Origin of the sequence: Kitasatospora sp. NPDC101447, assembly GCF_044767225.1 — a bacterium.
GTDB lineage: Bacteria > Actinomycetota > Actinomycetes > Streptomycetales > Streptomycetaceae > Kitasatospora.
The window spans coordinates 56266-111950 of sequence record NZ_JBIWNL010000006.1; the positions used below are offsets into that span (position 1 = coordinate 56266).

Here is a 55685-nt window from a genome sequence, read left to right on the forward strand (position 1 = left end):
CGTCTGCTCGGCCGCGGCGATCCGGCGGTTGGCGGCGCACAGGGCCTCCGGGCCCATCCCGAGGCCACGGTCCTCGATCTCCAACGCGTAGCCGGCGCCGACCCGTTCGCCCCGGATGTGCACCCGGGTGTGCGGCGGGGAGAAGCCGGTGGCGTTCTCGACCAGCTCGGCGACCAGGTGGGTGAGGTCCGCGACGGCGTGCCCGGCGACCGCGGCGCGCGGCAGCGGGTGCACCTCGACCCGGGCGTACTCCTCGACCTCCGAGACGGCCGCGCGCACCACGTCCACCAGCGGGACGGGCCTGCGCCAGGCCCGTCCGGGGGCGGCACCGGAGAGGATGATCAGCCCCTCGGCGTGCCGGCGCATGCGGGTGGTGAGGTGGTCCAGCCGGAACAGGTCGGCCAGCTCGGACGGGTCCTCGGTACGGCGCTCCATGGCGTCCAGCAGGGTGAGTTGGCGGTGTACCAGGACCTGGCTGCGGCGCGCGATGTTGACGAACACGCCGGAGACCCCGGACAGCACCTCGTCCCGCTCGACCGCCGCAGTGACGGCCGCCCGCTGGACGGTGCCGAGCGCCCGGTGCACCTGGCCGATCTCGTCGTCCCGGCCCGCCGGCCGCGGCGCCTCGGCCTCGATGTCCACCTCCTCACCTGCCCGCAACTTCCGTATGGTGGACGGGAGTTTGCTTCCTGCCAACTCAAGTGCCGAGTTGCGCAGGTCGTTCAGCTCGGTCACCAGGCCGCGCCCGATCTGCACCGAGATCACCAGCGAGGCGACCACGCCGACCAGGCCGAGCAGCACGGCCGTCCCGGCCGGGGTGAACAGGCCCAGGGCGTACGGGTTCCGGCGCTCGGCGGCGACCCGCCCGGCCTGGTCCTCGACGGCGCGCAGGCCGCTCGCAACGCTCCCGGCGACCATCGCCCACCGGTCCGCCGGCACCGCGGTGACGGCGGACCGGCCGTCGGCGGCGGACCGCACCTCCTCCTCGTAGTCGACCAGCTCGCGGTGGTCCCGGCCGCCGGTGACAGCGAGCAGCGCGGCCCGGTCGGCGGGGCTCAGGTCGGCCGCCGCTTCCGCCTCGAACTCCCGCCGGGCGAACGCCGCGCCGGAGAACTCGCGCAGCCGGTCGTCGTCGAGCGTGCCGGAGAGCTGCGCCGCGCGCAGCAACGCGTCCTCGCGGGCCAGCAGTTCGCGGGAGCGGGCGAGTTCGATCAGCACCCGCGCGTCGGCGTCGGACGGGGGGTCCTGCCGCGGTGCGACGGCCCCGGCCACGGCGAGCGCCCGGTCCACCGCCTCGCCGTACGCGGCGTACGCCTCGGGCCAGCCGACGCTCCGGGCCAGCACGCGGCCGCGCAGCTCGGGCAGGCCGGCGAGGGCGCCGGCGAGATCGTCCAGCCGGGCGGTGGCGTCGGCGCCGAGGCCCTGGGCGTCGGCGCGGTCGTAGCCCCGGTCGGGGTGCCGGGGATCGGGGACCAGCGGGGTGACCGCCCGGTCGGTGGCGGCCGAGGCCTCGCGCAGGGCGCTCTCCCGGGCGGCGGTGGGGACGGTCCCCGGGGCGGCCAGCAGCTGCCCGGCGGCGGTGCGCTCGGCCTGCAGTCCGGCGACCGTGCCGGCGACGGGGGTGAGCACGGTGCGCTGGGCGTCGCGCTGGCGCAGCAGGTCCCGGACTCCCTGGGTGGCGGTGACGGTGGCGAACCCCCACAGGGCGATGATCGAGACGACCGGGACCATCAGAAGGGCGATGATCCGGGCGCGGACCGTCCGGGGGCGCAGCCGGCCCGACCGGGAGCCGAGGCGCGCCGGGCGACCGGCCGGCCCGACGTGGGCACCCCGGCGGACACCGGAGGCGGCGCCGCGGTCTTCGCGCATGTGTGAGGAGCCTTTCGGGCTGTGGCTGTGGCTGTGGCTGCGGCTGTCGCTGAGGCTGCGAGGGTTCAGGGCCAGGGGGCCAGGAGGCCAGGAGGCCAGGGGGCGACGGTGGGGGCGGACCGGTGCGCTCAGCCGGCGCGTTCGTGCCGGTAGCGCAGTTCGGTGCCGTCGACGGTGAACCCGAGCATGGCGACGACGTGCACGGTCCAGATGCCGGAGCCGATCGCGGCGGCCGCCGTGACCGGCCGGTTCCGCCGGGCGGCACCGCTCGCGGCCGGACCGCGCAGCGCGCAGCGCAGCCCGAGGGCGGCGCCGGTGCAGGCCGTCAGGTACGACAGGGCGGGGGTCAGCCAGCCGAGGCTGAGGGGGTTGAGGGTGCCCATGGGACCTCCGGTCGACCGGTCGGGCCCGGGGCGGTACGCGGTGCGCCCGGGCTCCCCGGGCCGGGCGGACTCCATGCGATCGGCGGCGAGGGGGCGTCAGGTCCGCGGGTGTCGTCAGGTCCGCGGGACCGGTCTCGTCATATGCCGGCCGCATGTGCGCTTTCGGCCTGGGGTGCGTGGGACGCTATCGAGGGGTCGGAAACGGCCACCCGAAGATCTGAAAAACAGCCCGCAGGCGACGGGCGGTGTGTTCGAATGTCCCGGTCGTGTGCCCGGGTGGCCCGGACGGCGGGCTGCGCCGGCCCCGGTCAGCCTCCGGCCGTCACCCGGATGCGCATCGGGCCCGCCGCCCGCAGCGTGATCCCCTGGGCGATCGCGACCCGCCGGTCCACCGCCTCCACGTCGAAGTCCCGCAGCAGCACCCCCAGGGTCAGCACCGACTCCAGCATCGAGAAGTGCTGCCCGATGCATGCCCGCGGCCCGCCCCCGAACGGGAACCAGGCGTAGCGGTGCCGGGCCTTCTCCTCCTCCGGCAGGAAGCGGTCCGGGTCGAAGCGCTCCGGGTCCGTCCAGTGCTCGGGGTGCCGGTGGGTGACCAGCGGCGCCACGATGACCTGCGCCCCCGCCGGGATGACGTACCCGTCGATGACGGTCTCCTCGACCGCCCTGCGGCCGACCAGCGCAGCCGCCGGGTAGAGCCGCATCGCCTCCTTCAGCACGCGGGTGATGTACGGCAGCGCCTCCAGGTCCGCCGCCGTCGGCGCCCGCCCGGCCAGGACGGTCCGGGCCTCCTCCCGGGCGAGCTTCCGGTGCTCCGGGTGCTTGGCCAGCAGGTGCAGCGCGAAGGCCAGCGAGGTGGCCGTGGTCTCGTGTCCGGCGAGCAGGAACACCAGTACCTGGTCCCGGAGTTCGGCCGGATCCAGCCGCTCCCCGTCCTCGCCGCGCGCCCGTCCGAGCAGCGTGAGCAGGTCGTCCGCGTCCTCGTCGCCGCCGCCGCGCGCGGCGCGCTCGGCGATGATCCGGTCGCAGACCTCGTACAGCGCCCCCTGGGCCGCCAGCCCGCGCCGGTTCCCCGGCGTCGGCCAGGTGCGCGGGAGGCGGACCGGGGCGAAGCCGCGCTCCTTGACGTACTCGCCGAGCAGGGGGAAGTTGCGGTGGACCACGGCCACCGCCTCCTCCACGTCCGCGCCGAAGAGGATCCGCGCGACCGCCCGCAACGCGAACCGGGACGTCTCCTCCGCCGCGTCCACCACGCCGTCCGGTGCCGCCCGCCAGCGCTCGGTGAGCGACTGCGCCTCCTGCGCGACCGCGCCCGCGTACCCGTCCACCCGACGACGGGTGAACAGCGGCTGGACCAGTCGGCGCTGGCGCTGGTACTCGCCGTCCTGGCTGGTCAGCAGCCCGTTGCCGACGCTGGTCCGCAGCTCGTCGTAGAAGGCGTTCTCCTTGCGGAAGTTGGCCGCCTCGCCGCCCAGCACCTGCTGGACCCCGTCCGGGGAGAACACCGCGTAGAAGTCGGCCCGCAGCCCGGGCGGGCCGACCCGGAGCCGCACCACGTCGCCGTGGTCGCGGCGGGCCGCCAGGTAGGTGCGCAGCGGCCGGCGGGTGAGGTCGAACAGCGATCCGACCAGCGGATTGCCGACCGGTCCGGGTACGGCAGTTCTGGCGGCCATGGACGACTCCTTCTGCACGGGAATGCGCACCTTCGACTCTACTGACGAGTAGTCATTTCCGGAAGGTGCGCGTCCCGTCCCCGCCCACGGGCCTACTCGTACTCGGTGCCGCCCTTGCGCGTCAGGTAGGCGTCGCTGACCACCTTGGCGATCGCCCGGCCGCCGAGCACCGGGCTCCAGCGCTCGGTCACCGGCCGCACCACGACCCCCTCGCGCAGGTGGAGTTCACGCCCGGAGAAGGTCTCCCTGCCCTGGGCGTGGCGCAGCACGGTGTCCGGGTCGAACGGCCCGCGCCACAGCTCGGGCGCCAACGGCAGCTCGCCGTCGAGCAGTTCGGCCGCGGACAGCCAGACCAGCTGCCCGTCCACCACGGCCGACACGTCGAACGCCGCGTACCCGGGCCGGTCGGTGCGGGCGGAGGCGCCGTAGCCGAGGTCCTGCACGCCCTCGCCGAAGACCTCGCCGAAGACGCCGACCCGCTCGGCCCCGAGCCGCTCCGCCAAGCGGGCCGCCACCGCCGGGATGTCGTACGCCCGCACCGCCCGCCAGTACAGGTTGCGCTCGTCCTCGACCAGCGCCAGCCCCTGCGCGCCGATCCCCTTGGAGGACACCTGCACCTCGCCCGTCCCGGCGGTGTACGTGACCAGGCAGCAGCTGCCGTGCAGCTTCTCGGTCAGCACCACCGGCTCGCCGGGCTCGAAGATCCCGGGGTAGCGCTTGAGGTTCTCGATGTCCACCCAGGGCAGCAGGTCCGGGGCGCCGACCACCTCGCCGCTCATCGACGTGGGCACCGGCGGCTGCCACTTGACCACCCCGAGCAGGTCGGCGAAGTCCTCGCCCTGCTCGGCCGCGGCGGCCAGGTCGGTGTCGGCGAGCGCGGCGGGCCGGCAGACGATGCCCTGGGACAGTTCGCCGCGCAGCCGTACCGCCTTCACCCGGTTCGCCCCGGAGCCGGCCAGCTTGCCGGTCAGCCCCAGTTCGGCGATCAACTCTTCGGGGAGGACGGACTGTTCGGGGATGTAGACCGCGTAGTCTCCGGTCCGGTACACGCCCCTGGCGACCACCGCGCGGTAGAGGCCGACCTGTGCGAGCTCCAGGGCATCGGCGTTCGGGTGCTCCAGGATGGTCAGCTTCTCGGCGGTGACGCGCAGCATGGACATGGACGGACTCCTCCCCTTGGCTCGACCGTGGCGGCACACTTCCGCGGCCCGGTCGCAGGTACGAACGTACGGACGGCGACCACTCTGACCGCTCGCACCGCTCCGACGCGACGCATTTTCCGCAGGCCCGGGCACCCGGCTCACACCCGGCGCGGCACCCGGCGCGGCACCCGATGCGGCACCCGATGCGGCACCCGCCCCGCCGTACCCCGGCAGCCCCGATCCCACCCCTGGAGGCACCTCCGGACATACCTGCGCGCACCCCGGGTACACCCGTTTGAGCCATCGCACAGCGGGTCCAAGGCCCGCACCAGCCCCCGCCTGTGCAAACCGACAGAGGATTTATCGCTCGCATTTGCGGCACTATGATCGCCGTAATGGCCGCAGCTGCGGCCAGTCCCTCGCGCCCCGTCCGGCGCGCACCCCGGAGGGGAAGCCCCGATGAGCACCCGTACGACCGGCACCACCCGCAGACTCGCCGTCGCCGCCGCAGCGGCCCTCGTCCTCAGCCTCGGGGTCACCGCCTGCGGCAGCGACGGCGGCAAGTCCACCGGCTCCGCGGCCTCGAACTCCGCTTCCTCGTCCGGCTCCTCGGCCCCCGCGGCCGGTGGCAGCGTGCCGAAGGCGAGCGGCACCGTCACCGTCTTCGCCGCCGCCTCGCTCAAGGAGACCTTCACCGAGCTGGGCAAGAAGTTCGAGGCCGCCAACCCGGGCAGCAAGGTCACCTTCAACTTCGGCGGCAGCTCCAGCCTCGCCACCAGCATCAACTCCGGTGCCCCGGCCGACGTGTTCGCCGCCGCCAGCCCGGCCACCATGAAGACCGTGACCGACGCGGGCGGTGCGAGCGGCCAGCCGGCGGTCTTCGTGAAGAACACGCTCACCATCGCCGTCCCCAAGGGCAACCCCAAGCACGTCGCGGGCCTCAAGGACCTCACCGCCTCCGGCGTGAAGGTCGCGCTCTGCGCGAAGGAGGTGCCCTGCGGCGCCGCCGCGCAGACCGCGCTCAAGGCCGCCGGTGTCGACCTCACCCCGGTCACCCTGGAGCAGGACGTCAAGGGCGCGCTCACCAAGGTCGAACTCGGCGAGGTCGACGCCTCGCTGGTGTACAAGACCGATGTGCAGGCCGACGCTGCCAAGATCGACGGTGTGGACTTCCCCGAGGCCGACAAGGCCGTGAACGACTACCCGATCGCCGCGCTCGCCAAGGCGCCCAACAAGGACGGCGCCGCCGCATTCGTCGCGTACATCCAGTCGCCCGAGGCCAAGCAGGTGCTGACCGCGGCGGGCTTCCAGGCACCGTGAGCGACCGCACCACCGGTTCCGGGGAGCACCCGTCGGGTCAGCCCGGCCACGACCGGACCGCCGACGGCGCGGCAGGCCCCGCGAAGGCCCTGCCGCGCCGCCCCCGGCGCCGGTCGCGGACGCAGCGCGTCCCGGTCACCCTGCTGCTCCCGGCGCTGCTCGGGCTGGCGTTCCTGATCCTCCCGCTGGTCGGCCTGCTCGTCCGGGCGCCGTGGAGCGCCCTGTCCGACGAGCTCACCAGCCCCGCCGTCTGGGACGCGCTGCGCCTGTCGCTGATCAGCGCGACGGCGGCCACCGCCGTGTCGCTGGTCCTCGGCGTGCCGCTGGCCTGGCTGCTCGCCCGCACCGAGCTGCCGGGCCGGCGCGTGATCCGGGCACTGGTGACCCTGCCGCTGGTGCTGCCGCCCGTGGTCGGCGGTGTGGCGCTGCTGCTGGTGCTCGGCCGGCGCGGCATCGTCGGCACCTGGCTTGACTCCGCCTTCGGCCTCACGCTGCCCTTCACCACCACCGGGGTGGTGATCGCCGAGGCCTTCGTGGCGATGCCGTTCCTGGTGATCAGCGTGGAGGGCGCGCTGCGGGCCGCCGACCCCCGCTACGAGGAGGCCGCCGCGACCCTGGGCGCCTCGCGGCTGACCGCGTTCCGGCGGGTCACCCTGCCGATGATCGCACCGGGGATCGCCGCCGGTGCCGTCCTGGCCTGGGCCCGGGCGCTCGGCGAGTTCGGTGCGACGATCACCTTCGCGGGCAACTTCCCGGGCCGCACCCAGACCATGCCGCTGGCCGTCTACCTGGCCATGGAGTCCGACCCGCAGGCCGCGATCGCGCTGTCGCTGGTGCTGCTGGCCGTCTCCGTCGCCGTCCTGGTCGGCCTGCGCGACCGCTGGCTGTCGACCCCGTGACGCCGCCGGCCCCCGCCCGCGTCGCCCCGGGCGCCCACGACTCCTCGGACACCCGCGTCTTCCCGGACGCCCACGACTCCTCGGACGCGCGCGTCTCCCCGGACGCCCGCTCGACTGCCCGCTCGAACGTCTGGACGCCGCCCCGATGAGCACCGAACGCCTCCCGAGCACCGCCCTCGACGCCCGACTGCGGGTCGAACGTGCCGCGTTCACCCTCGACCTCGCCCTCATCGCCGCCCCCGGCGAGGTGATCGCGCTGCTCGGGCCCAACGGCGCCGGCAAGTCCACCGCACTGCGCGCCCTGGCCGGCCTGCTCCCGCTCACCGGCGGCCACCTGCGCCTGGACGGCCGGACCCTGGAGGACCCGGCCGAGCGCGTGCACACCCCGGCCGAGGAACGGCCGGTCGGCGTGGTGTTCCAGGACTACCTGCTCTTCCCGCACCTCAGCGCGCTCGACAACGTCGCCTTCGGGCCGCGCTGCCAGGGCCGCTCCAAGCGGGACGCCCGGGCCGAAGCCGCCGCCTGGCTGGAGCGAATGGGTCTGGCCGACCACGCCTCCGTCCGCCCGGGCAAGCTCTCCGGCGGCCAGGCGCAGCGGGTGGCGCTGGCCCGGGCCCTCGCCGTCCGCCCCCGGCTGCTCCTGCTGGACGAGCCGCTGGCCGCCCTGGACGCCCGCACCCGCCTGGACGTGCGGTCCCGACTGCGGCGGCACCTGGCCGAGTTCGAGGCCGTCGCGGTGCTGGTGACCCACGACCCGCTGGACGCGATGGTGCTGGCCGACCGGCTGGTGGTGATCGAGGACGGGTACGAGGTGCAGTCCGGCAGCCCGGCGGAGGTCGCCCGGCGGCCGCGCACCGACTACATCGCCCGCCTGGTCGGGCTGAACCTGTACCAGGGCCGGTCCGAGGGCACGCACGTCACGCTCCCGGACGGCACCGTGCTGGTCACCACCGAGGAGCTGGACGGCCCGGCGTTCGTCGCGTTCCCGCCGTCCGCGGTGACCCTCCACCGGGAGCGGCCGCAGTCCAGCGCGCGCAACCTGTGGCAGGCCGAGGTCACCGGCCTGGACCTGCACGGCGACCGGGTCCGCGCCGACCTGGCCGGCCGCCTGCCGATGGCCGCCGACCTCACCCCGGCCGCCGTCGCGGAGCTGGAGCTGGCGCCGGGGGTCACGGTCTGGGCCTCGGTCAAGGCCACCCAGACCCACGCCTACCCGGCCTGAACCGGAGCCGGTCGGGAGGCCCGACCGCGGGCCCCGTCGTCCCGCTTCCTGCTTCCTGCTTCCTGCCTCCTGCCGGTCCCGGGGCTACTCCGACGGCTCGACGAACCCCGACTCGTACGCGGCGATCACCGCCTGGGTGCGGTCGCGCGCGCCGAGCTTCGCCAGCACGCTGCTGACGTGCGTCTTCACCGTCTGCACGCCGAGGAACAGCTGCTCCGCGATCTCCCCGTTGCTGAGGCCCCGGGCGACCAGCCGCAGCACCTCCGCCTCGCGCTCGGTCAGCGCCGCCCGCTCCATGGCGGCTCGGGCGGCCGGATTGCCGTGCCCGGCGGCGAGGCGGCGGATCGCAGCCGGGAACAGCAGCGACTCACCGGCCGCGACCAGCCGTACCGCGTGGGCGATCTCGGACGGGCGGGAGCGCTTGAGCAGGAAGCCGTCGGCGCCCGCGCGCAGCGCCTGGTAGACGTAGTCGTCGTTCTCGAAGGTGGTCACGACCAGGATCCGTGGCCGCCGCTCCCCCGGGGCCCCGGGGCGGAGCAGCTCGCGGGTGGCCGCCAGGCCGTCCATGACCGGCATCCGGACGTCCATCAGCACGACGTCCGGGCGCAGCGTCCGGGCCATCGCCACCGCCTCGGCGCCGTCGGCGGCCTCACCGACCACCCGGAGGTCCCCCTGCGCCTCCAGGACGGCCCGCAGCCCGAACCGGACCAGCTCCTCGTCGTCGGCGAGCAGAATGTCCGTCATCACCGCACCACCCTCCCCACGGTCCCCGTGCCGCCTCCCGCCGGACCTGTCTCCGGCAAGATCATCCGTCACGACCCCAAGCGTAGGGGCAGCCGGACGGCCAGCACCCACTCCCCGCTCCCGTCGGCCGCCGCCCCCGCCGTGGCCTCGCCGCCGAGCAGCATGGCGCGCTCGCGGATGCCGCGCAGGCCCTTGCCGCCCTTGCGCCCCGCGCCGGCCTGGCGCGGCACGCCCCCGGCGCCGCCCGCGCCACCGGCCCCGCCCGCACCGCCCGTTCCGCCCGCGCCGTTCGGTGCCCGGTTGGTGCAGCGCAGCTCCAACTGCCCGTCCCGGACGGCGATCCGGACGCTGAGCGGCGCGCCGGGCGCGTACTTGAGCGCGTTGGTGACGCCCTCCTGGACGATCCGGTAGGACTCTCGGGCGAGCACCCCGGGCAGCGTTCCGGCCGGTACGTCGATCCACGCCTCGACCGGACTGCCGGCCGCGCGGGCGGTGTCGAACAGCACCGGCAGCTGCTCGATCCCGGGCTGCTCGGTGGCCGTGCCGTTCGCCCCGGGCGGTGTCTCCCGCAGCAGGACGAGGGTGCGTTCGAGGTCGTCCATGGCCCGGCGCCCGGTCTCCTCGATGACTTCCAGCGCCTTGGCGACGAACGCCGGGTCCCCGACCTCGCGCGCCGCGCCGGCCTGAAGGACCGTCACCGTCAGTGCGTGGCCGATGGAATCGTGCAGCTCGCGGGCCAACCGGTTGCGCTCCAGCAGCCGTTCGGCCCGCAGCTCGGCCTCCGCCAGTCGCTCCGTCGGTGACGGACCCAACAGTCGGACAGCCATGGCGAGTTGGAGGCGTCCGGCGGCCACCACCAGCCAGCCGTAGGCGAACAGCGCCACTGGCAGGAGCGGAAGGTAGCTCGACCCCCGCGGCCCCGCCAGCAGTCCGCCGCCGTCATTGACGCCGAGCACGGTCGCCATCCCGACGGCCGAGCCGAGCGCGACCCGGCCGATCAGCCAGAGGGCGGTGCGCCACCGGTCGGCCCAGCCGCGGGAGGAGTCGGCGGCGATGTCCTGCTCGCGGTTGGGCACCAGCAGCAGCCGGGCCTGGATCCCCTCCGCGCGCCGCGTCGCCGGGATGAGGGCGACCAGCATCAGCAGGACGGAGTCCACGGCGACGCACTCCGCCACGATCCGGGGGAGCGTCAGCCCCACCGTCCCCGGATAGATCAGCAGGACGACGCCCATGAAGATCCATCCGACCAGGAGGTGCAGCAGGCGCGCGTAGGTGGCACCGGCCAGCAGCGGCGCGAGGATCCTGGGCACAGCGATCTTGGTCACCGCGCCATCCTGCCAGTTCAGCGGCGGTTCCCGGCTCCCGCCCCGGGTGTGAACCGGCTCCCTCCCGAGAGGGAGACGGCTCCACTCCGCTGCGGGATCCGCCGCTCCGGCCTGATCCGGTCGAATGTGACCACCGGCCGGAACCACGGACCGGGACCACCGGCCGATACCACCGGCCGCAGCACGCCACCGAACGACCCGAAGGGAGCACGGCCGTGATCGAGATCCAGGGCCTCACCAAGGAGTACGACGGCCGACGTGTCGTCGAGGACCTGTCCTTCGAGGTCCGCCCCGGTGTGGTGACCGGCTTCCTCGGCCCGAACGGCGCCGGCAAGAGCACCACCATGCGCCTGGTCCTCGGCCTGGACCGGCCCACCGCCGGGTACGCCCTGATCGACGGCCGTCCGTACACCGAACTGGCCGACCCGCTGCGGCAGGTCGGCGCCCTGCTGGACGCCCAGGCCCTGCACGGCGGCCGGACGGCGCGCGGTCACCTGCGCTGGCTCGCCGCGAGCAACGGCCTGCCGGAGCGCCGCGTCGGCGAGGTGCTCGCGCAGGTCGGCCTGACGGACGCCGCCGGGCAACGGATCCGACGCTTCTCGCTGGGCATGCGCCAGCGCCTCGGAGTGGCGGCCGCACTGCTCGGCGATCCGGCGGTGCTGCTGCTGGACGAGCCGGTGAACGGCCTCGACCCCGAGGGCATCCGCTGGATCCGCACCACGCTGCGCGAACTCGCCGCCGAGGGCAGGGCGGTGCTGGTCTCCTCCCACCTGATGAGCGAAATGGCCCTCACCGCCGACCACTTGGTCGTGATCGGCCGCGGCCGGCTGCTGGCGGACGCAGCCACCTCCGACTTCATCGACCGGCACGGCCGCACCCGGATCCGGGTCCGCGCCGTGGACCCGACCAAGCTGGTCGCCCTGTTCGCCGACCCCGGCCACGGCCTCGACGCCACCCAAGTCGACGGCGGTGCCTGGGAGGTGACCGGCGCCGAACCCGAGCGGATCGCGGCGCTCGCCGCCGCCCGGGGTGTGGTGCTGTACGAGATCGCGGTCCAACAGGACTCACTGGAGGACGCGTTCATGCGGATGACCGCCGACAGCGTCGAGTACCGCGCGGAGGTGGCGGCATGAGCACCGGCCACCCGGTCCGCCCGACCCTCCCGGTCCTGCGCGCCGAGCGCATCAAGTTCACGACCCTGCCCTCGCTCTGGCTCACCCCGCTGCTCGCCCTGCTGCTCAGCGCCGGAATCACCACGGCCGTGGGCGCCTGGCTCGGCGGCGCGGACCCCAACATCGTCGACGACCCCGGCGTGGGCGTCTTCTACGGGCTCAACTTCGGCCATGTCGCGCTGGCCTGCTTCGGCATCCTGCTGATCGGCCAGGAGTTCAACACCCGCATGATCGACGTCTCGCTCACCGCCGTCCCCCGCCGCGCCCGGCTGTACGGCGCGAAGCTCACGCTCGGCGCGCTGGTCGGCCTCGCCGTCGGCGCGGCCGGCACGGCGGGCGCATTCGCCGGGTACGCGGCGACCGTCCCCGGCGCCTGGCACGGCCCCGCGTTCACCCGGGCCGTCGTCGCCGGGGTGCTGTACCCGCCGCTACTGGTGGTGTTCTGCCTCGGGCTGACCACGTTGTTCGGCAACCTCACCGCCGCCATGGGTCTGGTCACCCCGACCGTCTTCCTGGTTTCGCCGGCCCTCGGCGGCCTGCCCGGCGCCCGGGTACTGGCGCAGTTCCTGCCCGACCGCGCCGGCCAGTACGCCCTGCACTACGTCGACGACCCGCACGTCGTGTACGGGCACTGGACCGGACTGCTGATCATGGCGCTCTGGGCCGCCGCAGCCTCGTACGCCGGACTGCGCGCCCTGCGCCGCACCAAGTGACCACGGACGAAGGGACGATGGGCATGAACCCCGGACCGACCGCCAACGCCCTGCGCGCCGAACGGATCAAGTTCACCACCCTGCCCTCGCAGTGGGCGGCTCCGCTGGTGGCTCTGGTGCTGACCGTCGGCATCACCGCGGCGGTCAACGCCGCCTACGGGGTGAAGGACCACACCCCCGGCGAGGACCCGGCCGGCGGGATCCACTACGGGCTGCTGTTCGGCCACGTCGCCGTGGCCTGCTTCGGAATCCTGCTGATCGGGCAGGAGTTCAACACCCGCATGATCGGCGGCTCGCTCACCGCCGTCCCCCGCCGCGCCCGGCTGTACGGCGCCAAGCTCGCGATCGGCGCGGGGCTCGGCCTGCTGCTCGGGCTGGTCTCGACGGCGGGCTCGTTCCTGGCCGTCGACGCCACCGTCGGCCTGGACCTCTCCACCCCGGGCCTGACCCGCAGCTTCCTGGCCGGTGTGCTCTACCACCCGATGATGGTGCTGATCTGCCTCGGACTGACCACGATGCTGGGCAACCTCAGCGCCGCGCTCGGCCTGTTGACCCCGATGGTCTTCCTCGGCACCACCTGGCTGGCCGCCATTCCGGGCGTCCGCGAGGTCGGCCAGTTCCTGCCCGATCGGGCCGGCCTGTACGCGATGCGCACCCAGCCGGAGCCTGGCGTCCACTACGGGTACTGGACCGGGCTGCTGATCATGGCGCTCTGGACCGCCCTGGCGGTGTACGGAGGCCTGCGGGCACTGCGCCGGTACGAGGCCTCGGGCGGGTAGCCCGCGCGGCAGCCGCCGGCGGACGGATGACAGGTTTCAGGTGACAGGTGGCAGCGAACAGATAACAGCGAACAGATGACAGATTTCGAAATCTGTCATCTGTTCGCTGTTTGCAGGAACGCCGCACTCACCGCAGCGCCGGATGCTCCGCGATCACCGTGCAGCTGCCCGGGGCGATCTCGGTGAAGCCGGCGTCCCGGACCACCGGCAGCCCGCTGTGGACGAGCTCCTCCCACCGCTCCGGCCCGGCCGTGCGCACCGCCAGCGCGAAGCCGGACTCGGCCCACTCCTTGCGCTGCGCCTCGTCCAGCCGCCACCACGCGAGCTGCGCGGCGTGGCCGGTCTGCGCCATCGTCTTGCCCGCGCTCATCTCCAGCTCCGGGTTGAGCCACAGCACCGGCAGTCCCACCTTGGGCACACCGACCTCGGCCGTCTCCTCCAGGTCCGTCCCGGAGACCTGCAGCTTGGCGAGCTCCTTGGGCCAGCCGTCCAGCGGAACCGGCGGGAACACCCGCACCTCCGCCTCCCGCCCCCGCACGGTGACGCCCGGCAGCTCGCCCGCCCGACGCCACTCCCCGCCCCGGGCCCGCCGGACCACCTTGCGGATCCGGGCGTCCTCCCAGGCCGCGACCCGCTCGGCCCACTCGCCGTCCGCCGCGGTCACCCGCGGGTCGGCCAGCAGGGTGAGCACCGCACGGGCCGAGGTCTCCAGCGCGTCCGTCCGCCCCGGCGGCGTGGCCCGCTCCACCCGGACGACCAGCGGCAGCACGTACTGCGGGCGCGCGTCACGCTCCTCCGGGGCCGGGGAGTCGCCCGAGCCCGGGTCGACGGGCGAGGGCGGGGTGGAGGAGGTGGGCGAGGACGCGGCGGCCGGGGCATCGAACGGAGAAGTCACCCGTCCAGCATGCCAGCCCTGCTCGGCCCGGCCCGGCCCACCCCGTCGACTCCGGCCCGGCCGCCCGCTCGGCCTCGCCCGACCCGCACAGCCCTGCCGGACCCCTGGTCAGCGCAGCCGCTGCCGCAGCTCGTCCACGGCGGCCCTGATACCCGCGCTGTAGACGTCCTCGGGCAGCGCGTCCAGGCTGCGCACCGCCCGCTCCAACTGCTCGCGGGCGAGGTCGGGCTCGCCGAGCTTGAGGTGGTCCGAGGCCAGGTTGAGGTGCAGTGAGGGATAGAAGGCGCGGACCTGGAGGGCCGGTTCGTAGGTCTGGGCGCGCTCGGCGGTCAACGAGTCGGCGGCGGCCAGCGCCCGCCGGTCCCACTCCAGCTCGGCCCTCGGATCGTCCTGCAGATCGGCCAGATAGTGCGCCAGCACGCAGCGGTGGAAGACGTCCTGCTCCCCCAGCTCGCCCCAGAGCGCCTCGAAGCCGGCCCGCGCCTCGGCCGTCCGACCGCGCTGCGCCGCCCGCACACCGTCCAGGCCGAGCGCGATCCGGTCCAGCGCCGACTCGTCCCCACCGACCGGAGACTCGTCCGCCCGACCGGAACCCTCCGGGGGCACATCGCGCATACCAGACACATCGGACATGCCCGCAGCCTAGCCGCCCGTCCACCGGCCCGCGCCGCCCGGCCGAGAACCCCGACCGGCAGCCCTCGACCGACGACCCCCGACTGACAGCCTCGGCCTGGCCCCTGCCCCGGCCTCAGCCGGGCCCCGGCCCGGACGCCGGGTCAGCGCCGGTAGCCGCGCTGCGGGTCCCGCTCCTCCGCGTCCTCGTACATCAGGAACCAGCCCTCCGGGTGCGTGGCCGCCAGCAGCACCTCGGTCCGCTGTTCCGCGCCGAGCTCCGGGTCGCCGTCGTCGGGCCCGTAGACGCCGAACAGTTCGTCGTTGCAGCCGTCCCAGTCGTAGTCGTAGAGGTCGGCCGGCAGGTCGCCCATCATGTCGGCCACCGACTCGGGCTGGGCGCCGAGCAGCGCCCTGGCGTCCACCAGCGCCATCCGCAGCGCGATCTCCTCGGCGAGGCAGCGCGGCAGCGGCCACTCGCCGAGCGCGAGGTCGTCGGCCAGGTCGTCGAAGGCCCGGGCCATCGCGCGGCGCCAGCCCCGGTGCATCCGCCAGGTGCGCTGGGGCAGCCGGGCGAAGACCGTCCAGTCGATGTCCTCGCCGTCGGCGACCGCCTCGTCCCCGTGCTCGTCGAGGTCGTCGTAGGCGGCGTCGGCCAGGCCGAGCAGCTGGGCGTGGAGCAGGCAGGCGGTGCGCGGGGTGAGCGTCCAGTCCGCGCCCGCGCCGCCGTCCTCGTCGTCGCCGTCCAGCGGGAACAGCTCGGCGAAGTCCGGCGTGAAGTCCTCGGTCACGCTGATCTCCAGTGTGCCGCCCATCGCCTCGACCCCGGGGATGGCGGCCACCAGCCGGTCCGGGTGCAACAGCGCGCCGAGCGCCGCGTTGGCGTCCTCGGCGACCTCGCGCAGCAGCTCACGGCGCTGGCCCGCCGGGTCGATACCCTCGAAGTCCAGCTCCTCGACGGCCCTGATCGCGGCCGCGCGCAACGCCGGCCAGTCGGTGATCCGCAGGCCCAGCACCACCGTCGCCTCGATCTCCTGCGCGCCGGAATCCTCCGCCGCGCCCGGCCCCTGTGGATGATCGCTTCGCTCGCCCATGGGGCTACGGTACGGCCTTTCGGCCGCCCGATCACCGGTGCGGACCAGCTTCCGGAAGCCTTCTCGGCCACCTACCGGCCCGGCCTCTGTCACCCGGACACCCGACATGGGCAGGATGACTCCCATGGCTGACATCAACGAGTACGGCGGCGGGCAGGGCCCGAACGCCGATGTCCTGGTCGTAACCACCAATGACGTCCCCGGATTCCGCGTCGATCACGTGATCGGCGAGGTCTTCGGACTGACCGTGCGCAGCCGCCACGTCGGCAGCCAGATCGGTGCCGGACTGAAGTCACTGGTCGGCGGGGAGCTGCGCGGTCTGACGAAGACCCTGGTCGAGAGCCGCAACGAGGCGATGCAGCGGCTGGTGGAGCAGACCAGGGCGCGCGGCGGCAATGCCGTCCTGATGATGCGCTTCGACGTGACGGCGGCCGCGGACGTCGGCACCGAGGTCTGCGCCTATGGCACCGCCGCCGTGATCTCCCCGACCAGCTGACGCCCAGGGCTCCGCCCATGGGAACAGCGGGGCCGGCGAAGGCAGCGGGGCCAGCGGAAGCAGCGCGAACCACGGCAACGGCGGGAACAGGCGCCGGGCCCCCGATGTTTCACGGGCGTGACTGTTTACGGTGCAACGATCTCGGGCGCAGCTGCCTCGGCTGCAGAGGCCGATGGCGCTACGACCGCAAGCGCGACGGCCGGCCTCGCTACGGACGGAAGCGCGACGTTCGGAAGCGCGACGGACGGCACGCCGCAGCGCGTGGACGTCCTGGTGGTGGGCGCGGGGCAGGCGGGACTGTCCGCCGCCTACCACCTGCGCCGCCGCGGCTTCGCCCCGTACCGGCCCGGCACCGAGGGCGGTTTCGTCGTGCTCGATGCCAACGCCGAGCCCGGCGGCGCCTGGGCGCACCGCTCGCCGTCCCTGCGGATGGCCACCGTGCACGGCTTCCACGACCTCCCGGACGCAGAACTCCCGCCGGTCGACCCCGAGAGCCCCGCGCGCGCCGTGGTGCCGGGGTACTTCGCGGCGTACGAGGCGCGGCACGCGCTCCCGGTCGTACGCCCGGTCGCGGTGCGCGCCGTACGCGCCGAGTCCGAGCGTCCCGACTCCCGGCTGCGGGTGGAGACCGACCGCGGCACCTGGTCCACCCGCGCGCTGATCAACGCCTCCGGCACCTGGACCCGCCCCTTCCTCCCGCACTACCCGGGCCACTACGCCGGCCCGCAACTCCACTACGCCGACTACCGCGGGCCCGAGGCGTTCGCAGGCAAGCGCGTCCTGGTGGTGGGCGGCGGCGCCTCGGCGATCCAGGTGCTCTCCGAGGTGGCGGCGGTCGGCGAGACGGTCTGGGTCACCCGCTCCGAACCCGTCTACCACGACGGGCCGTTCACTCCCGAGTACGGGCGCGCGGTGGTCGCCATGGTGGAGGAGCGGGTCCGGCAGGGCCTGCCGGTGCGCAGCGTGGTGAGCGTGACCGGGCTCGGCCCGTCCGTCGCCTACCGCCGCGCCGAGGAACTGGGCGCGCTGCACCGGAGGCCGATGTTCGACCGCCTCACCGAGCACGGGGTCGCCTGGGGCGACGAGGAGCTGGCGGTGGACGCGATCGTCTGGGCCACCGGCTTCCGGCCCGAGGTCGGGCACCTCGCCCCGCTCGGACTGCGCTCCCCGGGCGGCGGCATCGCGCTCACCGGCACCCGCGCCACCGCCGATCCACGCGTCCACCTGGTCGGATACGGCCCGTCCGCCAGCACCGTCGGTGCCAACCGGGCCGGGCGCGCGGCCGTCAATGACCTGGTCAAGCTGCTCGGCGACCCGGCCCGGCAGCCCGCCCCGGCGGCAGTCTGACGGCGCCCTGATCGCCCACGGCCGCCTCGACCGCCCCTGGCCGCCCCTGGCCACCCCGACCGCACTCAACCGTTCGCGACCGCACGCGGCCGCGCTCAACCGCAGGCCGCCGCCGGACCACGCACCGGATGGGCGCGGCCCCGGCGGCCCCGGCGGCCCCGGCTCAGCGGTCGTAGTCGACCGTCACCCGGTCGGTGAGCGGGCGGGCCTGGCAGGTGAGGACGTAGCCGGCAGCCAGTTCCTTCTCCTCCAGGGCGAAGTTGCGGCGCATCTCCACCTCGCCCTCGGTCACCAGGGCGCGGCAGGTGCCACAGACCCCGCCCTTGCAGGCGAACGGCAGATCGGGGCGGGAGCGCTGGGCGCCGTCCAGGATCGTGCGGTCGCGCGGGAGGGAGAGGGTGCTGCCGCGGCCGTCGAGGACGACGGTGACCTCGCTGCGCACCCCACCGGGCTCGGCGTCGGACCCGGCGTCCGCCCTGTCCCAGTCCTCGTCGCGCTCCGGAAGCGGCTCGTCCTCCGCATGGAACAGCTCCTGGTGCACCCGCTCGCCCGGGACGTCCAGCTCGGCGAGCAGCTCCTTCGCCCCGGTGACCATGCCGAACGGGCCGCACAGCCACCAGTGCCCGACGCCGTCGACGTCCACCAGCGCCGCCAGCAGCGCCCGCACCCGCTCCGGGTCCAGGCGGCCGCTGAGCAGCTCGGCGTCCCTGGTCTCCCGGGAGAGCACGTGGACCAGCTGGAAGCGGCCGAGGTAGCGGTCCTTCAGGTCGGCCAGCTCGTCCGCGAACATCACGGTGTCGCTGCGCCGGTTGCCGTAGAGCAGGGTGACGGTGGAGCGGCGGTCGGCGGCCAGCACGGAGCCGGCGATCGACAGCATCGGGGTGATGCCGGAGCCCGCAGCGAGCAGCACGTGGTCGGCGGGGACGCCGAGTTCGGGGGTGAAGAGGCCCGACGGCGTCAGCACCTCCACCTCCTCGCCGGGCCGCGCCTCGCGCACCAGCCAGCGCGAGAACAGTCCGCCCGGCACCTCCCGGACGGCGATCCGCAGCGGGCCGCCGACGGGGGCGCAGATCGAGTACGAGCGGCGCTCGTCCGCGCCGTCCACCAGCTTGCGGAGCGTGAGGGTCTGCCCGGGGCGGAAGGCGAACTCCTCCGCCAGCTCGTCCGGCACCTCGAAGGTCACCGCCACGGCGTCCTCGCAGAGCCGCTCCACCCGGTCGATCCGCAGCCGGTGGAAGGTGGGGCGGCGGGCCGGGCGGATGCCGGTCGCCCGGGTGTCGGCGGCGGCGGACGGGACGGCGGCGGGCATTCAGATCTCCTTGACGCGTTCGAAGGGCTCCCGGCAGGCGCGGCAGCGCCAGAGCGCCTTGCAGGCGGTGGAGCCGAAGCGGGACAGCTCCTCCGTCTCCGTTCCGCCGCACTGCGGGCACGGCACGGGGGGCGCGGCGGTGACCGCTCCGGCGCCCGTACGGGTCGGGCCGAGGGCGAGCGCGACCGGTCCGGCCGCGGCGACGGCGGACGTCGGACGCGGCGGGGCGATGCCCGCCTCGGCGAGCTTGCGGCGGCCCTCGGCGGTGATCAGGTCGGTGGACCACGGCGGGTCCAGCCGCAGCCGCACCCGGACGTCCGGGTAGCCGGCCGCGCGCAGCCGACGGTCCACGTCGCCGGCCATCTCGGCGACGGCGGGACAGCCCGAGTAGGTCGGGGTCAGCCAGGCCGTGACCGCACCGGTGGCGTCGTCCACCTCGACGTCGGCGAGGACGCCGAGGTCCGCCAGGGTGAGCATGGGCAGCTCCGGGTCCGGGACGGCCGCGGCGACCGCCCGGGCCAGGTCGCGGGTGGTGCCCGCGACCCCGGTACCCGTCGCACCGGTCCTGACAGTCGTGCCGGTCGGACCGGTCAGGCCGGTCAGGCCGGTCGTGCCGGTCACGCAGGTCGTGCCGGTCACGCAGGTCGTGCCGGTCGTGCCGATGGCTCCCGTCACCACGTCGCCCCCGGGTGTGCGCGGGCCACCACCTGCAGTTCGGCGAGCAGCGGGCCGAGGGCCTCGGTGTGCACGCCGTCGCGGCCGGCCAGGCCGAGGACGGTGGCCAGCGGCGCCACGTCCGGCACGGTCAGCCCGGCCTCGGCGAGCACGGCGGCGAGCGAGCGCAGCACCGGTTCGCGCAGGGTCGCCGGGTCGACGCCCACCCGCAGCTCCACCGGGTGGGCCGTGAACAGCTCCTCCAGCAGCGGCCAGACGGCGTCCAGCCCGGCCTGCATCCGCTCGGCGGAGTACGGCGTTCCGTCGCCCAGCCGCAGCGTCCAGGCGGTGGCGTACTCACGGTGGTACGCCAGCTCCTTGACGCCCCGGGCGGCCACCGCCGCGAGCACCGGGTCGGGGTGCGCGCTCAGCGCCTCGTACAGGGCGCCGCGGGCGGTGGCGAAGAGCAGCAGCCGGGCGATCGAGTGCGCGAAGTCGCCGTTCGGCGTCTCCACCAGCCGGACGTTGCGGAACTCGTGCTCCTCGCGCCAGTACGCCAGGTCGTCCTCGCTGCGGCCGGTCCCGTCCGCCTGGCCGGCCCGGGTCAGCAGCAGGCGGGACTGGCCGAGCAGGTCGAGGCCCAGGTTGGCGAGCGCGACCTCCTCCTCCAGCTCGGGCGCCCGGGTGCACCACTCGATCAGCCGCTGGGAGAGGATCAGGGCGTCGTCGCCGAGCATCTGGCAGTAGGCGGCCAGGTCCGCGCCGTCCGTCCCGGCGGGCAGGGTGGTGTCCACGCCGAGCAGCGGGTCGGCGAAGCCCGTCCCGTACGCCCAGCGGCCCTCGCCCTCGGGGCCGGGGGTCGCCTCGGCAAGGCTGAGGTAGACGTGGTCGTCGTGGCCGTCATGACTGCCGTGGCCGTCGTGTCTGTCGTGGCCGGTGCCGGTCGGGGTGCCGGTCGCGGTGTGCCCCGGTGCGGCGGTGTGGTCCTGCATGGCGGTTCCCCCGTCAGATGTGCGGGACATCCTCGGGGATGTCGTAGAACGTCGGGTGGCGGTAGACCTTGTCGCCGCTGGGCTCGAAGAAGGGGTCGCGCTCGTCCGGGGTGGAGGCGGTGATCGCGTCCGAGCGGACCACCCAGAGGCTGACGCCCTCGTTGCGGCGGGTGTAGAGGTCGCGGGCGGCGAGCAGGGCCATCCGGTCGTCGGCGGCGTGCAGCGAGCCCACGTGGACGTGGTTCAGGCCGCGCCGGGGACGCACGAACACCTCGTACAGCGGCCAGCCGGCCTTGGACCCGGTCGTGGGCGCGGCCTCGGACTCGGCCTTGGGCTCGGTCACTTTCCGTTCTCCTGTTCGGTGGCGTGCTGTCCGGCGCCGTCAGGCGCGGCGACGTGCTGTTCGGCGGGCTGTTCCGCGGTGAGCTGTTCCGCGGTGAGCTGTTCCGCGGTGAGCTGTTCCGCGGTGGGCTGTTCCGCGGCGCGCTTGGCGGCGTAGGCGACGGCGGCCTCGCGGACCCAGGCGCCCTCCTCGTGGGCGGCGCGGCGGCGGTCGATCCGCTGGGCGTTGCAGGGGCCCTGGCCGCGGATGACCCGGTTCAGCTCGGACCAGTCCGGCTCGCCGAAGTCCCAGCCGCCGCGCTCCTCGTTCCGGCGCAGCTCGGGGTCGGGGAGCGTGACGCCCAGGTGCTCGGCCTGCGGGACGGTCATGTCGACGAAGCGTTGGCGCAGGTCGTCGTTGGTGTGGCGCTTGATCCGCCAGGCCATCGAGCGCGCGGTGTTCGGCGAGTCCGCGTCCGAGGGGCCGAACATCATCAGCGACGGCCACCACCAGCGGTCCACGGCGTCCTGGACCATCCGGCGTTGGGCCTCGGTGCCGCGCATCAGCGTCATCAGGAGCTCGTAGCCCTGGCGCTGGTGGAAGGACTCCTCCTTGCAGATCCGCACCATCGCACGGGCGTACGGACCGTAGCTGCAGCGGCAGAGCGGCACCTGGTTGCAGATCGCCGCGCCGTCCACCAGCCAGCCGATCACACCGACGTCGGCGAAGGTGAGGGTCGGGTAGTTGAAGATCGAGGAGTACTTCTGGCGGCCGGAGATCAGCTTCTCGGTGAGCTCGGCGCGGTCGACGCCGAGGGTCTCGGCGGCGGCGTAGAGGTAGAGGCCGTGGCCGGCCTCGTCCTGGGCCTTGGCGAGCAGGATGGCCTTGCGGCGCAGCGACGGGGCCCGGGTGAGCCAGTTGCCCTCGGGCTGCATGCCGATGATCTCGGAGTGGGCGTGCTGGGCGATCTGGCGGATCAGGGTGGCCCGGTAGGCGTCGGGCATCCAGTCCCTGGGCTCGATCCGTTGCTCGGCGGCGACGACCGCCTCGAACCGGTCCTCCGGCTCCTGCACGGGGACCGCCTCGGCCACCTCTGCTGTCACCACGGTCCCCTCTCGTGTCCTGCGCCGTCGGCCCGCCCGGAACTCGGACACCAACCGACTGACCGTTCGGTCGGTACCATTCTGCGCGGCGGGGCGGAGGGATGGCAAGGCACGAAACAGATAACAGCTGACAGATTTCGAAATCTGTCAGCTGTTATCTGTTACCTGCTACCCGTCACGCGGTTCCCGTGACCTGGTGCTCGTCACCTGCGACCCGCTCGCCGACGGCCGCGCTCCGCCACTCCGGCCACGCTCCGCCCTCCACTTCCCCGTCCGCTCACCCCTCCGCGCGATCACGCAGTCGCGGCAGCGGTACGGCGAGCAGCGCCGCCAGCAGGGCGATCCGGGGGGCGATCTGGTCCAGCCGGATGTGCTCGTGCCGGGCGTGGGCCCCGGCACCCACCGCGCCGAAGCCGTCCAGGGTCGGCAGCCCGCGAGATCCCGGCAGGTTGGTGTCGCCGGCCCCGCCCGCCGGAGCGCCGTCCAGCTGCTGCCCGAGCACCGCGGCGAGCGAACGCACGTGCCGCAGCAGCGGGTTGCCGGTCCGCTCGGGCCACGCCGGACGGCTGGACAGCACCTCCGTCCGGACCCGGGCACCCGGGCGCAGCGCGGTGAGCCGGGCGAGGTGGTCGAGCGTGCGGCGCTGCGCCTCGGCGGTGGAGAACCGCAGGCCCAGTTCGGCCTCGGCCCGGCCCGCGACCACGTTGGCACGCGAACCACCGCTGATCCGACCGGCGTTGAGCTCTGTACCGGGCTGGACCGCGAGGCCGCGGACGAGCACGAGCTGGTCCACCAGCTCGTCGACCGCCGACACCCCGTCGTGGGCGTCGTTGCCCGCGTGCGCCTCGCGACCGGTCACGGTGAGCCGGACCCTGGTGCTGCCGCGCCGCGCGGTCTTCAACCGACCGTCCGGGTGCGGCGGTTCCAGGCCCAGCACCGCTGCGGCTCCCCGCAGTTGGCGTTCGACCAGGCGGCGCCCGTCCGGGCTGCCGACCTCCTCGTCGGAGACCACCACCAGGCGCACGGTCCGGTGCGGCCGCTCGCCCAGGTCCGCGAGCAGCGCCAACGCGCCCTCCAGGATGGCGAGTCCGCCCTTCATGTCGACCACGCCGGGGCCGGTGAGCCGACCGTCCTGCTCGGCGACGGGCCAGTCCGCCAGCGTGCCGACCGGCCAGACGGTGTCGTGGTGGCCGACGATCAGCAAGTGCGGCAGGGACTCGTCCCGACCCTCCCACTCCAGGACGAGGTGGTCACCGGCCGGACCGGGTTCGCGGCGGGCGGTCGCACCGGTGGCGCGGAAGCCGGCCGCCAACTCCTCGGCGAGGGCGTCGAGTCGGGGTGCGTCCCCGCTGGGTGACTCGATCCGGGCCAGGTCCGCGCAACGACGTCGGACGGCGCCGGCGAGCGTACGGGCGCGGGTGCTGAGCGCCTGCGGCAGACCGGGCAGCGCCGCCGTGACCGGGACGTTGGCGGCGGGGGTCGCGGGGGCGGCGGAGGCTGCAGCGGCCGGGTTCGCAGTGGCAGCAGTGGCCGGGTTTGCAGCGGCCGATGCCGGGGGTGCGACGGCTGTGACGGTCACGGCGGTGGCACTGGCTGCCGCCACAACTGCGGCTGTGGCGGCAGCGGCGAGGGCTTCGCCGTCGGCAGCGGCCGGAACGGGGAGCTGGTTGCTGTCGGGTTCCGCGGCGGCCTCCGGTGCGGCGGGCGGCCCGACGATCTGGGGACTCAACGCTCGCCTCCGCGGCCGCCGCCGGTATTCAGCGGTCGGGCCGGCCGACCGCCCCCGCCCGGGTACCCGGCCCGGCCGGAACGCACCGTTCTGCCCGTATGGTCGGCGGCCCGCCGGAACGGCCCGTCTGGCCCAAGTGCGGTGGAACGGCTGGGCGGCGTGCTTGGCATTGCGTCCTCCTCGCTCGATCCGGTGGCCCCGGTCCGCCCGGAGCCCCGTGGACGGCGGCCTCCTCACGGCGGCACGGTGGCCGGGCCGTCGCAGGGAAGCCGAGATGTGAGCCTAGAAGAACCGTTCGGTTTCCTGCGAGGTGGCCCTGCTCCCAGCGTGCCGGTTCCGGGCCCAGCCTCGGACACCCGTCGGGGAACGGCGGCGGGCGCACGGCGCGCGGGCCTGGATCGGCGCGCGGGCGCGGTCGCCGGATCGCGCCCATCTCCACCATGGACCCGCCGCCCGAGTTCGGCAGCGCAAACCGCCAAGGCACGGCATTTCCACGCCGGATGGGTGACAGCGGCTCAGCATGCGGTACGAACCGGGAGCACGCGACGGCTCAGGGAAGCCCGCCCGGCCTCCCGGCCCGACTCCACGGGAACGTCCGGGGAACACCCGCGTGAACACCGGCCGATGCGGTGCCCCGACGAGCCCCGCCGTGCGCCGCCACCGAGTGCCACGAACACCGCGAACGCCCATGAGCGCCATGAATGCCATGAATGCCATGAATGCCATGAACGACGCGAACAATCATGAGCACCATGAAAGCCGTGAACGTCATGAAAGCCATGAACACCGTGCATGGTCGCGAATGCCACGAACGCCACCGGGCACCGCACCGCCGCCGTGCCCAACCGCTCCGGACCGCGCGGCCGCCGCCCTCAGGTGCCGTCCCCGACCAGCCCGGCATCGCGTGCCAGCAGCGCGGCCTGGACCCGGTTGCCGACGCCGAGCCCGGTCAGGATCCGGCTGACGTGCGCCTTGACGGTGCTCTCGCGCATCCCCAGGACGCCCGCGATCTCGGCGTTGGAGAGCCCGTCGGCGAGTTCGCGCAGTACGTCGGTCTCGCGCGGGGTGAGGCCGGCGACCCGGCTGCGGGCGGCGACCGACCGGGGAGCGCCGACGCGGTGGTAGCGGTCGATCAGGCGTCGCGCGGCCGTCGGGTGCAGCATCCCCTGGCCGCCGGCCACGACGTGCACGGCCCGGGCGATCTCGGCGGGCGGAGTGTCCTTGAGCAGGAAGCCGTCGGCCCCGGCGGCGAGCGCTTGGTACACGTACTCGTCCAGGTCGAAGGTGGTGAGTGCGATGACCCGGGGGGCGTCGGGCAGTTCGCGCAGGCGACGGGTGGCGGCGATGCCGTCGAGCCGGGGCATCCGGATGTCCATCAACGCCACGTCGATCCGCCGGCTCCCGGCGAGTTCGACGGCCTGGAGTCCGTCGGCGGCCTCGGCGACCACGGTGAGCGCCGGGTCCTGGGCGAGCAGATCGACCAGGCCGAGGCGGACCAGGGCGTCGTCGTCGACCACCATCGTTCGGATCATGCGGTCCCCTTCGGCTGCTGCGTCGGTTGCCGGAGCTGTTCGGACTGCGCTCGCTGCTCGAACCGCGTCGGCAACCACGGCCGGTTCGGTCGGTCCCACGAGTGCGGTTGGTCCGGCGGGTCCGGCGGGTCCGACAGGTTCGTCGGGTTCGACGGGTTCGGGTCCGGGAGCGAACCGTCGATACGGGCGGGAGCCGGTTCGGGAGCCGCTTCGGGCACCGGTTCGGGCACCGTCTGCGGCAGGCCGCCCGACGTGGGTGACCGGCTGGGCAGGCGGGCGGAGAGCCGGAAGCCGCCCTCCCCGTCCGGGCCCGCGTCGAGCTGACCGCCGAGCGCGGCGACCCGCTCGCCCAGCCCCACCAGGCCGTACCCGCCGCCGCTCCCCGGACCGTCCGGTGGCACCCCGCCGGGGCCGTTGCGGACCTCGACGACGGTGGCCGGCTCCCCGTAGCCGACCCGGACGGTGACCGACGCGGCGGGCGCGTGCTTGCGGGCGTTGGTCAGGGCCTCCTGGACCAGCCGGTGCACGGCCAGCCGGTGGGTGGTCGGGACGGACTCCGGGTCTCCGGCCAGGGCCAGTTCGACCTGCTGCCCGGCCTGGGTCGCCTCGCCGACGAGCTCGGTGAGGTCACGCAGGGCCGGCCCCGGGACGGACGCGGCCGTGCTCGGCGGCGCGGGCCCGTCCCCGGCGGCGGGCCGGGCCGGAGGGTCGGCGCGCAGCGCTCCCAGGACGTCGCGCAGGTCGTCGAGCGAGCGGGCAGCGGTGGTGCGCAGCAGTTCGAGCCGGTCGGCGAGCCGGTCCGGGTCGGCCGCGACGGTCCCGGCCCTGGACTGGTCGCGCAGCACTCCGGCGTGCAGCACCAGCAGGCTGAGACGGTGGGCCAGCACGTCGTGCATCTCCCGGGAGATCCGGGCGCGTTCGGCGGCCCGGGCCTGTCCGGCGCGCAGCTCGCGCTCGCGGCGCAACGCGTCGACCTGCTCGTGCAGGGTACGGATCAGCACCCGCCTGCCGTGCAGCCACAGCCCGACCGCCAAGGTGGCGGCCTGGAAGAGGAGTTGGGAGCCGAACGCACCGGCCCAGCCGGCCGGTGAGTCCGCGTCGAACGCGCTGACCACGGCGATGACCACGCCCCCGACCGACGCCGGCCCCGTCCGGCCGAGGTAGGCGAGGTGGAAGACGCTGAACATGCCGGGGAAGGCCCGGTCGAACAGCCCTGCGGTGAGCACCGGCAGGACGGCGGAGGCGACCGGGTGGCGGCGGGCGAAGAGGAGGGAGAGCGAGGCCAGCGCGGCCACGACCGTACGCGGTACGCGCAGCGGGCCGTCCGCGCTCAGCCACTGGACCAGGGCCTCCTCGACGGTCAGGGCGAGCAGGCCGAGCAGCAGCGACGTCTCGATCCAGGGCCGTTGGTCCGGGCCGTACCAGCCGAGCGGACTCCTGCGCATCGGGCTTCCCCCTTCCTCGTTCCGACGTCCTGCCGGCCGTCCGCCGCTCGGACCTGAGCACGGTCGCGGGTGTGCGCCACGGCCTCTGACGTGACCACCGGCTCGGGCGTGAACCCGGGCTCGATGCTAGGCGCGCCCGGCTCCTGGTTACCTCTGTCTTCCGGCCAACCGCACCCTCGACTTTCGTCGGGGGTGCGCGTCGCCGACCGGCCGATCCGCCGCACTCCTGCCCTTCCTACCGTCGAAGACATGACGAACGACCAGCTCCGGCTTCACCCCGACTCGTCGCCCTCAAACCACGGTTGGCCCTCCGGCGGGGACGGCCTGCTGTTCCTCTCCGAGGCCCTGCGCACGTTCCACGACACCGGCGCGCTGGCCCCGAGCGGCCCGGAACTGGTGAACGCGCTGGTGGTGCCGGTCACCAGCCGCCCGAACCACCCGATCTCGGTGCTCGAAGTCGGCGCCGGCACGGGCGTGGTGACCCGCCGTCTGGTCCGAGCGCTGCGCCCGGGCGACCGGTTGCACGTCGTCGAGGCGAACCCGCGGTTCGCCGGCCGGCTTCGGGACGACCCGGTGCTGGCCGCCCGCCACCCGGGGATCGGGCTGCGGCTCTCGGCCTGCCGGGTCGAGGAGCTGGCGCACCGCCGCTCCTCGGCGTCGGCATCGGCATCGGCATCGACGGGGAGGGGAACGGAGGTGGGGGCGGGCCCGGCGGATCCGGAGGAGCGGTACGACGCGATCGTGTCCGGGCTGCCGTTCACCAACTTCCGCCCCGCGCAGGTCCGCGAGATCCTCGACCTCTACCTGCGCCTGCTGACGCCCGGCGGTGAGCTGACGTACTTCGGGTACCTCGGCACCACGACGGCGCGCACCCTCGCCTCGGGCCCCCGCCGGGGCGCCCGCCACCGGGCGGTGGTGCGGCTGCTGCGGCAGTTCGAGGCGGCGTACGGGCTGGGCGAGCGCACGGTGTGGCGCAATCTGCCGCCCGCCCGTGCCCACCTCCTCCGCTCCCCGGACCAACGGGCGGGGCGGCTCCAGCCGCTCGATGATGGACCGGGCACAGGGCCGGAGCCGGGCCCGGCTCCGGCCAGGCCGTACGGGAACCGATCCGGGGTGTGTGACAAGCCCTAACAGATGACAATCGACAGATTTCAACTTTCAGATAACAGACGACAGCGAACAGATTTTGAAATCTGTTCGCTGTCGTGCCATAGTGACACCCGGGCCACCCTGCCCCCACCACCCCTCCGGGAGTACGCATGTCCTCCACCACCCGCCCCGTACAGCGCCGCCTCGGCACCACCGGGCCCGTCACCTCGACCCTCGGCCTCGGCTGCATGGGCATGTCCGACCTGTACGGCCCGGCCGACGAGGCCGAGAGCATCGCCACCATCCACGCCGCCCTCGACGCCGGGATCACCCTCCTCGACACCGGCGACTTCTACGGCATGGGCCACAACGAGCTGCTGATCCACGAGGCCCTGCGCGGCCGCGACCGCGAGAGCGTGCAGATCAGCGTGAAGTTCGGTGCCCAGCGCGGCCCCGACGGCCAGTGGCTCGGCTACGACGCCAGCCCCGCCGCCACCAAGACCGCGCTGACCTACACCCTGCGCCGCCTGCGCACCGACCACGTCGACGTCTACCGCCCGGCCCGCCTCGACCCGAAGGTCCCGATCGAGGAGACCGTCGGCGCCATCGCCGACCTGGTGAAGGGCGGCTACGTCCGGCACATCGGCCTCTCCGAGGTCGGCGCCGACACCCTGCGCCGCGCCGCCGCCGTCCACCCGATCAGCGACCTGCAGATCGAGTACTCCCTGCTCAGCCGCTCGATCGAGGCCGCCGTTCTCCCCGCCGCCCGCGAGCTGGGCATCGGCATCACCGCGTACGGCGTGCTCTCCCGCGGTCTGCTCAGCGGCCACTGGAACCAGGGCCGCGACCTCGCGGGCACCGACTTCCGCAGCCACAGCCCGCGCTTCCAGGGCGAGAACCTGGCCCACAACCTGGCGCTGGTCGAGGCGCTGCGCACGATCGCCGCCGCGAAGGACGCGAGCGTGGCCCAGGTCGCCATCGCCTGGGTGGCATCGCGCGGGCAGGACGTCGTCCCGCTGGTCGGTGCCCGCCGCCGGGAGCGCCTGACCGAGGCCCTCGGCTCCCTCGACCTCACCCTGACCGAGGCCGACCTCGCCGCCGTCGAGGCGGCCGTCCCCGCCGGCTCCGCCGCAGGTGACCGGTACGCTGCCGCCCAGATGGCCCACCTGGACAGCGAGCGCTGACCGGCCCGGGCCGGAACAGCAACAGCCGCAGCCGCAGCCGCAGCCGCAGCCGCAGCCGCAGCCGCGAACGACCGCACCGCCGGACCACAGCACCGCCGCACCAACCGGACGACCCTAAGGACGGACCTCCCCCGTGACCACGGACACCACACTCACCGCCGAGCAGATCCTCATCGCGGCGGAGGACGTCCTCCGGCGGTTCGGCCCGGCCAAGGCCACCGTCGTGGACGTCGCCCGGATCCTCGGCGTCAGCCACAGCAGCGTCTACCGCCACTTCCCGAGCAAGGCCGCGCTGCGCGAGGCGGTCACCCAGCGCTGGCTCGACCAGGCGCACCACCGACTCGCGGCCATCTCCACCGAGGGCGGCTCCGCCGCCGAGCGCCTGCACCGCTGGCTGACGACGCTGTTCGCGGCCAAGCGGAAGAAGGCGCTCGACGACCCGGAGCTGTTCGCCACGTACATGGTGCTGGTCGAGGAGAACAGCGGCACCGTCGACGCGCACATCGACACCCTGGTCAAGCAGATCGCGCAGATCGTCCAGGACGGCATCGACGGCAAGGAGTTCAAGCTGGCCCACATCCTGAACACCGCCCGCGCCGTCTTCGACGCCACCGCCCCGTTCCACGACCCGGCCTACGCGGCCACCTGGTCGGCGCCGGAGGCCGACGACCGCTTCGAGGCCGTCTGGAAGCTCGTCCTCGGCGGCCTCAGGGCCAAGTGACGCACCACCCCGAACGATCGAGGCGCCGACGCCCGGAGGGATATCCGGTCGCCGGCGCCTCGGCCGTCCGGCAGACTGCCCGCACCATCGATCTCACTCGGAGGATGACATGCGTGCGGCCGGCCCGGTCCTGGACAGCCTGCAGGGGCTCGCCCTCGGCGATGCCTTCGGCGACCGCTGGTTCTCGGTCCCGGTGGACGAGGCGCCCGTCGCCCTCGCCGCGCGGCTGACCCGCCCCGCCCCCTGGCACTGGACCGACGACACCGCGATGGCTCTCGTGCTGGTCCGCCACCTGGCCGCCCACGGCGAGGTCCGACAGGACGCGCTGGCCGGGGAGTTCGCCGCCGAGTACACCCGCGAGTACGGCCGCAAGTACGGCCCGTCGATGCACCGGGTGCTGCGCGGGATCGGGGCGGGCGGGGACTGGCGGGCCATCACCGCGGGCCAGTTCGAGGGCCAGGGATCGTACGGGAACGGTGCCGCGATGCGGGTCGCCCCGCTGGGCGCCTGGTTCGCCGACGACCTGGACGCGGTGGCCCGGCAGGCCGAACTGCAGGCGCTCACCACGCACTTCCACCCGGAGGCGGTCGTCGGCTCGGTGGCGGTCGCCCTCGCGGCCGCGCTCGCCGTGCGGAGCCGGGGCGGGACCCCGCCCGGCCGGGCCGAGTTGCTGACCGAGGTCGCCGGACGGCTGCCGGACAGCGACGTCCGCTCCGGCCTGCGGATCGCCTCCCGGCTGCCCGAGCACACCAGCGTCCGGCACGCCGCCGGCGTGCTCGGCTCCGGGGCCCTGATCTCCGCCCCGGACACCGTCCCGTTCGCCCTGTGGTCCGCCGCCGGGCACCCGGACTCGCTGCCCGAGGCCGTCTGGCACACCCTGGAGGGCTGGGGTGACCAGGACACCACCTGCGCGATCGCCGCCGGTGTGGTCGCCGCCCGTACCGGGCTCGCCGACGTCCCGGCCGCCTGGCTGGACGCCCGCGAGGCGCTGCCGGCCTGGGTCACGGGCACCGCGGACGGGCCGGACGCGCCAGACGGACCGGACACCGCGGACGGGCCGGACGCGTCAGGCGACCAGTAGGGCCGCCGGCCGAGCGGTCAGCGCCGCACGATGCGCAGCAGCACCCCGTAGAGGAACAGCAGCACCACCGCGCCGCCGATCGCCGACACCCAGGTCGTCAGGTCGAGGAAGCTCACCTTCACCGACCCGTGCATCCAGTGCAAGACGATCCAGGTGCCGACGTAGGAGCCGGCGATGCCGATCAGGGTGGTCCCGATCAGACCGCGCTCGCCCTTCCCCGGCATCGCCATCCTGGCCAAGGTCCCCGACACCAGGCCCAGCACGATCCACGCCATCCAGCTCATCAGTCGCCCCTCGCGTCATCGGCGTGACGGCCCCGTCGAGACACCGGGTCCGGTCCGAAGGACGCCGGAGGGGGCTGCTTGGTTTCCGGTACCCGCGACGACCGACCCGAACCGGCCACCGGACGACCCCGCGCCGGAACGCCGCCCCGCCCGCCCCGCGGGCGGACGACGGGGGTTTGAAGACAGGCCCTAGCGGCGCGAGTTGCCGAACAGCAGCCGGTAGCCGATCAGCAGCACCAGGGCTCCGCCGATCGCCGACGCCCAGGTCGCACCGTCGAAGAAGTGCGCGTTGATCGACCGGTGCATGAAGTGCGAGGCGATCCAGCCGCCGACGAAGGATCCGGCGATGCCGATCAGGGTGGTCACGATCAGGCCGCCCGGGTCCTTCCCCGGCAGCAGCAGCTTGGCCAGCGCACCTGCCACCAGGCCCAGCACGATCCACGCGACGATGCTCATCCGTCTTCCTTCCCGTCCCGGCGCGACGGCCCCGTTCCGTCCGCTCTGCCCCGAAGGACGCCGCCTCCCGCCGCGCGGTTCCGTCGGTGCGGGGCGCCGCACCCGGGACCGGCCACGGCCCTTCCCCGTCCCGCCCTGCGTGGTGTCCTTCCTGAGGGCCGCCCGCGCCGGAATACTGCGGCCATGCGCATCCTGATCGCCACCGCCGGGTCCCGCGGCGACGTGGCCCCCTTCACCGGGCTCGGGGTCCGTCTGCGGGCGGCCGGCCACCAGGTGGCCGTCGCCACTCACACCGCCTTCGCCGATTCCGTGCGAGCGGCCGGGCTGGAGTTCCGGGCGTTGCCGGTCGACCCGCGCGCCGAACTCGCCTCCGAACAGGGGCGGCGACTGCTGAAGGCCGGCAGCGGACCGGGGGCCGTCCTCCAACTCCTGCGACTTGGCCGGAAGTTCATGCCCGCACTCGGTGACGGCATCGCCGAGGCCGTCGCGCTCGGCACCGACCTCTTGCTGACCACCAGCACCACCAGCGCGCTCGGCCAGGTCGCCGCCGAGGCCGCCGACGTCCCCACCATCGGACTGTTCCTCCAACCCATCGCCCCCACAAGGGAGTTCGCGCCCGCCGTCACGGGCGCCCGGTCGCTCTCCCGACCCGGCAACCTGCTCGCCGGGCACGCCGTCCAGGCCGCGACCGACCAGCTGTTCGTCCCGGCCGTACGCGGGCTGCGCCGTCGGCTCGGCCTGCCGCCGCTCGGCATCGCCCGGCCCCGACGCAACCACCCCGTCCTGCACGGCTTCTCGCCGACGGTCGTCCCCCGCCCGCCCGACTGGCACCCCCGGCTGGACGTGGCGGGCTACTGGTGGCCGGCCGCACAGCCCGACTGGCAACCCCCGGCCAGGCTCCTCGACTTCCTCGCCGCCGGTCCGCCGCCGGTCTTCGTCGGCTTCGGCAGCCTGGTCGTCCCGGATCCCGAACGACTCACCGCCACCGTCCTCGCGGCGGCTCGCAGCGCCCGGGTGCGACTCCTCCTGCAGACGGGCTGGAGCGGCCTGGCCGCCGAGGACTCGGACACCGTGCTGACCATCGGCGACACCCCGCACGACTGGCTGTTCCCCCGCACCGCCGCGGTGGTCCACCACGCCGGCGCCGGCACCACGGCTGCCGCCCTCCGTTCCGGGACGCCCACCGTGCCCGTCCCCGCCCAGCTGGACGCCCCCTTCTGGTCCGCCCGGCTCGCCGCCCTCGGGGTCTCCCCCGGCCCCGTACCCCTCCGGTCCCTCACCCCCGACCGGCTCGCCGCTGCCCTCCGCCGCACCCTGGACACCCCGCACCACCGCGCCCGCGCCCGCGCCGTCGCCGCCGCCCTCGCCGCCGAGGACGGCGCCGCAAAGGTCCTCGCCGCCGTCGAGCGGGCGGCAGCAGGCTCGTGACGAGCGGCAGGCGGCGCGCGACAGATGACAACGAACAACGATCAGCAAACAGCGAACAGCTGACAGCTGACAGATTTCGAAATCTGTCAGCTGTTCGCCGCCACCCGTCCGCCCGCCGCCCTCAGGCCTCAGCCCCGGGCTCGGGCCCGGACCCGGGCTCGGACCCGGCCTCAACCCCGGCCCCGGCCCCGGTCCGCCGACCGAGGTTGAGGAGCACATAGAGGCTCGCCGCAGCCGCGAGGCCCACGGCCCAGCCGTAGTCGGCGAGCGGCTTGAGGAGGGGGACGAGGCCGTTCGCCGGGAACGGGCCCTGCGCGACACCGTGGGCGTCCACCGTGGAGTAGGAGCCCCCGACGGCCAGCAGGCCGCCCACCAGCAGGGCCACCACGGCCCGCCAGTTCCACCCCGCCGCGTACCAGTACGCCCCGCCCGGCCGGTACAGCTCGGCGAGCCGGAGGCGGGTGCCGCGCAGCAGCCAGTAGTCCGCGATCAGGACGCCGGCGACGGTGCCCAGCAGCCCACCGACCACACCCAGCCAGGTGTAGATGTAGACGTGCGGGTCGGCGATCAGCCGCCACGGGAAGATCGCGATCCCGACCACGCCCGTGATCAGCGCCCCGGTGCGGAAGTTCACGAACCGCGGCAGCAGGTTGGTGAGGTCGTAGGCCGGCGAGACGACGTTGGCGGCGATGTTCACCGACAGCGTCGCGACCAGGACTGTCAGCAGCGCGAACAGGATGCCCGCCGGGTTCTCCATCTTCGCGGCGAGCTGGATCGGGTCCCACACCGGTTCGCCGTACACGGCCTGGGAGCCCGAGGTGACCAGCACGGACAGGAGCGCGAAGAGGGTCATCGTGGTCGGCAGGCCGAGCGCCTGCCCGCGGATCTGCGCCCGCTGGCTGCCGCCGAAGCGGGTGAAGTCCGGGATGTTGAGCGCCAGGGTGGACCAGAACCCGATCATGCCCATCAGCGCCGGGAAGAAGACCCTCCAGAACTCTCGGCCCCACCCCAGCGCGGACGGCTGGTCGAGCAGCGGTCCGAACCCGCCCGCCTTGACGGTGATCCACCCGAGCAGTGCGAGCGCGCCGACGATGACGAACGGCGCCGCCCAGTTCTCGAAGCGCCGCAGTGCCTCCATCCCCCGGGCGATGATGAGCATCTCGATCACCCAGAACACCAGGAAGGACAGCCACTGCGTCCACGGGTACCCGCCCAACTCCCCTGCGGTCCGCCATGATTCACCGAGCAGCTTGCCCGCGAGCAGAAAGATGCCCTCCCCGCCGATCCAGGTCTGGATGCCGAACCAGGCGCAGGCGACGGCCGCCCGGAGGAGCGCGGGCAGGTTGGCGCCGCGCAGCCCGAACGAGGCCCGGGCGAACACCGGGAACGGGATGCCGTACTTGGTGCCGGCATGCCCGGTGAGCAGCATCGGAATTAGCACAATCAGGTTGGCGAGTGCGATGGTCAGCACCGCCTGCTTCCAGTCCATGCCGATCGCGACCAGGCCCGAGGCCAGGGTCCACGAAGGGATGTTGTGGGCCATGCCGACCCAGAGCGCGAGGAAGTTGTACGTGGACCAGGTGCGCCGCGCCACCGGGACCGGCCGCAGGTCGTCGCTGGTGAAGCCGTTGTCGGGCAACTCCCCTGCAGCCGGGTCGAGTTCGACTCGTCCGTCGGGGTGCTGCCACTGCCGTCCGTCGCCGGTCGCGGTGTGGGCCATGGGCAACTCCCGTCTGCCGCACCTGGATTCACAGGCAGGTCACAAGTGGGGGATGACGTCCGTCCCGTAGGCGTCGATGGTGCTCTCGATCGCGTCGTGCATGGCGTAGACGGCGAACTGGTCGACGCCGAGCGAGCGGAGTTCCGCCAGGCGCTCGCGCTGCACCTCGGCCGGGCCGATCAGGCAGAAGCGGTCCACGATCTCGTCCGGGACGAAGGCCGTGTCCGGATTACCGGCCCGGCCGTGGTGGCTGTAGTCGTAGCCCTGGCGGCCCTTGATGTAGTCGGTGAGCGCCTCCGGCACCAGATCGGAGTGCTCGCCGTAGTGGTTGACCAGGTCGGCGACGTGATTGCCGACCATCCCGCCGAACCAGCGGCACTGCTCCCGCGCGTGGGCGAGGGCGGCGGGCGAGTCGTCGGCGGTGACGTAGGCGGGGGCGGCGACGCAGATGGTGACCGAATCCGGGTCCCGGCCCGCCTCGACGGCGGACGCCCGCACCGCCTTGATCATGAACTCGGTCAGGTATGGGTCGGCCAACTGCAGGATGAAACCGTCGGCCTGACGGCCGGTCAGCGCGAGTGCCTTGGGCCCGTAGGCGCCCATCCAGATCGGCAGCGAGGCGCCCTCGCCGACCCACGGCAGGTGCATCTCGGTGCCGTCCACCTCGACGGTCCGCCCCTCCGCCAACTCCTTGATGGCGTGCATGGCTTCGGAGAGCCGGGCGAGCGTGGCCGGGTGCCGTCCGGCGACCCGCATGGCGGAGTCACCCCGGCCGATCCCGCAGACCGTACGGTTGCCGAACATGTCGTTGAGCGTGCCGAACAGGGAGGCGGTGACCTCCCAGGTGCGGGTCGAGGGATTGGTGACCATCGGGCCGACGGTCAGGCGCTCGGTCTCGGCGAGAATGCGGCTGTAGATGACGAACGGCTCCTGCCACAGCACGCAGGAGTCGAAGGTCCAGCCGTGGCTGAACCCGGCCCGTTCGGCGCGGATCATCCGGTCGATGAGCAGGCGGGCGGGCGGGTCGGTCTGCAGGACGAGGCCGATGTCCATGACTGGCTCCAATGACAAGGGTGGGACCGCCGCCCGACCGCCGGTCGGGCCCGGGCGGCGGCTGGTCGACAAGAAGACGTGCGGATACGGAAGGGAGCGGACGTACGAAGGGAGCGGACGTCCGCACGGCGCGGGCCGTGGATCAGAGCAGGTACTGGCAGGTGTCGCGGCGCAGGAAGGTCCCGTGACCGGCCCGGCCGAGCCAGGTGTCCCCGTCCAGCACGACGGTGCCCCGCGAGAGCACCGTCCGCGCCCGGCCGGTGAGTTGGCGGCCCTCGTACGCGGAGTAGTCCACGTTCATGTGATGGGTCGCGGCGGAGACGGTCTGCACCGCCGTGGGGTCGTAGACGACGAGGTCGGCGTCGGCGCCCGGCGCGATGGTGCCCTTGCGCGGGTGCAGCCCGAACATCCGGGCCGGCGTGGTGCAGGCGATCTCGACCCAGCGGCGCCGGCTGATGTGCCCGTCCACGACGGCCTGGTGGAGCAGGTCCATCCGGTTCTCCACGCCCGGAAGGCCGTTGGGGATCTTCGAGAAGTCGCCGCGCCCGAGCTCCTTCTGTCCGACGAAGCAGAACGGGCAGTGGTCGGTGGAGACCACCTGGAGGTCGTTGGTGCGCAGCCCGCGCCAGAGCGCTTCCTGGTGCTCGCGCGGTCGCAGCGGTGTGCTGCACACGTACTTGGCGCCCTCGAAGCCGTCCGCGCCCTCCTCGGCGAGGTTGTCGGTGGAGAGGAAGAGGTACTGCGGGCAGGTCTCGCCGAAGACGTTGAGCCCCTCGTCGCGGGCCCGGGCGAGCTCGGCGAGGGCGGCGGCGGCGGAGACGTGCACCACGTAGAGCGGACTGCCGGCGACCTGGGAGAGCTTGATCGCCCGGTGGGTGGCCTCGGCCTCCAGCAGTTCGCGGCGCACCTCGCCGTGGTAGCGCGGGGCGGTGTGTCCGGCGGCGAGCGCCTGTTCGACCAGGACGTCGATGGCGATGCCGTTCTCGGCGTGCATCATGATCAGCCCGCCGTTGGCGGCGCCGCGCTGCATGGCGCGCAGGATGCGGCCGTCGTCGCTGTAGAAGACGCCGGGGTAGGCCATGAAGAGCTTGAAGGAGGTGGACTCGCCGGAGTCGACGAGGGCGTCCATCTCCTTGAGCACGCCGTCGTTGACGTCGGAGACGATGGTGTGGAAGGCGTAGTCGACGGCGCAGTTGCCGTCGGCCTTGGCGTGCCAGCTGTCCAGGCCCTCGCGCAGCGAGCCGCCGACCGGTTGGACGGCGAAGTCGACGATGGTGGTGGTGCCACCCCAGGCCGCGGCCCGGGTGCCGGTCTCGAAGGTGTCGGAGGCCGCGGTGCCGCCGAACGGCAGCTCCATGTGGGTGTGGGCGTCGACACCGCCCGGGATGACGTAGTGGCCGGTGGCGTCGATGACGGTGTCGGCGGTCCAGGCCTCGGCGGCGGAGCTGCCGGTGGCGGCGAGGGCGGCGACGCGCTCGCCCTCGATCAGGACGTCGGCGTGGAGTTCCTCGGTGGCCGTGATGACGAGGCCGCCGCGGACGACGGTGCGCTGCTGCGGGTCGCGGGTGGTCATCGCGCTGCTCCTCAGGCCTCGGCGAGCGGTCCGTAGGCGTCGGGGCGGCGGTCGCGGTAGAACGCCCACTGCTGTCGGACCTGTTCGATCAGGCCGAGGTCGAGGTCGCGAACGACGAGTTCCTCCTCCTTGTCGGAGGCGACGTCGCCGACGAACTGGCCGCGCGGGTCGACGAAGTAGGAGGTGCCGTAGAAGTCGTTGTCGCCGTACTCCTCGGTGCCGACCCGGTTGATGGCGGCGACGAAGTACTCGTTGGCGACGGCGGCGGCGGGCTGTTCGAGCTGCCAGAGGTAGGCGGACAGCCCGCGGCTCGTGGCGGAGGGGTTGTAGACGATCTGCGCGCCGGCCAGGCCCAGCGCGCGCCAGCCCTCCGGGAAGTGGCGGTCGTAGCAGATGTAGACGCCGACCTTGCCGACGGCGGTGTCGAACACCGGCCAGCCGAGGTTGCCGGGCTTGAAGTAGTACTTCTCCCAGAAGCCCTTGACCTGCGGGATGTGGTGCTTGCGGTACTTGCCGAGGTAGCTGCCGTCGGCGTCGATCACGGCGGCGGTGTTGAAGTAGACGCCGGTCTGCTCCTCCTCGTAGACCGGGACGACGATCACCAGCCCGAGTTCGCGGGCGAGGTCCTGCATCCGGCGTACGGTCGGCCCGTCCGGGACGGCCTCGGCCCACCGGTAGTGCTCGGGTTCCTGGACCTGACAGAAGTACGGGGAGTTGAAGACCTCCTGGAAGCCGATGATCTGCGCTCCCTGGGCGGCGGCCTCGCGGGCGTACCGCTCGTGGAGGGCGATCATGCTCTCCTGGTCACCGGTCCAACGCGTCTGGACGAGGGCGGCACGGACGATCTGCGACATGGGAAACCTCCGCAACTCCGCGGCCCGGCCGTACGGTCGGGCCCGCGGTGAGATGGTTGACGGGGCGGGTCTCACCTGCGGGTCCGCTCGGGGATCCGCAGGGGGTCTACGTGCGTAGAAAGCGATCTGTTGACGGTAGGCCGGGCCTTGGTGGCCTGACAATACGTCGGCGGAAACGCGTCTGGGGCGATCTCGTTGTGCGGACACGCGGGCGGCCGTGGGTGGGATGAAAAGCTCATCTACCCCGTCCGTAGCCTCCTTACTCATTCGAGCCGCCGCGTTCCCGTTCGACCATCGTGGCTGCCGTCGGCGAGCGGGCGGCCGAAGACCGGCGGAAGACCGACGGAGAGACCGCGGAAGAGCGGCGGACAGCGCACGGCGGAAGATCGACGGACGGTCGGCGCGGCTTGACTTCGTCCGGTTCGCTCGGCAAGGATCCCGGGCATGGACTCCGGCACCACTCTGGTCTGCCGCCTGCACGTCGATCTGCGACGCCAGGCGAGTTCCATCTGTGCCTGTTGACCTCGCACTCCCCCGCCGGTCCCGCCCTGTGACGTCTGCCAGGGCCCGCGCCGCGCACCCGCAGTCCTGACCTTCCCGCCCGCACCCCGGCGCACCCCGTGCGTACCGGGCCGCTCCGTCGGCCCGCGCCCGCCGACCCGCGCCGCCCCCCGGGCACACCCCGCCGACGTTCCCGCGCACCCGAGGACGCCTTGATGAGCCTGCACACCGGCCCGGCCCCCGTCTCCGAGCCCCCGACGACCGCGCCCCCCGCGGTGGACGCCCGCGCCCCGCTCAGCCCCGGCACCCTGCGGACCATCGTCCGCGAGCTGGCCGAGCAGCCCGACCGGTGGATCCACCACGTCCGCCTCGCCACCGAGGAGCGCTGGTACCGGCGCCTGGTGGCCGAGGACGACCACGAGGTGTGGCTGATCAGCTGGCTCCCCGGCCAGTCCACCGGCTTCCACGACCACGGCGGCTCCCGCGGCGCTTTCACCGTCGCCCTCGGCGAGTTGGAGGAGCTGTCCCTCGGCGGTCCGGACCAGGGCCTGCTGATCCGCCGGGTGCCGGCCGGCACCGCCCGCGCCTTCGGCCCCGAGTACGTGCACGACGTGCGCAACACCGCGTCCGGCCCGGCCGTCACCCTGCACGCCTACTCGCCCCCGCTGGGCTCGATGGCGCACTACGACCTGCGGGCCGGAGGGCTCGTGCGCACCTCGGAGGAAGGACCGGAGCAATGGTGACCACGATCGACGACCTGGTGGAGCGGGCCCGCGAGGGCGTCCACCGTCCACGTGCCCGGGAGGCGTACCAGGCGCAGCTGGACGGCGCGCTGCTGGTGGACATCCGCCCGGCGGCCCAGCGGGCGGCCGAGGGGGAGATCCCGGGCTCGCTGATCATCGAGCGCAACGTGCTGGAGTGGCGGCTCGACCCGACGGGCAGTCACCGGATCCCCGAGGCCGCGGGCTACGACATCGAGGTGATCGTGGTCTGCTCGGAGGGCTACGCCTCCAGCCTGGCCGCCGCCTCGCTCCGTGAACTGGGCCTGCACCGGGCGACCGACCTGGACGGCGGGTTCGTCGGCTGGGCGGCGGCCGGTCTGCCGACCCGTCCGGGCGGCTGACCCGGGACCACCGCGGCTGCCGGGACTCCCCGGGCCCCGGGACCCCGACTGCGGACGGGAGCCCGGGACCCAGCCACGGTGTCGGCCGCACGGCACGCGCCCGACGGTAAATCAGAGACAGGAGATGATGCAGGTCATAGTCTGATCGGAGTTTCCGCCGGTCCGATCCTGGGCAGCCACGCGGGCGGAGGATTGCCCGGGGCGGTTGGTACGACAAGCGCCACCGGCACCGATCCGCACCGCTGTTTGTCGACAAACCGCCAACAACCGAAAGACCGACCGACACAGGCGCCGCCTCCTCCGGGCGCCCTGACGAGGAAACACCCCGTGATCAGATTCGAGGGCGCCGGAAAGCGCCACCCCGACGGCACAGTCGCCGTCGAGGGCCTGGACCTTGAGGTCCCGACCGGTCGGATAACCGTCCTGGTCGGACCGTCCGGCTGCGGCAAGACCACCCTGCTGCGCATGGTCAACCGGATGGTCGAGCCCACCTCGGGCCGCGTACTGCTGGACGGCACCGACGTCGCCGAGCTGGAGCCCGCCAAACTGCGGCGCGGCATCGGCTACGTGATCCAGCAGGCCGGGCTGTTCCCGCACCGCAAGGTGATCGACAACATCGCCACCGTCCCCTACCTGCTCGGCTGGGACCGCAAGAAGGCCCGCGCGCGGGCCGCCGAACTGCTCGAACTGGTCGGGCTCGCACCCGAGACCGCCAAGCGGTACCCGTTCCAGCTGTCCGGCGGGCAGCAGCAGCGGGTCGGCGTGGCGCGCGCCCTGGCCGCCGACCCGCCGGTGCTGCTGATGGACGAACCGTTCAGCGCCGTCGACCCGGTCGTGCGCGCCGGGCTCCAGGAGGAGCTGCTGCGGCTGCAGTCCGAGCTGCACAAGACGGTGCTGTTCGTCACCCATGACATCGAGGAGGCCGTCCGGCTCGGCGACCAGGTGGTGGTGCTGCGCGAGCGCGGCCGGATCGCCCAGCTGGCCGACCCGCACACCCTGCTCACCACCCCCGCTGACGACGGCGTGGCCGCCTTCCTCGGCCGTGACCGCGGCCTGCGCGGCCTCGGCCTGCGCCCCGCCCACACCGTCGTGCTGCGCCCCCTGGGCAACGGGCTCAAGGGCGGCGCAGGGGTCGGCGTCACGAACGGCGCAGGGGTCGGCGTCACGAATGGCTCCGGGGGCGGACTCAGGTACGGGGGCTGGGAGTTGGCGCTGGACGACGAGCGCCGCCCGATCGGCTGGATCGACCGCGACGCGGTCACCGCCGAGCTGCACCCGGCCGCCGGCTTCCGCCCGGACACCGACACCCTGCGCACCGCGCTGGACGCCGCCGTCCTCTCCCCCGCCGGGGTCGCGGTCGCGCTGGACGCCGAGGGCCGCGCCACCGGCACCGCGAGCCGCGAGGCCGTCCTCGCCGCGCTCCGGCCGGGCGCCGACGGCGCCGTCCGCACCGACGGGCCCTTCGCCGCACCGCCCTCGAACAGCAGCAACGGGGACGGCGGCGGGAAGGACGGCATCACCGGGAACGGCGGCCACGAGCACGGCACCACCGAGAACGGCGGCCACGAGGACGACGCCACCGGGAACGGCACCACCGGGAACGGCGACGGCCAGGACGGGGCCTCCGGTGGACGATGAACCGATCGTCCGCTGGTACTGGATCGGCGACCACCTCGGCTACCTCGGCCACCTGCTCGCCGACCACGCCGTGATCGCCCTCGTCCCCGTGCTCATCGGCCTGCTGCTGGCCGTCCCGCTCGGCCTGGCCTGCACCCGCTTCCCCCGGCTCTACCAGCCGCTGTCCGCCGTGTTCAACATCGTCTACGCACTGCCCTCGCTGGCCGTGTTCGTGGTGCTGATCCCGTACACCGGGCTCGCCACCCAGGCGACGGTGATGATCCCGCTCACCTTCTACGCCCTCGCCGTCCTGCTGCCGACCACCGTGGACGGGCTGCGCGCCGTCCCGGACGCCGTCCGGCAGGCCGCCACCGCGATGGGGTACGGGCCGTGGCACCGGCTGACCTCGGTCGAACTGCCCGCCGCCGTCCCGTACCTGATCGCCGGACTGCGGGTCGCGGCGGTGTCCAGCATCTCGCTGGCGAGCGTCGGGGCGCTGGTCGGCCGCGGCGGGCTCGGCTACCTGTTCATCGACGGCTTCCAGCGCACCTTCCCGACCCCGATCGTGGCCGGCATCGCGCTGATCGCCGTCCTCGCGCTGGCCGTCGACCTGGTGCTGGTGGGGGCCCGGCGGGTGCTCGCACCCTGGGCCGTCCGGGAGAAGGGGGCGGGCTCGTGAACTGGCTCGACTGGCTGGGCGACTTCTTCACCTCCCCGGACCACCGCAGCGGCCCGGACGCGATCGTGCACCGGGTCTACGAACACCTGCTGCTCTCCGGCGAGGCCGTGCTGTTCGCGGCGCTGCTCGCCGTCCCGCTCGGGCTGCTGATCGGTTACACCGGGCGCGGTGTCACCGTGGTGACCGCGCTGGCCGGGGCCGCCCGCGCCCTGCCCACCCTCGGGCTGGTGACGCTGGCGGTGCTGCTCGCCGGGGTCGGCGACACCGCGGTCCTGATCCCGCTGGTCGCGCTCGCCGCGCCGCCGCTGCTGGTGGCCGCCGTCGAGGGGGTGCGCGGCACCGACCCGGACGTCCGGGACGCCGCGCGCGGCATCGGCCTGACCCACCCCCAGGTGCTGACGCAGGTCTGCCTGCCCTCGGCGGCGCCGACCCTGCTGGCGGGCTTCCGCACCGCGACCGTCCAGGTGATCGCGACCGCCACGGTCGCTGCCTACGTCGGTCTGGGCGGGCTCGGCCGCTACGTCATCGACGGGCTGGCGACCCGCAAGTACGCCGTGACCGTGGGCGGGGCGCTGCTGGTGGTGCTGCTCGCGGTCGGCGCCCAGTTGTTCTTCGCCCTGCTCGCCCGGTTCGCGCTCCCGCCCGGGGTGCGCGCCCAGCAGCGGGCCAGCTGAACCACCTCTCCCCATCCTCCCGGAAGGACATCTGTCACCATGTCGACAATGAAGCGAAGCCGACGCGCGGTCGTGATCGGCACGCTCGCCGCGCTCGCGCTCGGCGCCACCGCCTGCGGCTCCTCCGGCGGCGACCCGCTCGGCGGGGGTTCCAGCGCCTCGGCGGCATCAGGCGCCCCGGCGGCGGGCGGTTCGGGCGGCGGCTCCGGTTCGACGGTGGTCGTCGGCTCCGCGAACTTCCCCGAGAACGTGCTGCTCGGCTCGATCTACTCGCAGGCCCTCAAGGCCAAGGGCGTCAAGGTCGAGGAGAAGTTCAACATCGGCAGCCGCGAGGTGCTCTACGGCCAGCTGCAGAGCGGCAACCTCACCGTCCTGCCCGAGTACAACGGTGCGCTGCTCGCCTACCTGGACGCCAAGGCCACCGCCGTCACCACCCAGGACGTGAACGCGGCGCTCGCCAAGACGCTGCCCGCCTCGCTGGGGATCCTCGCCTCCTCCCCCGCCGAGGACAAGGACTCGCTCAGCGTCTCCCAGGAGACCGCCACCAAGTACAACCTCAAGAGCATCGACGACCTGGCCGCCAAGGCCGGCGAGTTCACCATCGGCGGCCCGCCGGAGTTCAAGTCCCGCCGCGAGCAGCAGTTCAAGGACGTCTACGCGCTGACGTTCAAGGAGTGGAAGCCCACCGCCGACACCACCGCGAACGCGCTCAAGGACGGCGGCATCCAGGTCGGCAACGTGTTCACCACCGACCCGAAGATCGTCCAGTACAAGCTCGTCCCGCTGGCCGACCCGAAGAACGTCTTCGGCGCGCAGAACATCACCCCGCTGGTCAACAAGGCCGGCGTGGACGCCACCGCGACGGCGGCGCTCGACGCGGTGTCGGCGAAGCTCGACACCGCGGGGCTGACGGCGCTGATGAAGCGGGTCGCGGTGGACAAGGAGGACCCGTCGGCGGTGGCCAAGGACTGGCTGAAGTCCAACGGCCTGGGCTGACGACCGGTCCGGCCCGGCCGACCGCCCGGACGACGGTGGGCCGGTACGAACGAACATCCCGCACGACGGACGGCGGCCCGGGGACTCGCTCCCCGGGCCGCCGTCCGCCGTTCCCGGCGCCCCCGCCCGCACTCCCCGGGGACCTTCCCTTCCGCGCCGCGAACATGACAGTCTGGGCGCCATGCGCACTCGACTCCTCGCCGCCACCCTCACGGCACTCGCCGCGGTGAGCCTCGCTGCCTGCTCCAGCTCCGGATCGAGCTCGGGCAAGGCCACCTCCGCGGCCGGCTCCCCCAGCGCCACCGCCGTCTCCACCACTCCGGCCGCCGCACCCTCGGACGCCGCCCCGACGCCGGCGGCCCCCGCTCCGGGCACGGCCGCCCCCACGGCCGACGGCTCGGCGGGTACGCCCGCCGCGCCCGCCGACGCCGGCGCCTCGGGAGCCCCCGCACCGGCCAAGCCCGCCCCGCCCGCCGACGCCGGGCTGCCCACCAAGCCGGGCGCCGACCTGACCGGCAAGCTGGTCGCCGCACTGGACGCGATCGACCCGGCGATCGTCGGCGGCAAGCCGGACCAGGCCGTGGACCGGGCGCGCAACCAGTGCCAGTCGATGTACCAGTTCCCCAAGGACAAGGGGAAGCTGGTCGAGCTGGCCAACCAGCGCTTCACCTCGCCCGACCACCCGCAGGGCTTCGGGCCGGACACCGCCGCCAAGATCAACGACGCGCTGCGCGCCACGCTCTGCCCCGCCGCGCGCTGACCCACGCGTCCCCCCCCCGCCCCCCCCCCCCCCCCCCCCCCCCCCCCCCCCGCCCCCGCCCCCCCCCCCCCCACGCCCCGAACCGCCCGGTGTCCTGAGCGCCGGGCCGCCGTGGCCGCGCCCCACCCACCGGGTGCGCGGCCACGGTCTCCTTCCGCCCGGTGACGCTCCCCCGGGCGACCCCTCCACCCCGGCCGCCAATCCGCGCCCTACGGCCGCCCGGGCCGTATGCTGACGAACTGTCAGGTCTCTTGACAGACCAGTGGTCTAGTCCAAACATAAGCATGTCGATCCGACCGGGATGCACTGTGGGGGTGTGACCACCGGCGGCTGAGGCACTGCCCTGCCCTGTTCCGCTCCACCCCCGCTCCGTACGGCCGCGTGCACACGCACCGCCGCCCGCCTCCACGCGAGTCGGTGGGCCGCCGCACGCCCGCACACCGCACGCTCCCGAACTCCGCCCCGTCCCGCTCCACCCCGCTCCACCCGGGCCCACCCCGCTCCACCCGGTCCCGAACCGGAACACACCGCACCGCACCGCACCCGATCCGATCCCCGGGCCAGGGCTCACCCGGCCGCTCCCCACACGGCCGCCCGCCCGGGATCGATCGCACCTCCCCAACGTCCTGCCCCACCAAGTCTGTTGGAGAATCCATGCGTCTTCGCAGAACGATCCAGGCCGCCCTGACGGCCTGCGCCACGCTGGCCGCCTCGGTCGGCCTGGTCGCCGTCGGAACGGCCCCCGCCCAGGCCGCCACCCCGCTCCCCAGCCGGGTCTTCGCCCCCTACTTCGAAGCCTGGACCGGCCAGAGCCCGGCCCAGCTGGCCGCGCAGTCCGGCGCCAAGCACCTGACCATGGCGTTCCTGCAAGCCGCCACCAAGGGCTCGTGCACGCCGTACTGGAACGGCGACTCCTCCATGCCGGTCTCCTCCTCGACCTTCGGCGCCGACATCGCCACCATCCGCGCCAACGGCGGAGACGTGATCCCGTCCTTCGGCGGCTACACCGCCGACAACACCGGCACCGAACTGGCCGACAGCTGCACCGACGTCAACCAGATCGCGGCCGCTTTCGAGAACGTCATCACGACTTACGACATCAGCCGGATCGACCTCGACATCGAGGACAACTCACTGACCAACACCGCCGGGATCGACCGCCGCAACAAGGCGATCAAGCTGGTGCAGGACTGGGCCGCCACCAAGGGGCGGAGCATCCAGTTCTCCTACACCCTTCCGACCACCACCGGCGGGCTCGCCGACAGCGGCCTCGCGGTGCTGCGCAACGCGGTCAGCAACAACGCGCGGATCGACGTCGTCAACATGATGACCTTCGACTACTACGACGGCGCCACCCACGACATGGCGGCCGACACCCAGACCTCCGCGCAGGGCCTCTACAACCAGCTGGCCAGGCTCTACCCGTCCAAGACCCCCGCCCAGCTGTGGGGTTCGATCGGGATCACCGAGATGCTCGGCATCGACGACTACGGGGCGGCCGAGACCTTCACCGTGGCCAACGCCACCACCGTGTACAACTGGGCGGTCTCCAAGGGCATCAACACCCTGTCCTTCTGGGCGCTGCAGCGCGACAACGGCGGCTGCCCCGGGACGGCCGGGAGCGACTCCTGCTCCGGGATCAACCAGAACACCTGGGACTTCACCCACATCTTCGCGCCGTTCACCAGCGGCTCGACGGTGAGCAACGACTTCTCGGTCTCCGTCAGCCCGAACTCCGGTACGGTCAGCGCCGGTTCGTCCACCTCGGCGACCATCGCGACGGCCGTGACGGCGGGCTCGGCGCAGAACGTCAACCTCTCGGTCAGCGGCGCACCGGCCGGCGTCACCGCGACCGTCACCCCCGGCAGCGTCACCGCCGGGAGCAACGCCACACTCAACATCTCCACCACCTCGGCCGCGGCGCCCGGCAGTTACCCGATCACCGTGACCGGTTCGGCGGCCTCCGGCAGTCACACCGGCGTCTTCACGCTGAACGTCACCGGCACCCAGCCCGGCAATGACTTCTCGGTCGCGGTGAACCCGAACTCCGGTACCGTGGCGGCCGGTTCGTCGGCATCGGCGACCATCGCGACGGCCGTGACGGCGGGCTCGGCGCAGAGCGTCAACCTCTCGGTCAGCGGGGCACCGGCCGGCGTCACCGCGACCGTCACCCCCGGCAGCGTCACCGCCGGGAGCAACGCCACACTCAACATCTCCACCACCTCGGCCGCGGCGGCGGGCACCTACCCGCTGACCGTGACCGCCACCGCGCCGTCCGGCACCCACACCACGACCTACTCGCTGACGGTCACCGGGACCACCCCGACGACCGGCGTGGTCAACGGTGACCTGGAGAGCGGCGCGCTCGCTCCGTGGACCTGCCAGAGCGGCGGGGCCGTGGTCTCCACCCCGGCCCACTCCGGCACCCACGCACTGCAGGCCGCGGCCACCGCGAGCCAGACCGGCCAGTGCTCCCAGACCGTCACGCTGAAGCCCAACACGAGCTACACGCTGTCCGGTTGGGTGCAGGGGAACTACGCCTACGTCGGGGTCAGCGGCGGTGCCAGCGCCGCCACCTGGGCCAACTCCGCCGGTTGGACCAAGCTGTCCGTCCCCTTCACCACCGGCGCCTCCGGCACCGTCACCGTGTACCTGCACGGCTGGTACGGCCAGGGCAACGTGTTCGGGGACGACTTCTCGATCGCGTAGCGGCTGGCAGCGGACGGATGACGGCCGGCGGCCGGTGAAGAACGGCCCACGAATGACGGCCCACGAATGACAGCCGCCGAATGACGGCCGACACGTAACAGATGACGGATGACAGCTGACAGATTTCAACATCTGTCAGCTGTCATCCGTTCGTCCGTTCGTCCGTTCGTCCGTCCGCCCGGCTTCGCCTCAGGCCCCCGCCGCCCGCATCCGCGCCGGCCGGCACAGCGCCAGGTACGCCGCGCTCGCCAGCAGCCCGCAGACCAGGACCACCACGGCCAGCAGCATCGCGGACGGCCGCCCGCCAAGGCTGCTCAACGGCGCGACCACCGCGCCGACCAGGAAGTTGCCCGTCCCGAGCAGCGCCGACGCGGTGCCCGCGACCTGCGGCTCGACCAGGCCGAGCGCCTGCGCGGCGGTGTTCGGCAGGAGCACCCCCAGGCTGCCCATCATCACGAACAGGGGCGCACAGAACCCGACCAGCCCGAAGTCCCACACCGTCGTCAGCAGCACCAGCGCCGCCCCGGCGGCGACCGCCACCGCGAGGCTGCCCAGCATCAGCGCCCGCGCCGTGCAGCGCGGCGCCAGCACCCGCCCGTTCACCTGCGTCATCACCACGATCGCCACCGAGTTCAGCCCGAACAGCAGGCTGTAGGTCTGCGGCGAGACCTGGTAGACGTGCTGGAGCACCGTCGAGGACCCGCTGATGTAACCGAACAGCGCACCGAAGGCGAGGGAGCTGGTCAGCGCCAGACCGAGGAACGGCAGGTTGCGCAGCAACCGCCCCATCGCCCGCAGGGTCGCGCCCACCCCGCCGGCTTCCCTGGTCTCCGGCGGCAGCGTCTCGCGCAGCGCGCCGAACGCGGCCAGGGTGAGCAGCAGGCCGAGCGCGGTGAGCGTGCCGAAGGTGCCGCGCCACGAGGTGAACCGCAGCAGCTGTGCGCCGATGATCGGGGCGAGGATCGGCGCCAGTCCCGATATCAGCGCGATCGAGGCGAGGAAGCGCAGCAGCGCGACGCCCTGGAAGCGGTCCCGGGAGACGGCGCGCCCGATGACCAGCCCGGCCGATCCCGCCGCGCCCTGGACGAAGCGGGCGGCGATCAGGACCGACAGGTTCGGCGCGAGCGCGCACACCACGCTGGACAGGGTGTAGACGACGAGTCCGACGAGCAGCGGCGGGCGGCGCCCGAAGCGGTCGCTGAGCGGTCCGAAGAGCATCTGCCCGGCCGCGACCCCGAACATCGAGAAGGTGAGGGTGAGCTGGACGGCGGCCGGTTCGGCCACCAGGTCGTCGGCGATCGCGGGCAGGCCGGGGAGGTAGAGGTCGGTGGTGAGCGGTCCGAGTGCGGTGAGGCCGCCCAGGACGGCGATCGTGGCCCAACCGGTGCCGGCCTGGCCGGTGGCGGGTGTGGTGACGGCTGCGGTCGACGTGTCATCGGTGGGGCCGACGGTCGGGCCGGGCATGGCTCTCCTCACGGACGGGGCGACGGGGGTCGTTCGCGCTCCGTCCTATCGCAGCCCGGTCCGGTTCCGACAGCAGGGGGCGCACCCGAGTGCGGTCGCCGCTCCCGCACACCGACGTACCGTACACGCACGGGGGCGGCCCGCCCGCACCTCTCGGTGCCCGGCGGGCCGCTTGGTGGTCCGTCTGTTTCCCCGGCCCGATCGGCCGTTCCGCGGCCTCCGGGCCGGTCGGCGCTCCGTACCCTGCCGGCGCTCAGGCCCGGCGGCTGCTCAGGCCCGGTGGCTGCTCAGGCCCGGTCGGCGCTCGGCGCACGGCGCCCGGTGGGTGCTCAGTGCTTGGCGGCGTGCTCGGCGCGGAGGGCTGCCTGCACCGCCGCGCCGTCCTGCCAGGCGTAGAGCTGGTTGCCGGTCAGCGTCACGTTGTAGTGCCCGCAGGTGCCGCTGGCCTTGGCCGCGACGCCCTCCGGGAACCAGCCGGCCTTGAGCGTCATCGGCACCGGGTGCGCGGACTTGCCCGGCAGCCCGGTGGTGCAGCCGACGGGCAGCCGCCCCTCCGGAAGGGTGGCGCGCAGCAGGCGGTCGTCGCCCGTGGTGGACATCAGGTACTTCACGCCGGAGGCGTTGTCGGGCAGCCAGGCCGGCATCGAGCGGCCGTCGGCCTTGGCCTGGGTGCCGGTCTCGTACGAGGCCTGCTCCTGGTGGCGGCCGTCGTACCAGTCGGACACCCTCGGACCCACTGCCACGGCCGCCACGGCCACGGCCATGCCGGTGCCCGCGACTCCCAGCGCGACCTTGCTCACGATGCCCTTCATGCCCGACTGTCCTCTCCGTGTCCGTGTCCGTGTCCGTGTCCGGTGCTCTCGGCCGGTGTCCGTGCCCGGTTCCGTCGCCCCGCGTCCGCCGCCGGCAGCCATCTGGATCCGCTTGGGTCTGCTCTGCCGGCCCGGCCGACGCACTGCGCCATCCGGTGCAACCATCGTGGCCCGTGCCGCTTCGGCGGAGCGTCACCACCAAGTCGCGATCTTGTCTCCAACCCACGGGGTACCGTCTCCACCTTCAGGCGTATGCCGTCCGGCAGAGGCGCTGAGCTCCGGAGGACCGGCACGTGCCGGTCCGGCGCTCAGGTTGGCACACCCGGGTCGAGTGCCGCCCGAGCCCCGATCGAGCCTCGCTCAAGCCCGGCACCGCCGCAGCCGGGCCTGCTGCACCCGGGGCATCGGGGCCCCGGGGCATCGGGACCCCGGGGCGTCAGGTCGCCGTCGGGTCCGGCCGCCGTCGGCCGGGTCCCGCGGATCGCCGCGGACCTGCAGATCGGCGCGGATCTGCGCGGACCCACCGGTCCGCGCCACGGGGTCGGACGACCACGAGTCGGACCGCCACGAGTCGGACCGCCACGGGTCAGACCGTCACGGGCACCGGGCGGGCGACCGGGAAGGGGCGTCCGTCGAGGGTCCAGTGCGGGTCGATCGGACGCAGCAGGGAGGCGTACACCTGGGCGGCGACGTCCGGGTGGCGGATCTCCCCGGCGGGCGGTCCGGCCGGAATGCCGTGCCCGGCGCAGGCGACCCAGGCCGTCCGCTCCTCGACCGTGCGGCCGCCGTGGCCGCCGGCGTCGACGTGGCCGTGGTCGGTGACGACGATGACGGTCCACTGCTCCTCGGCGTACGTGGCGCGGCCGCGGACGGCGTCCAGGAGGCGGCCGAGGCGCTCGTCGGCGGCGCGCATGGCGGCGCGGTACTCCTCGCCGCAGCCGAGGAAGTGGGCGGTCTCGTCGACGGCGCCGAGGTAGACGAAGGAGGCCTCGGGGTCGGCGGTGCCGAGGACGTGGACGGCCTCCCGGGTGACCTCCTCGTCCACGACCTCCCAGGCCTCGGGGGTGTCCTCGGCCGGGGCGATGTAGGAGAGCCGGCCGGGGGCGCGGAAGAGCGGGCCGCCGGACTCGTTGATCATCAGCGGGTCCCAGCCGGCCGCGACGAAGGTGCGGCGGCGGTCACCGCGATTGAGACGGGTGGCGAAGTCGGGGAACACGTCCAGCCGGTTGCCGGCCAGGTGGTTGCCCCAGACGCCGTGCTTGGCGGGCTCGACGCCGGTGACGATGGTGGCCCAGCACGGGCCGGACATGGTCGGCGTGGTGTCCGCCACGGTGACCGGCACCAGGAACCCGGCCTCGGCGACCTCCTGGAGGCGCGGCATCGGCACCTGCGCGAGGTAGTCGTGGCGGACGCCGTCGATCCCGACGACGAGCACCCGGGGGCGGGGCCACTGGACAGCGGACATGGCGGGGGTTCCTTTCGGTCGTGCACGCGCTCGGCCGCGCCCGTCAGGGGCCGCCGCCGACCGCGCCATGCTTCACCGGCCGCCGTACCGTCCGGCGTCGCACCGTCGAACGGCAGGTGTCCGCCGGGTGTCGGGAGATCGCCGATCGGCCGTCCGACGGCCGTCCGGACGGGCCCGGGGCCGGAAGGCCGTCCCGACCGCCCCGGGGTAGCCATACCGGCCGGACCGGCCCGGCACCGGAGGACCGGCCGGACCGGCCCGCGGTCAGGCGACCGCGCGGACGAAGCGGCGGTCGGTCTCCGCGAGTTCGGCGGCCGGGCCGGCGGCGCGCAGCACGACGTCCAGGACGCGCTCCGGATCGGCGGCGTAGCAGTGCGCGAACCACGGCAGGTTGGCCTCGACCACGGCCCACCGCTCGGCCGGGTCGTACGGGTCGGCGATCGGGCCGACGTCCAGGGCGACCGCCCCGGGCAGGGTGTCGCCGACGGCCGCGAGCAGCCGGCGGGCGAAGGCGACGGCCTCGGGGGTGGTCGGCGCCGGGTCGAGCCGGCCGAAGCGGGCGTAGCGGCTGCCGGTGAGCACCTCGCCGTCACGGACGAACAGCCGGTACTCGGCGGCGAACGTCACCGGCTCGCTGACCAGCACGGGCGTGTCCGGACCGATCCGCTCCCCGGTGCGCGGCAGCCGGGAGCCGTCCGGGTAGACGGCGGGCGGCAGCGACTTGTCGGCCGGCGGCTTGACGAACGCCGGGTGGCGCAGCGTCCAGGCCTCGGCGAGCGTGGTCAGCTCGATCCGGCGGCGGGTGAACTCCTCGGGGAGCCGGGCGAGCCAGTCGTCCTCGGGTTCGAGCAGGGCCAGGCCCAGCGGAGCGGCGATCCGGGCGGCGGCGAGCGGCCCGCCGTACCAGTGCACGGGCCGCCCGGCGAGCTGCCGGACCGTCTCCGGGCCGTGCAGGACGGCGGTGGTGAGACCGCGTCGGGCGGCCGCCTCGACGAGCAGGGCGGTGGTGCTGGTCGGCTGGGCCGAGGTGAGCAGGACGCGGTCGGCCGCCGCCGGCCCACCCGCCCACGCGGCCGCCACGTGCCCACCCGGCCCCGCGGCGGTCGGCCCCGTCACGGCGCGGGCCGGAACTCGTGGACGACCTCGATGCGGCCGACGATGTGCCGGTTGAACTCGTCCAGCTCCTCGGCGGGCACCCAGAGTTCGAGGATCGTCCGGCCGCCGACCTGCTGCACGGGGTAGCGGGCCAGGAACCCGGTCTCGACCTCGAAGCGGGTGACGTAGCCGACGCCCGAGGCGGGGACGTTCCAGTCCCGGGCGATCCGGATCGCGTAGTCCTCGTCGAGGACGGGGTAGAAGATCGGCTGGTCGGGCAGGCGGGCCGGCCAGGCACGCCAGTCGGCGGCCTCGACCAGCGCCAGCTCCTGGGGCCCGGTGGGGCGCCAGAGGGTGGTGGTCCGGGGTGTCCGGGCGTGCTGACTGGTCATGGCAGGGAACGGTAGCCGGGTCGTCGCGGGCCCGGCCACCGGATTTCTCCTGCTCAGGCGGGGTGGACGGCCGGTCAGCGGTACGCGGGCTCGCCGGTGATGGCCTCGCCGAGGACGAGGGTGTGGATCTCGCTGGTCCCCTCGTAGGTGAGCACCGACTCCAGGTTGTTGGCGTGCCGCAGCACCGGGTACTCCGTGGTGATGCCGTTCGCCCCGAGGACCGTCCGGGCGCTGCGGGCGATCTCCAGTGCGGCGCGGACGTTGTTGAGCTTGCCGAAGCTGACGTGCGGCGCGCGGGCCGCGCCGTCCTCCTTGAGCCGGCCGATCCGCAGCGCCACCAGGTAGGCCTTCTCGACCTCCAGCATCATCTCGACCAGCTTCTGCTGGGTCAGCTGGAAGCCGGCGATCGGACGGTCGAACTGGATCCGGCTCTTGGCGTAGTCCAGCGCGGCGGTGTAGCAGTCGCGGGCGGCGCCGACTGTGCCCCAGAGGATGCCGTAGCGGGCCTCGTTGAGGGAGGAGAGCGGCCCGCGCAGGCCGACCACCCCGGGGAGCACGGCGTCGGCGGGCAGGACCACCTCGTCGAAGGCGAGCTCGCTGGTCACGGAGGCGCGCAGGGAGAGCTTGCCGTGCACGTCGGTGGTGGTCAGACCGCGGGTGCCGCGCTCGACCAGGAAGCCGCGCACGCCCTCCTCGGTCTGCGCCCACACCACGGCGACGTCGGCGATGCTGCCGTTGGTGATCCACATCTTGCTGCCGGACAGCACCCAGTCGCCGCCCTCGCCGCCCTTGCGGACCGCCCGGGTGCGCATGTTCGCCGGGTCGGATCCGAAGTCCGGCTCGGTGAGCCCGAAGCAGCCGATCAGCTCGCCGGCGGCCATGCCGGGCAGCCAGCGCTGCTTCTGCTCCTCGGAGCCGAAGGCGTGGATCGAGCGCATGGCGAGCGAGCCCTGGACGGAGACGAAGCTGCGCAGCCCCGAGTCCGCCGCCTCCAGCTCCATGCAGGCCACGCCGTAGGCCACCGCGCCGGCGCCCGCGCAGCCGTAGCCGTCGAGGTGCATGCCGAGCACGCCGAGGGCACCGAGTTCGGGGGCGAGTTCACGGGCCGGGAAGACGCCGCGCTCGAACCAGTCGCCGATGTGGGGGCGGATCCGCTCCTCGGTGAACCGGCGGACGGTGTCGCGGATCAGCCGCTCCTCGTCGGTGAGGAGGTCGCCGACGGCGAGCAGGTCGGACGGGTCGATCCGGGTCGGCTTCGTCATCGAAGCTCCTTGTAGTCTCGGCGGAGTACCGGTCTCGGCGCCCGGTCCCGGCGTGGGTCTGCGGAGTACCGGCGAGTATTCCGCACGTGGCCGGGCCGTGGTGGGTGCGAGCGAGTGAGGAAAGCGACATGGACGGCTTCGTGGCCGACGACGCGTACGCGATCGGCCCGGTGACGGCGGAGGAGCTGCCCGGCGTGGCGGAGGAGCTGGCCGCGCTGCTGGTGGACACCGTGCACGCCGGCGCCTCGCTGGGCTTCCTCGCACCGCTGGACCACGGCGAGGCCCTCGCGTGGTGGCGGGCCCTGGGCCCGGACGTCGCGGACGGCCGGCTGCTGCTGTGGACGGTCCGGGCCGGGGCGGACGGACGGCTGGCCGGGACGGTCCAGCTGCGTCCGGCGGCACCCGCGAACGGCCGGCACCGGGGCGAGGTGGCCAAGCTGATGGTGCATCCGGCGGACCGCGGGCACCGGCTCGCCGGGCGGCTGCTGGCGGCGCTGGAGCAGCGGGCGCACGGTCTGGGACTGCGGCTGCTCGTCCTGGACACCGAGACGGGGAGCCCCGCGGAGCGGATGTACGCGGCGGCGGGCTGGACCCGGGTCGGTTCGGTCCCGGACTACGCGACGGACCCGTCGGGGGTCCTCCACCCGACGACCGTCTTCTTCAAGGCCCTGGGCGGCTGAGTCGGCTCACCCCACCCCGCACAGCCGGAGCACCGCCGTCGTCGCCGCGCCCGCGACGACCACCAGTGGGAACGGCGCCCGGCGCACCGCGAGCACCCCCGCGACCAGCACCCCCGCCGGGCGGGCCCACCCCGCGAAGCCGTGCCCCTGGGTCAGCGCCCCGGTCGCCACCAGGGCGACCAGCAGGACCGCCGCGGCGACCGCCAGCAGGTGCCGCAGCCGGTCGGAGAGGGTGAGCCGACCGCCGAGCAGCGGCCCGGCGAGCCGGAAGGCGTACGTCCCGACGGCCAGCAACAGCACGGCGTAGAGCGGCATCATCGGACCGCCTCCTTCATCGTCATCGGCGGATCCGCCCGAACCACCCGGCCAGCCGGCACGGGAGCCTTCCCCTCGGACGCCTCGCCCGCGGGTGACCTCCCGTCGGATGCCTCGCCCGCGGACGCCTCGTCCGCGGGCACCTTCCCGTCGGACGCCTCCGCCGCTCCCGGCCGGCCGGCGAACAGCAGCCCGACGAGGGCGAGCAGCACCGGCAGCCCGCCCGGTACGAACGGCGTGACCGCGACCGCCACCACCGCGCCCACGACCGCGGCCGTACGGGTGCGGCGGTCCGTGAGCGAGGGCAGCACCAGCGCGAGCAGCACCGCGGGGAAGGCGGCGTCCAGGCCCAGCGCGTCGGTGTCGCCGATCAGCCCGCCCGCGACGGCACCGAGCAGCACCGAGACGTTCCACACCGCGTACAGGGCGATCCCGCAGAGCCAGAACACGGCCCTGCGCCGCCGCGGCCCGCGCTGCTGCAGGACGAAGGCGGCGGTCTCGTCGGTGATCAGCTGCGCACCGATCAGTCGGCGCCACCACGGGCCGTCGAGGACGTCGGCGACGGTGAAGCCGAAGGGCAGCAGCCTGGCGTTGAGCACCAGGCCGGTGGCGACGGCCGCGAGCACGCCGCCGCCGGACAGCACCACGCCGACCGCCGCGAACTGGGAGCCGCCCGCGAAAACGAGGACGGAAAGCACGACCGGCACCCACAGGGGCAGACCGCCGGAGACGCTGATCGCGCCGAAGGAAGCGCCGACGAGGGCGTCGGCCAGGCAGACCAGGGCGATGTCACGAAGAGTGGCACGCTCCAGTGTTCGGAGTAGCGAACGCATGTCCATTAGAGTGAACCCGTTCCCCCGGGTTCGTCAAGGCGAACGATGAGACCGACAGGCCGAACGCCGGTCGATCCGAGCATGCCCGCAGGCC

The 55685-nt window shown here is 73.9% G+C and carries 54 protein-coding genes and 1 pseudogene (1 of these 55 running past the window's edge); 24 read left to right on the top strand and 31 right to left on the bottom strand.

Translation table 11 applies throughout. The features are described from left to right. From ACIRST_RS11160 to ACIRST_RS11175, 4 genes and pseudogenes are all read right to left on the bottom strand, one after another. Positions 1-1869, bottom strand: partial view of a nitrate- and nitrite sensing domain-containing protein gene (locus tag ACIRST_RS11160; protein ID WP_402801755.1) — the 5' portion only. The gene continues 1056 nt to the left of window position 1, outside the view; only the first 1869 of its 2925 coding nucleotides appear in the window; it begins with the start codon at positions 1867-1869; the stop codon falls past the left edge of the window. A gap of 149 nt (positions 1870-2018) precedes the next feature. Continuing rightward, positions 2019-2252: pseudogene (locus ACIRST_RS11165) on the bottom strand (MHYT domain-containing protein); the annotation flags it as partial. A gap of 308 nt (positions 2253-2560) precedes the next feature. Continuing rightward, entirely contained in the window at positions 2561-3925 is a 1365-nt protein-coding gene (locus tag ACIRST_RS11170; protein WP_350519001.1) for a cytochrome P450, read from the bottom strand. 92 nt (positions 3926-4017) lie between these two features. Further along, a complete protein-coding gene (locus ACIRST_RS11175; RefSeq protein ID WP_402801758.1) occupies positions 4018-5085 on the bottom strand; it encodes an RNA ligase (ATP) in 1068 nt (355 codons plus the stop codon). Between the two features lie 441 nt (positions 5086-5526). On the opposite strand from ACIRST_RS11175, the gene modA reads away from it, so the two are divergent. The 4 genes from modA (at position 5527) to ACIRST_RS11195 (ending at position 8508) form a co-directional block, all read left to right on the top strand. Then, positions 5527-6387: a molybdate ABC transporter substrate-binding protein gene (modA, locus tag ACIRST_RS11180; protein WP_350519003.1), complete on the top strand. Its 861-nt coding sequence runs from the start codon at positions 5527-5529 to the stop codon at positions 6385-6387. An 89-nt stretch (positions 6388-6476) separates the two neighbouring features. Beyond that, a complete protein-coding gene (locus ACIRST_RS11185; RefSeq protein WP_350519269.1) occupies positions 6477-7286 on the top strand; it encodes an ABC transporter permease in 810 nt (269 codons plus the stop codon). Next, positions 7283-7435 (top strand): hypothetical protein, encoded by a 153-nt coding sequence (locus ACIRST_RS11190; protein WP_350519004.1) that lies wholly within the window; start codon positions 7283-7285, stop codon positions 7433-7435. The genes ACIRST_RS11185 and ACIRST_RS11190 overlap by 4 nt, the downstream gene beginning before the upstream one ends. Beyond that, positions 7432-8508 (top strand): ABC transporter ATP-binding protein, encoded by a 1077-nt coding sequence (locus ACIRST_RS11195; RefSeq protein WP_402801761.1) that lies wholly within the window; start codon positions 7432-7434, stop codon positions 8506-8508. The genes ACIRST_RS11190 and ACIRST_RS11195 overlap by 4 nt, the downstream gene beginning before the upstream one ends. Positions 8509-8592: 84 nt before the next feature. Here ACIRST_RS11195 and ACIRST_RS11200 read toward each other — a convergent pair whose 3' ends face one another. Continuing rightward, on the bottom strand, positions 8593-9252 hold the full coding sequence (locus ACIRST_RS11200; protein WP_402801764.1) for a response regulator: 660 nt from the start codon (positions 9250-9252) through the stop codon (positions 8593-8595). 68 nt (positions 9253-9320) lie between these two features. Further along, a complete protein-coding gene (locus ACIRST_RS11205) occupies positions 9321-10577 on the bottom strand; it encodes a sensor histidine kinase (protein WP_402801766.1) in 1257 nt (418 codons plus the stop codon). Positions 10578-10792: 215 nt separating this feature from the next. On the opposite strand from ACIRST_RS11205, the gene ACIRST_RS11210 reads away from it, so the two are divergent. The 3 genes from ACIRST_RS11210 to ACIRST_RS11220 are packed head-to-tail and all read left to right on the top strand — an operon-like array spanning position 10793 to position 13241. Then, a complete protein-coding gene (locus ACIRST_RS11210) occupies positions 10793-11710 on the top strand; it encodes an ATP-binding cassette domain-containing protein (RefSeq protein ID WP_402801769.1) in 918 nt (305 codons plus the stop codon). After that, positions 11707-12462 carry a hypothetical protein gene (locus tag ACIRST_RS11215; RefSeq protein ID WP_350519009.1) on the top strand — a complete coding sequence of 252 codons (756 nt, stop codon included), beginning with the start codon at positions 11707-11709 and terminating at the stop codon, positions 12460-12462. The genes ACIRST_RS11210 and ACIRST_RS11215 overlap by 4 nt, the downstream gene beginning before the upstream one ends. A gap of 23 nt (positions 12463-12485) precedes the next feature. Then, positions 12486-13241 carry a hypothetical protein gene (locus ACIRST_RS11220; protein ID WP_402801771.1) on the top strand — a complete coding sequence of 252 codons (756 nt, stop codon included), beginning with the start codon at positions 12486-12488 and terminating at the stop codon, positions 13239-13241. A 127-nt stretch (positions 13242-13368) separates the two neighbouring features. Here ACIRST_RS11220 and ACIRST_RS11225 read toward each other — a convergent pair whose 3' ends face one another. From ACIRST_RS11225 to ACIRST_RS11235, 3 genes are all read right to left on the bottom strand, one after another. Then, positions 13369-14136 (bottom strand): peptidyl-tRNA hydrolase, encoded by a 768-nt coding sequence (locus ACIRST_RS11225; protein ID WP_402801774.1) that lies wholly within the window; start codon positions 14134-14136, stop codon positions 13369-13371. A gap of 108 nt (positions 14137-14244) precedes the next feature. Then, complete coding sequence (locus ACIRST_RS11230) at positions 14245-14769, bottom strand: hypothetical protein (RefSeq protein WP_402801776.1); 525 nt, start codon at positions 14767-14769, stop codon at positions 14245-14247. Positions 14770-14912: 143 nt separating this feature from the next. Then, on the bottom strand, positions 14913-15842 hold the full coding sequence (locus tag ACIRST_RS11235; RefSeq protein WP_350519013.1) for a hypothetical protein: 930 nt from the start codon (positions 15840-15842) through the stop codon (positions 14913-14915). Between the two features lie 124 nt (positions 15843-15966). Here ACIRST_RS11235 and ACIRST_RS11240 point away from each other — a divergent pair, with 124 nt between their 5' ends. Together ACIRST_RS11240 and ACIRST_RS11245 are read left to right on the top strand one after the other, a co-directional pair. Beyond that, positions 15967-16338 (top strand): YbjQ family protein, encoded by a 372-nt coding sequence (locus tag ACIRST_RS11240; protein WP_350519014.1) that lies wholly within the window; start codon positions 15967-15969, stop codon positions 16336-16338. Positions 16339-16599: 261 nt separating this feature from the next. Next, entirely contained in the window at positions 16600-17685 is a 1086-nt protein-coding gene (locus ACIRST_RS11245; RefSeq protein ID WP_402801779.1) for an NAD(P)-binding domain-containing protein, read from the top strand. Positions 17686-17848: 163 nt separating this feature from the next. Here the strand turns inward: ACIRST_RS11245 and paaE are convergent, their stop codons facing one another. From paaE to ACIRST_RS11285, 8 genes are all read right to left on the bottom strand, one after another. After that, positions 17849-18994, bottom strand: coding sequence for a 1,2-phenylacetyl-CoA epoxidase subunit PaaE (gene paaE / locus ACIRST_RS11250; protein WP_402801781.1), 1146 nt, complete (start codon positions 18992-18994; stop codon positions 17849-17851). Next, positions 18995-19516: a 1,2-phenylacetyl-CoA epoxidase subunit PaaD gene (gene paaD / locus ACIRST_RS11255; RefSeq protein ID WP_402802166.1), complete on the bottom strand. Its 522-nt coding sequence runs from the start codon at positions 19514-19516 to the stop codon at positions 18995-18997. A 149-nt stretch (positions 19517-19665) separates the two neighbouring features. After that, positions 19666-20640, bottom strand: coding sequence for a 1,2-phenylacetyl-CoA epoxidase subunit PaaC (gene paaC / locus ACIRST_RS11260; protein ID WP_402801784.1), 975 nt, complete (start codon positions 20638-20640; stop codon positions 19666-19668). A gap of 13 nt (positions 20641-20653) precedes the next feature. Then, positions 20654-20983, bottom strand: a complete 330-nt coding sequence (paaB, locus tag ACIRST_RS11265; protein ID WP_350519018.1) for a 1,2-phenylacetyl-CoA epoxidase subunit PaaB — start codon at positions 20981-20983, stop codon at positions 20654-20656. Next, entirely contained in the window at positions 20980-22035 is a 1056-nt protein-coding gene (gene paaA, locus ACIRST_RS11270; RefSeq protein WP_402802167.1) for a 1,2-phenylacetyl-CoA epoxidase subunit PaaA, read from the bottom strand. Before paaA ends, paaB begins: the two co-directional genes overlap by 4 nt. Before the next feature lie 307 nt (positions 22036-22342). Next, the gene (locus ACIRST_RS11275; protein WP_402801786.1) at positions 22343-23794 is read right to left on the bottom strand and encodes a M20 family metallopeptidase; all 1452 of its coding nucleotides are present in this window, start codon (positions 23792-23794) and stop codon (positions 22343-22345) included. Between the two features lie 872 nt (positions 23795-24666). After that, complete coding sequence (locus ACIRST_RS11280) at positions 24667-25326, bottom strand: response regulator (protein WP_402801789.1); 660 nt, start codon at positions 25324-25326, stop codon at positions 24667-24669. Beyond that, positions 25323-26771 (bottom strand): sensor histidine kinase, encoded by a 1449-nt coding sequence (locus tag ACIRST_RS11285; RefSeq protein ID WP_402801791.1) that lies wholly within the window; start codon positions 26769-26771, stop codon positions 25323-25325. The genes ACIRST_RS11280 and ACIRST_RS11285 overlap by 4 nt, the downstream gene beginning before the upstream one ends. Positions 26772-27020: 249 nt before the next feature. Here ACIRST_RS11285 and ACIRST_RS11290 point away from each other — a divergent pair, with 249 nt between their 5' ends. The 4 genes from ACIRST_RS11290 to ACIRST_RS11305 all read left to right on the top strand — a co-directional run bounded on the left by ACIRST_RS11290 (position 27021) and on the right by ACIRST_RS11305 (position 30846). Further along, positions 27021-27902, top strand: coding sequence for a class I SAM-dependent methyltransferase (locus ACIRST_RS11290; protein ID WP_402801793.1), 882 nt, complete (start codon positions 27021-27023; stop codon positions 27900-27902). A gap of 128 nt (positions 27903-28030) precedes the next feature. Beyond that, complete coding sequence (locus ACIRST_RS11295; RefSeq protein WP_350519024.1) at positions 28031-29044, top strand: aldo/keto reductase; 1014 nt, start codon at positions 28031-28033, stop codon at positions 29042-29044. 133 nt (positions 29045-29177) lie between these two features. Further along, positions 29178-29765, top strand: coding sequence for a TetR family transcriptional regulator (locus ACIRST_RS11300; RefSeq protein ID WP_350519025.1), 588 nt, complete (start codon positions 29178-29180; stop codon positions 29763-29765). Positions 29766-29874: 109 nt separating this feature from the next. Further along, positions 29875-30846 carry an ADP-ribosylglycohydrolase family protein gene (locus ACIRST_RS11305; protein WP_402801797.1) on the top strand — a complete coding sequence of 324 codons (972 nt, stop codon included), beginning with the start codon at positions 29875-29877 and terminating at the stop codon, positions 30844-30846. Positions 30847-30863: 17 nt separating this feature from the next. On the opposite strand, the gene ACIRST_RS11310 is transcribed toward ACIRST_RS11305, so the two are convergent. Then, entirely contained in the window at positions 30864-31130 is a 267-nt protein-coding gene (locus ACIRST_RS11310; RefSeq protein WP_396553521.1) for a GlsB/YeaQ/YmgE family stress response membrane protein, read from the bottom strand. 189 nt (positions 31131-31319) lie between these two features. After that, positions 31320-31586, bottom strand: a complete 267-nt coding sequence (locus ACIRST_RS11315) for a GlsB/YeaQ/YmgE family stress response membrane protein (RefSeq protein WP_350519028.1) — start codon at positions 31584-31586, stop codon at positions 31320-31322. 183 nt (positions 31587-31769) lie between these two features. Between ACIRST_RS11315 and ACIRST_RS11320 the strand changes: the two genes are divergently transcribed. Then, entirely contained in the window at positions 31770-33014 is a 1245-nt protein-coding gene (locus tag ACIRST_RS11320) for a glycosyltransferase (RefSeq protein WP_402801800.1), read from the top strand. 121 nt (positions 33015-33135) lie between these two features. On the opposite strand, the gene ACIRST_RS11325 is transcribed toward ACIRST_RS11320, so the two are convergent. The 4 genes from ACIRST_RS11325 to ACIRST_RS11340 form a co-directional block, all read right to left on the bottom strand. After that, a complete protein-coding gene (locus tag ACIRST_RS11325) occupies positions 33136-34734 on the bottom strand; it encodes an NCS1 family nucleobase:cation symporter-1 (RefSeq protein WP_402801802.1) in 1599 nt (532 codons plus the stop codon). Between the two features lie 39 nt (positions 34735-34773). Then, positions 34774-35787, bottom strand: coding sequence for a TIGR03842 family LLM class F420-dependent oxidoreductase (locus ACIRST_RS11330; protein ID WP_350519031.1), 1014 nt, complete (start codon positions 35785-35787; stop codon positions 34774-34776). A gap of 142 nt (positions 35788-35929) precedes the next feature. Beyond that, complete coding sequence (hydA, locus tag ACIRST_RS11335) at positions 35930-37360, bottom strand: dihydropyrimidinase (protein WP_350519032.1); 1431 nt, start codon at positions 37358-37360, stop codon at positions 35930-35932. An 11-nt stretch (positions 37361-37371) separates the two neighbouring features. Then, on the bottom strand, positions 37372-38214 hold the full coding sequence (locus tag ACIRST_RS11340; protein ID WP_350519033.1) for a nitrilase-related carbon-nitrogen hydrolase: 843 nt from the start codon (positions 38212-38214) through the stop codon (positions 37372-37374). 444 nt (positions 38215-38658) lie between these two features. Here ACIRST_RS11340 and ACIRST_RS11345 point away from each other — a divergent pair, with 444 nt between their 5' ends. The 9 genes from ACIRST_RS11345 to ACIRST_RS11385 all read left to right on the top strand — a co-directional run bounded on the left by ACIRST_RS11345 (position 38659) and on the right by ACIRST_RS11385 (position 47273). Beyond that, a complete protein-coding gene (locus tag ACIRST_RS11345; RefSeq protein ID WP_101948289.1) occupies positions 38659-38736 on the top strand; it encodes a putative leader peptide in 78 nt (25 codons plus the stop codon). A gap of 194 nt (positions 38737-38930) precedes the next feature. After that, positions 38931-39458, top strand: coding sequence for a cysteine dioxygenase (locus ACIRST_RS11350; protein ID WP_402801805.1), 528 nt, complete (start codon positions 38931-38933; stop codon positions 39456-39458). Continuing rightward, complete coding sequence (locus ACIRST_RS11355; protein WP_350519035.1) at positions 39452-39838, top strand: rhodanese-like domain-containing protein; 387 nt, start codon at positions 39452-39454, stop codon at positions 39836-39838. Before ACIRST_RS11350 ends, ACIRST_RS11355 begins: the two co-directional genes overlap by 7 nt. A gap of 327 nt (positions 39839-40165) precedes the next feature. After that, the gene (locus ACIRST_RS11360) at positions 40166-41476 is read left to right on the top strand and encodes an ABC transporter ATP-binding protein (RefSeq protein ID WP_402801809.1); all 1311 of its coding nucleotides are present in this window, start codon (positions 40166-40168) and stop codon (positions 41474-41476) included. Further along, positions 41466-42134: an ABC transporter permease gene (locus ACIRST_RS11365; protein WP_350519037.1), complete on the top strand. Its 669-nt coding sequence runs from the start codon at positions 41466-41468 to the stop codon at positions 42132-42134. The genes ACIRST_RS11360 and ACIRST_RS11365 overlap by 11 nt, the downstream gene beginning before the upstream one ends. After that, positions 42131-42808 (top strand): ABC transporter permease, encoded by a 678-nt coding sequence (locus tag ACIRST_RS11370; protein ID WP_350519038.1) that lies wholly within the window; start codon positions 42131-42133, stop codon positions 42806-42808. The genes ACIRST_RS11365 and ACIRST_RS11370 overlap by 4 nt, the downstream gene beginning before the upstream one ends. A 48-nt stretch (positions 42809-42856) precedes the next feature. After that, positions 42857-43804 (top strand): ABC transporter substrate-binding protein, encoded by a 948-nt coding sequence (locus ACIRST_RS11375; protein WP_350519039.1) that lies wholly within the window; start codon positions 42857-42859, stop codon positions 43802-43804. A 181-nt stretch (positions 43805-43985) separates the two neighbouring features. Further along, complete coding sequence (locus ACIRST_RS11380; protein ID WP_402801812.1) at positions 43986-44564, top strand: hypothetical protein; 579 nt, start codon at positions 43986-43988, stop codon at positions 44562-44564. Positions 44565-45218: 654 nt separating this feature from the next. Further along, on the top strand, positions 45219-47273 hold the full coding sequence (locus ACIRST_RS11385; RefSeq protein ID WP_402801815.1) for a glycosyl hydrolase family 18 protein: 2055 nt from the start codon (positions 45219-45221) through the stop codon (positions 47271-47273). Positions 47274-47462: 189 nt separating this feature from the next. On the opposite strand, the gene ACIRST_RS11390 is transcribed toward ACIRST_RS11385, so the two are convergent. From ACIRST_RS11390 to ACIRST_RS11415, 6 genes are all read right to left on the bottom strand, one after another. After that, positions 47463-48737: a multidrug effflux MFS transporter gene (locus ACIRST_RS11390; RefSeq protein WP_402801818.1), complete on the bottom strand. Its 1275-nt coding sequence runs from the start codon at positions 48735-48737 to the stop codon at positions 47463-47465. A gap of 329 nt (positions 48738-49066) precedes the next feature. After that, a complete protein-coding gene (locus ACIRST_RS11395) occupies positions 49067-49549 on the bottom strand; it encodes a hypothetical protein (RefSeq protein WP_350519043.1) in 483 nt (160 codons plus the stop codon). Between the two features lie 586 nt (positions 49550-50135). Beyond that, a complete protein-coding gene (locus tag ACIRST_RS11400) occupies positions 50136-51014 on the bottom strand; it encodes an alkaline phosphatase family protein (protein WP_402801821.1) in 879 nt (292 codons plus the stop codon). Between the two features lie 264 nt (positions 51015-51278). Further along, positions 51279-52094: an ATP-grasp domain-containing protein gene (locus tag ACIRST_RS11405; protein ID WP_402801823.1), complete on the bottom strand. Its 816-nt coding sequence runs from the start codon at positions 52092-52094 to the stop codon at positions 51279-51281. 32 nt (positions 52095-52126) lie between these two features. Further along, a complete protein-coding gene (locus ACIRST_RS11410) occupies positions 52127-52501 on the bottom strand; it encodes a hypothetical protein (RefSeq protein WP_350519045.1) in 375 nt (124 codons plus the stop codon). 74 nt (positions 52502-52575) lie between these two features. Continuing rightward, a complete protein-coding gene (locus ACIRST_RS11415) occupies positions 52576-53763 on the bottom strand; it encodes an acyl-CoA dehydrogenase family protein (protein ID WP_350519046.1) in 1188 nt (395 codons plus the stop codon). Between the two features lie 128 nt (positions 53764-53891). Here ACIRST_RS11415 and ACIRST_RS11420 point away from each other — a divergent pair, with 128 nt between their 5' ends. Next, positions 53892-54443 carry a GNAT family N-acetyltransferase gene (locus tag ACIRST_RS11420; protein ID WP_402801825.1) on the top strand — a complete coding sequence of 184 codons (552 nt, stop codon included), beginning with the start codon at positions 53892-53894 and terminating at the stop codon, positions 54441-54443. Between the two features lie 6 nt (positions 54444-54449). Here the strand turns inward: ACIRST_RS11420 and ACIRST_RS11425 are convergent, their stop codons facing one another. Together ACIRST_RS11425 and ACIRST_RS11430 are read right to left on the bottom strand one after the other, a co-directional pair. Further along, positions 54450-54758 carry an AzlD domain-containing protein gene (locus ACIRST_RS11425; RefSeq protein ID WP_402802169.1) on the bottom strand — a complete coding sequence of 103 codons (309 nt, stop codon included), beginning with the start codon at positions 54756-54758 and terminating at the stop codon, positions 54450-54452. Further along, entirely contained in the window at positions 54758-55591 is an 834-nt protein-coding gene (locus ACIRST_RS11430) for an AzlC family ABC transporter permease (protein ID WP_402801827.1), read from the bottom strand. Before ACIRST_RS11430 ends, ACIRST_RS11425 begins: the two co-directional genes overlap by 1 nt. Positions 55592-55685 lie beyond the last annotated feature (94 nt).

Excerpts from the sequence above, each read along its gene's own strand:
- ACIRST_RS11170 (WP_350519001.1), bottom strand. The coding sequence starts at position 3,925 with ATGGCCGCCAGAACTGCCGTACCCGGACCGGTCGGCAATCCGCTGGTC.
- ACIRST_RS11175 (WP_402801758.1), bottom strand. The coding sequence starts at position 5,085 with ATGTCCATGCTGCGCGTCACCGCCGAGAAGCTGACCATCCTGGAGCAC.
- modA (WP_350519003.1), top strand. The coding sequence starts at position 5,527 with ATGAGCACCCGTACGACCGGCACCACCCGCAGACTCGCCGTCGCCGCC.
- ACIRST_RS11195 (WP_402801761.1), top strand. The coding sequence starts at position 7,432 with ATGAGCACCGAACGCCTCCCGAGCACCGCCCTCGACGCCCGACTGCGG.
- ACIRST_RS11200 (WP_402801764.1), bottom strand. The coding sequence starts at position 9,252 with ATGACGGACATTCTGCTCGCCGACGACGAGGAGCTGGTCCGGTTCGGG.
- ACIRST_RS11215 (WP_350519009.1), top strand. The coding sequence starts at position 11,707 with ATGAGCACCGGCCACCCGGTCCGCCCGACCCTCCCGGTCCTGCGCGCC.
- ACIRST_RS11220 (WP_402801771.1), top strand. The coding sequence starts at position 12,486 with ATGAACCCCGGACCGACCGCCAACGCCCTGCGCGCCGAACGGATCAAG.
- ACIRST_RS11230 (WP_402801776.1), bottom strand. The coding sequence starts at position 14,769 with ATGTCCGATGTGTCTGGTATGCGCGATGTGCCCCCGGAGGGTTCCGGT.
- ACIRST_RS11235 (WP_350519013.1), bottom strand. The coding sequence starts at position 15,842 with ATGGGCGAGCGAAGCGATCATCCACAGGGGCCGGGCGCGGCGGAGGAT.
- ACIRST_RS11240 (WP_350519014.1), top strand. The coding sequence starts at position 15,967 with ATGGCTGACATCAACGAGTACGGCGGCGGGCAGGGCCCGAACGCCGAT.
- paaE (WP_402801781.1), bottom strand. The coding sequence starts at position 18,994 with ATGCCCGCCGCCGTCCCGTCCGCCGCCGCCGACACCCGGGCGACCGGC.
- paaC (WP_402801784.1), bottom strand. The coding sequence starts at position 20,640 with ATGCAGGACCACACCGCCGCACCGGGGCACACCGCGACCGGCACCCCG.
- ACIRST_RS11280 (WP_402801789.1), bottom strand. The coding sequence starts at position 25,326 with ATGATCCGAACGATGGTGGTCGACGACGACGCCCTGGTCCGCCTCGGC.
- ACIRST_RS11285 (WP_402801791.1), bottom strand. The coding sequence starts at position 26,771 with ATGCGCAGGAGTCCGCTCGGCTGGTACGGCCCGGACCAACGGCCCTGG.
- ACIRST_RS11290 (WP_402801793.1), top strand. The coding sequence starts at position 27,021 with ATGACGAACGACCAGCTCCGGCTTCACCCCGACTCGTCGCCCTCAAAC.
- ACIRST_RS11295 (WP_350519024.1), top strand. The coding sequence starts at position 28,031 with ATGTCCTCCACCACCCGCCCCGTACAGCGCCGCCTCGGCACCACCGGG.
- ACIRST_RS11305 (WP_402801797.1), top strand. The coding sequence starts at position 29,875 with ATGCGTGCGGCCGGCCCGGTCCTGGACAGCCTGCAGGGGCTCGCCCTC.
- ACIRST_RS11310 (WP_396553521.1), bottom strand. The coding sequence starts at position 31,130 with ATGAGCTGGATGGCGTGGATCGTGCTGGGCCTGGTGTCGGGGACCTTG.
- ACIRST_RS11315 (WP_350519028.1), bottom strand. The coding sequence starts at position 31,586 with ATGAGCATCGTCGCGTGGATCGTGCTGGGCCTGGTGGCAGGTGCGCTG.
- ACIRST_RS11320 (WP_402801800.1), top strand. The coding sequence starts at position 31,770 with ATGCGCATCCTGATCGCCACCGCCGGGTCCCGCGGCGACGTGGCCCCC.
- ACIRST_RS11325 (WP_402801802.1), bottom strand. The coding sequence starts at position 34,734 with ATGGCCCACACCGCGACCGGCGACGGACGGCAGTGGCAGCACCCCGAC.
- ACIRST_RS11330 (WP_350519031.1), bottom strand. The coding sequence starts at position 35,787 with ATGGACATCGGCCTCGTCCTGCAGACCGACCCGCCCGCCCGCCTGCTC.
- hydA (WP_350519032.1), bottom strand. The coding sequence starts at position 37,360 with ATGACCACCCGCGACCCGCAGCAGCGCACCGTCGTCCGCGGCGGCCTC.
- ACIRST_RS11340 (WP_350519033.1), bottom strand. The coding sequence starts at position 38,214 with ATGTCGCAGATCGTCCGTGCCGCCCTCGTCCAGACGCGTTGGACCGGT.
- ACIRST_RS11345 (WP_101948289.1), top strand. The coding sequence starts at position 38,659 with ATGGACTCCGGCACCACTCTGGTCTGCCGCCTGCACGTCGATCTGCGA.
- ACIRST_RS11350 (WP_402801805.1), top strand. The coding sequence starts at position 38,931 with ATGAGCCTGCACACCGGCCCGGCCCCCGTCTCCGAGCCCCCGACGACC.
- ACIRST_RS11355 (WP_350519035.1), top strand. The coding sequence starts at position 39,452 with ATGGTGACCACGATCGACGACCTGGTGGAGCGGGCCCGCGAGGGCGTC.
- ACIRST_RS11375 (WP_350519039.1), top strand. The coding sequence starts at position 42,857 with ATGAAGCGAAGCCGACGCGCGGTCGTGATCGGCACGCTCGCCGCGCTC.
- ACIRST_RS11380 (WP_402801812.1), top strand. The coding sequence starts at position 43,986 with ATGCGCACTCGACTCCTCGCCGCCACCCTCACGGCACTCGCCGCGGTG.
- ACIRST_RS11385 (WP_402801815.1), top strand. The coding sequence starts at position 45,219 with ATGCGTCTTCGCAGAACGATCCAGGCCGCCCTGACGGCCTGCGCCACG.
- ACIRST_RS11390 (WP_402801818.1), bottom strand. The coding sequence starts at position 48,737 with ATGCCCGGCCCGACCGTCGGCCCCACCGATGACACGTCGACCGCAGCC.
- ACIRST_RS11395 (WP_350519043.1), bottom strand. The coding sequence starts at position 49,549 with ATGAAGGGCATCGTGAGCAAGGTCGCGCTGGGAGTCGCGGGCACCGGC.
- ACIRST_RS11400 (WP_402801821.1), bottom strand. The coding sequence starts at position 51,014 with ATGTCCGCTGTCCAGTGGCCCCGCCCCCGGGTGCTCGTCGTCGGGATC.
- ACIRST_RS11410 (WP_350519045.1), bottom strand. The coding sequence starts at position 52,501 with ATGACCAGTCAGCACGCCCGGACACCCCGGACCACCACCCTCTGGCGC.
- ACIRST_RS11415 (WP_350519046.1), bottom strand. The coding sequence starts at position 53,763 with ATGACGAAGCCGACCCGGATCGACCCGTCCGACCTGCTCGCCGTCGGC.
- ACIRST_RS11420 (WP_402801825.1), top strand. The coding sequence starts at position 53,892 with ATGGACGGCTTCGTGGCCGACGACGCGTACGCGATCGGCCCGGTGACG.
- ACIRST_RS11425 (WP_402802169.1), bottom strand. The coding sequence starts at position 54,758 with ATGCCGCTCTACGCCGTGCTGTTGCTGGCCGTCGGGACGTACGCCTTC.
- ACIRST_RS11430 (WP_402801827.1), bottom strand. The coding sequence starts at position 55,591 with ATGCGTTCGCTACTCCGAACACTGGAGCGTGCCACTCTTCGTGACATC.